At 72.4% G+C, this 55643-nt stretch carries 53 protein-coding genes, 4 tRNA genes and 1 pseudogene (1 of these 58 running past the window's edge); 11 read left to right on the top strand and 47 right to left on the bottom strand.

All coding sequences use genetic code 11. The annotated features are described in order from the left end of the window. Positions 1–643 carry the 3' portion of an aspartate aminotransferase type Ic gene (locus ABLM29_RS05815; protein WP_349713014.1) on the top strand. 647 nt of this gene lie to the left of the window's left edge, so only the last 643 of its 1290 coding nucleotides appear in the window; its start codon lies off the left edge, out of view; the stop codon is at positions 641–643. Positions 644–842: 199 nt separating this feature from the next. Here ABLM29_RS05815 and rplA read toward each other — a convergent pair whose 3' ends face one another. From rplA to ABLM29_RS05790, 5 genes are all read right to left on the bottom strand, one after another. Then, complete coding sequence (gene rplA, locus ABLM29_RS05810; protein ID WP_349713010.1) at positions 843–1562, bottom strand: 50S ribosomal protein L1; 720 nt, start codon at positions 1560–1562, stop codon at positions 843–845. A 64-nt stretch (positions 1563–1626) separates the two neighbouring features. After that, entirely contained in the window at positions 1627–2058 is a 432-nt protein-coding gene (gene rplK / locus ABLM29_RS05805) for a 50S ribosomal protein L11 (protein ID WP_349713009.1), read from the bottom strand. Positions 2059–2257: 199 nt separating this feature from the next. Continuing rightward, complete coding sequence (gene nusG, locus ABLM29_RS05800) at positions 2258–3043, bottom strand: transcription termination/antitermination protein NusG (RefSeq protein WP_349713008.1); 786 nt, start codon at positions 3041–3043, stop codon at positions 2258–2260. Between the two features lie 56 nt (positions 3044–3099). Beyond that, positions 3100–3360, bottom strand: coding sequence for a preprotein translocase subunit SecE (gene secE, locus ABLM29_RS05795; protein ID WP_349713007.1), 261 nt, complete (start codon positions 3358–3360; stop codon positions 3100–3102). Positions 3361–3420: 60 nt separating this feature from the next. Beyond that, positions 3421–3493: transfer RNA gene (locus ABLM29_RS05790), tRNA-Trp, on the bottom strand. A 173-nt stretch (positions 3494–3666) separates the two neighbouring features. Between ABLM29_RS05790 and ABLM29_RS05785 the strand changes: the two genes are divergently transcribed. Further along, positions 3667–4701, top strand: a complete 1035-nt coding sequence (locus ABLM29_RS05785; RefSeq protein WP_349713006.1) for an adenosine deaminase — start codon at positions 3667–3669, stop codon at positions 4699–4701. Beyond that, positions 4698–5102, top strand: a complete 405-nt coding sequence (locus ABLM29_RS05780) for a DUF4190 domain-containing protein (RefSeq protein ID WP_349713005.1) — start codon at positions 4698–4700, stop codon at positions 5100–5102. Before ABLM29_RS05785 ends, ABLM29_RS05780 begins: the two co-directional genes overlap by 4 nt. A 13-nt stretch (positions 5103–5115) precedes the next feature. On the opposite strand, the gene ABLM29_RS05775 is transcribed toward ABLM29_RS05780, so the two are convergent. The 12 genes from ABLM29_RS05775 to ABLM29_RS05720 all read right to left on the bottom strand — a co-directional run bounded on the left by ABLM29_RS05775 (position 5116) and on the right by ABLM29_RS05720 (position 14270). Beyond that, on the bottom strand, positions 5116–6177 hold the full coding sequence (locus ABLM29_RS05775) for a UDP-N-acetylmuramate dehydrogenase (protein WP_349713004.1): 1062 nt from the start codon (positions 6175–6177) through the stop codon (positions 5116–5118). Beyond that, positions 6170–6574 carry a MaoC/PaaZ C-terminal domain-containing protein gene (locus tag ABLM29_RS05770; protein ID WP_349713003.1) on the bottom strand — a complete coding sequence of 135 codons (405 nt, stop codon included), beginning with the start codon at positions 6572–6574 and terminating at the stop codon, positions 6170–6172. Before ABLM29_RS05770 ends, ABLM29_RS05775 begins: the two co-directional genes overlap by 8 nt. Then, a complete protein-coding gene (locus tag ABLM29_RS05765) occupies positions 6571–6972 on the bottom strand; it encodes an FAS1-like dehydratase domain-containing protein (RefSeq protein ID WP_349713002.1) in 402 nt (133 codons plus the stop codon). Before ABLM29_RS05765 ends, ABLM29_RS05770 begins: the two co-directional genes overlap by 4 nt. Positions 6973–7187: 215 nt before the next feature. After that, a complete protein-coding gene (gene rpmG / locus ABLM29_RS05760; RefSeq protein ID WP_121804265.1) occupies positions 7188–7358 on the bottom strand; it encodes a 50S ribosomal protein L33 in 171 nt (56 codons plus the stop codon). Between the two features lie 36 nt (positions 7359–7394). Further along, positions 7395–7471 (bottom strand) — tRNA-Met (locus ABLM29_RS05755). Between the two features lie 64 nt (positions 7472–7535). Next, positions 7536–7608 (bottom strand) — tRNA-Thr (locus tag ABLM29_RS05750). Positions 7609–7713: 105 nt separating this feature from the next. After that, positions 7714–9123, bottom strand: coding sequence for an amidase (locus ABLM29_RS05745; RefSeq protein ID WP_349713001.1), 1410 nt, complete (start codon positions 9121–9123; stop codon positions 7714–7716). 90 nt (positions 9124–9213) lie between these two features. Further along, a complete protein-coding gene (locus tag ABLM29_RS05740) occupies positions 9214–9939 on the bottom strand; it encodes an LrgB family protein (RefSeq protein WP_349713000.1) in 726 nt (241 codons plus the stop codon). Beyond that, a complete protein-coding gene (locus ABLM29_RS05735) occupies positions 9936–10325 on the bottom strand; it encodes a CidA/LrgA family protein (protein ID WP_349712999.1) in 390 nt (129 codons plus the stop codon). The genes ABLM29_RS05740 and ABLM29_RS05735 overlap by 4 nt, the downstream gene beginning before the upstream one ends. Next, on the bottom strand, positions 10322–10897 hold the full coding sequence (locus ABLM29_RS05730) for a DNA-3-methyladenine glycosylase I (RefSeq protein ID WP_349712998.1): 576 nt from the start codon (positions 10895–10897) through the stop codon (positions 10322–10324). Before ABLM29_RS05730 ends, ABLM29_RS05735 begins: the two co-directional genes overlap by 4 nt. 59 nt (positions 10898–10956) lie before the next feature. Continuing rightward, positions 10957–11967: a pirin family protein gene (locus ABLM29_RS05725; protein ID WP_349712997.1), complete on the bottom strand. Its 1011-nt coding sequence runs from the start codon at positions 11965–11967 to the stop codon at positions 10957–10959. Next, positions 11964–14270, bottom strand: coding sequence for an FdhF/YdeP family oxidoreductase (locus ABLM29_RS05720; protein WP_349712996.1), 2307 nt, complete (start codon positions 14268–14270; stop codon positions 11964–11966). Before ABLM29_RS05720 ends, ABLM29_RS05725 begins: the two co-directional genes overlap by 4 nt. Before the next feature lie 125 nt (positions 14271–14395). Here ABLM29_RS05720 and ABLM29_RS05715 point away from each other — a divergent pair, with 125 nt between their 5' ends. Next, complete coding sequence (locus ABLM29_RS05715) at positions 14396–15511, top strand: glycosyltransferase (RefSeq protein ID WP_349712995.1); 1116 nt, start codon at positions 14396–14398, stop codon at positions 15509–15511. A gap of 3 nt (positions 15512–15514) precedes the next feature. On the opposite strand, the gene mptB is transcribed toward ABLM29_RS05715, so the two are convergent. Further along, positions 15515–17041 (bottom strand): polyprenol phosphomannose-dependent alpha 1,6 mannosyltransferase MptB, encoded by a 1527-nt coding sequence (gene mptB, locus ABLM29_RS05710; protein WP_349712994.1) that lies wholly within the window; start codon positions 17039–17041, stop codon positions 15515–15517. A gap of 179 nt (positions 17042–17220) precedes the next feature. Between mptB and ABLM29_RS05705 the strand changes: the two genes are divergently transcribed. Together ABLM29_RS05705 and ABLM29_RS05700 are read left to right on the top strand one after the other, a co-directional pair. Next, entirely contained in the window at positions 17221–17970 is a 750-nt protein-coding gene (locus ABLM29_RS05705; protein ID WP_349712993.1) for a DUF2189 domain-containing protein, read from the top strand. Between the two features lie 163 nt (positions 17971–18133). Next, a complete protein-coding gene (locus ABLM29_RS05700; RefSeq protein WP_349712991.1) occupies positions 18134–18601 on the top strand; it encodes a nitroreductase family deazaflavin-dependent oxidoreductase in 468 nt (155 codons plus the stop codon). Between the two features lie 166 nt (positions 18602–18767). Here ABLM29_RS05700 and ABLM29_RS05695 read toward each other — a convergent pair whose 3' ends face one another. Continuing rightward, positions 18768–19898, bottom strand: coding sequence for a response regulator transcription factor (locus ABLM29_RS05695; RefSeq protein WP_349712990.1), 1131 nt, complete (start codon positions 19896–19898; stop codon positions 18768–18770). 137 nt (positions 19899–20035) lie between these two features. Here ABLM29_RS05695 and ABLM29_RS05690 point away from each other — a divergent pair, with 137 nt between their 5' ends. Beyond that, the gene (locus ABLM29_RS05690; RefSeq protein WP_349712989.1) at positions 20036–21406 is read left to right on the top strand and encodes an FAD-binding oxidoreductase; all 1371 of its coding nucleotides are present in this window, start codon (positions 20036–20038) and stop codon (positions 21404–21406) included. Between the two features lie 9 nt (positions 21407–21415). On the opposite strand, the gene ABLM29_RS05685 is transcribed toward ABLM29_RS05690, so the two are convergent. The 3 genes from ABLM29_RS05685 to ABLM29_RS05675 form a co-directional block, all read right to left on the bottom strand. Beyond that, positions 21416–22993, bottom strand: coding sequence for a GMC family oxidoreductase (locus ABLM29_RS05685; protein ID WP_349712988.1), 1578 nt, complete (start codon positions 22991–22993; stop codon positions 21416–21418). A gap of 101 nt (positions 22994–23094) precedes the next feature. After that, a complete protein-coding gene (locus ABLM29_RS05680) occupies positions 23095–23928 on the bottom strand; it encodes an NAD(P)H-binding protein (RefSeq protein WP_349712987.1) in 834 nt (277 codons plus the stop codon). 286 nt (positions 23929–24214) lie between these two features. Continuing rightward, positions 24215–24296 (bottom strand) — tRNA-Tyr (locus ABLM29_RS05675). 122 nt (positions 24297–24418) lie between these two features. Between ABLM29_RS05675 and ABLM29_RS05670 the strand changes: the two genes are divergently transcribed. Beyond that, a complete protein-coding gene (locus ABLM29_RS05670) occupies positions 24419–24910 on the top strand; it encodes a YajQ family cyclic di-GMP-binding protein (protein WP_349712986.1) in 492 nt (163 codons plus the stop codon). Between the two features lie 308 nt (positions 24911–25218). Further along, entirely contained in the window at positions 25219–25683 is a 465-nt protein-coding gene (locus tag ABLM29_RS05665; RefSeq protein ID WP_349712984.1) for an SRPBCC domain-containing protein, read from the top strand. Between the two features lie 197 nt (positions 25684–25880). Here ABLM29_RS05665 and ABLM29_RS05660 read toward each other — a convergent pair whose 3' ends face one another. Genes ABLM29_RS05660 through ABLM29_RS05645 form a run of 4 tightly spaced genes read right to left on the bottom strand, consistent with a single transcriptional unit; the run spans position 25881 to position 29577 of the window. After that, positions 25881–26876, bottom strand: a complete 996-nt coding sequence (locus ABLM29_RS05660; RefSeq protein WP_349712983.1) for a sulfate/molybdate ABC transporter ATP-binding protein — start codon at positions 26874–26876, stop codon at positions 25881–25883. A gap of 1 nt (position 26877) precedes the next feature. Then, the gene (locus ABLM29_RS05655) at positions 26878–27687 is read right to left on the bottom strand and encodes a sulfate ABC transporter permease (RefSeq protein ID WP_349712982.1); all 810 of its coding nucleotides are present in this window, start codon (positions 27685–27687) and stop codon (positions 26878–26880) included. Then, positions 27680–28537 carry a sulfate ABC transporter permease subunit CysT gene (gene cysT, locus ABLM29_RS05650; protein WP_349712981.1) on the bottom strand — a complete coding sequence of 286 codons (858 nt, stop codon included), beginning with the start codon at positions 28535–28537 and terminating at the stop codon, positions 27680–27682. Before cysT ends, ABLM29_RS05655 begins: the two co-directional genes overlap by 8 nt. After that, a complete protein-coding gene (locus tag ABLM29_RS05645; protein WP_349712980.1) occupies positions 28534–29577 on the bottom strand; it encodes a sulfate ABC transporter substrate-binding protein in 1044 nt (347 codons plus the stop codon). Before ABLM29_RS05645 ends, cysT begins: the two co-directional genes overlap by 4 nt. Positions 29578–29916: 339 nt before the next feature. Here ABLM29_RS05645 and ABLM29_RS05640 point away from each other — a divergent pair, with 339 nt between their 5' ends. Together ABLM29_RS05640 and ABLM29_RS05635 are read left to right on the top strand one after the other, a co-directional pair. Further along, entirely contained in the window at positions 29917–31884 is a 1968-nt protein-coding gene (locus ABLM29_RS05640) for a 2-oxoacid:acceptor oxidoreductase subunit alpha (RefSeq protein WP_502889175.1), read from the top strand. Beyond that, a complete protein-coding gene (locus ABLM29_RS05635; protein ID WP_349712979.1) occupies positions 31881–32987 on the top strand; it encodes a 2-oxoacid:ferredoxin oxidoreductase subunit beta in 1107 nt (368 codons plus the stop codon). Before ABLM29_RS05640 ends, ABLM29_RS05635 begins: the two co-directional genes overlap by 4 nt. Before the next feature lie 286 nt (positions 32988–33273). On the opposite strand, the gene ABLM29_RS05630 is transcribed toward ABLM29_RS05635, so the two are convergent. The 21 genes and pseudogenes from ABLM29_RS05630 to recO form a co-directional block, all read right to left on the bottom strand. Further along, on the bottom strand, positions 33274–34317 hold the full coding sequence (locus ABLM29_RS05630) for a polyprenyl synthetase family protein (RefSeq protein WP_349712978.1): 1044 nt from the start codon (positions 34315–34317) through the stop codon (positions 33274–33276). Then, entirely contained in the window at positions 34314–35915 is a 1602-nt protein-coding gene (gene nuoN / locus ABLM29_RS05625) for an NADH-quinone oxidoreductase subunit NuoN (RefSeq protein WP_349712977.1), read from the bottom strand. Before nuoN ends, ABLM29_RS05630 begins: the two co-directional genes overlap by 4 nt. Further along, positions 35915–37456, bottom strand: coding sequence for an NADH-quinone oxidoreductase subunit M (locus tag ABLM29_RS05620; protein ID WP_349712976.1), 1542 nt, complete (start codon positions 37454–37456; stop codon positions 35915–35917). Before ABLM29_RS05620 ends, nuoN begins: the two co-directional genes overlap by 1 nt. Positions 37457–37505: 49 nt before the next feature. Beyond that, the gene (nuoL, locus tag ABLM29_RS05615; RefSeq protein ID WP_349712975.1) at positions 37506–39449 is read right to left on the bottom strand and encodes an NADH-quinone oxidoreductase subunit L; all 1944 of its coding nucleotides are present in this window, start codon (positions 39447–39449) and stop codon (positions 37506–37508) included. A 10-nt stretch (positions 39450–39459) separates the two neighbouring features. After that, positions 39460–39753 carry an NADH-quinone oxidoreductase subunit NuoK gene (gene nuoK, locus ABLM29_RS05610; protein WP_349712973.1) on the bottom strand — a complete coding sequence of 98 codons (294 nt, stop codon included), beginning with the start codon at positions 39751–39753 and terminating at the stop codon, positions 39460–39462. After that, complete coding sequence (locus ABLM29_RS05605; RefSeq protein ID WP_349712972.1) at positions 39750–40562, bottom strand: NADH-quinone oxidoreductase subunit J; 813 nt, start codon at positions 40560–40562, stop codon at positions 39750–39752. The genes nuoK and ABLM29_RS05605 overlap by 4 nt, the downstream gene beginning before the upstream one ends. Further along, entirely contained in the window at positions 40562–41167 is a 606-nt protein-coding gene (gene nuoI, locus ABLM29_RS05600; protein WP_349712971.1) for an NADH-quinone oxidoreductase subunit NuoI, read from the bottom strand. The genes ABLM29_RS05605 and nuoI overlap by 1 nt, the downstream gene beginning before the upstream one ends. Next, on the bottom strand, positions 41160–42440 hold the full coding sequence (gene nuoH, locus ABLM29_RS05595; protein ID WP_349712969.1) for an NADH-quinone oxidoreductase subunit NuoH: 1281 nt from the start codon (positions 42438–42440) through the stop codon (positions 41160–41162). Before nuoH ends, nuoI begins: the two co-directional genes overlap by 8 nt. Continuing rightward, positions 42437–44836, bottom strand: a complete 2400-nt coding sequence (locus ABLM29_RS05590; protein WP_349712968.1) for an NADH-quinone oxidoreductase subunit G — start codon at positions 44834–44836, stop codon at positions 42437–42439. Before ABLM29_RS05590 ends, nuoH begins: the two co-directional genes overlap by 4 nt. Continuing rightward, entirely contained in the window at positions 44833–46143 is a 1311-nt protein-coding gene (nuoF, locus tag ABLM29_RS05585) for an NADH-quinone oxidoreductase subunit NuoF (protein ID WP_349712967.1), read from the bottom strand. The genes ABLM29_RS05590 and nuoF overlap by 4 nt, the downstream gene beginning before the upstream one ends. Next, positions 46136–46984 carry an NADH-quinone oxidoreductase subunit NuoE gene (gene nuoE / locus ABLM29_RS05580; RefSeq protein WP_349712966.1) on the bottom strand — a complete coding sequence of 283 codons (849 nt, stop codon included), beginning with the start codon at positions 46982–46984 and terminating at the stop codon, positions 46136–46138. The genes nuoF and nuoE overlap by 8 nt, the downstream gene beginning before the upstream one ends. Then, positions 46981–48342 (bottom strand): NADH-quinone oxidoreductase subunit D, encoded by a 1362-nt coding sequence (locus ABLM29_RS05575; RefSeq protein WP_349712964.1) that lies wholly within the window; start codon positions 48340–48342, stop codon positions 46981–46983. Before ABLM29_RS05575 ends, nuoE begins: the two co-directional genes overlap by 4 nt. Continuing rightward, entirely contained in the window at positions 48342–49037 is a 696-nt protein-coding gene (locus tag ABLM29_RS05570) for an NADH-quinone oxidoreductase subunit C (RefSeq protein WP_349712963.1), read from the bottom strand. The genes ABLM29_RS05575 and ABLM29_RS05570 overlap by 1 nt, the downstream gene beginning before the upstream one ends. Beyond that, positions 49034–49588, bottom strand: a complete 555-nt coding sequence (locus ABLM29_RS05565; RefSeq protein ID WP_349712962.1) for a NuoB/complex I 20 kDa subunit family protein — start codon at positions 49586–49588, stop codon at positions 49034–49036. Before ABLM29_RS05565 ends, ABLM29_RS05570 begins: the two co-directional genes overlap by 4 nt. Positions 49589–49602: 14 nt before the next feature. After that, a complete protein-coding gene (locus tag ABLM29_RS05560) occupies positions 49603–49959 on the bottom strand; it encodes an NADH-quinone oxidoreductase subunit A (RefSeq protein ID WP_349712961.1) in 357 nt (118 codons plus the stop codon). Positions 49960–50231: 272 nt separating this feature from the next. Beyond that, a complete protein-coding gene (locus ABLM29_RS05555) occupies positions 50232–50921 on the bottom strand; it encodes a demethylmenaquinone methyltransferase (protein ID WP_349712960.1) in 690 nt (229 codons plus the stop codon). Between the two features lie 100 nt (positions 50922–51021). Then, complete coding sequence (locus tag ABLM29_RS05550; RefSeq protein ID WP_349712959.1) at positions 51022–51648, bottom strand: hypothetical protein; 627 nt, start codon at positions 51646–51648, stop codon at positions 51022–51024. A gap of 43 nt (positions 51649–51691) precedes the next feature. Next, positions 51692–52333 (bottom strand): MBL fold metallo-hydrolase, encoded by a 642-nt coding sequence (locus tag ABLM29_RS05545; protein ID WP_349712958.1) that lies wholly within the window; start codon positions 52331–52333, stop codon positions 51692–51694. Between the two features lie 65 nt (positions 52334–52398). Beyond that, the gene (locus ABLM29_RS05540; RefSeq protein ID WP_349712957.1) at positions 52399–54285 is read right to left on the bottom strand and encodes a Na+/H+ antiporter; all 1887 of its coding nucleotides are present in this window, start codon (positions 54283–54285) and stop codon (positions 52399–52401) included. 193 nt (positions 54286–54478) lie between these two features. Next, entirely contained in the window at positions 54479–55312 is an 834-nt protein-coding gene (locus ABLM29_RS05535; protein WP_349713088.1) for a thiamine pyrophosphate-dependent enzyme, read from the bottom strand. A 210-nt stretch (positions 55313–55522) separates the two neighbouring features. Further along, positions 55523–55643 (bottom strand): annotated as a pseudogene (gene recO, locus ABLM29_RS05530) (DNA repair protein RecO); the annotation flags it as partial.

Genomic DNA, 55643 nt, shown 5'->3' with positions numbered 1-55643 from the left:
GGACTTCCGGATCCTGTGGGACAACGCCTACGCCGTGCACCACCTCACCGAGGTGGAGACCAAGAGCGCCGACGCACTCGGGCTGGCCGCGGTCTCGGGCCACCCCAACCGGGTCATCATGTTCGCCTCGACCTCGAAGATCACCTTCGCCGGCGCCGGCGTCGCCTGCCTCGCGACCTCGGCGGAGAACCGCGCCTGGTACCTAAAGCGGCTCGGCTTCGCCGCCATCGGCCCCGACAAGGTCAACCAGCTGCGCCACGTCGAGTTCTTCGGCGACGCCGACGGGGTCCGCGCCCACATGCGCAAGCACCGCGACCTCATCGCCCCGAAGTTCGCCGCGGTCCAGGAGGCGCTCGGCGCGCGGCTGGGCGGCCTCGGGATCGCCACCTGGAGCGACCCGGTGGGTGGCTACTTCGTGGACCTCAACGTCATGGACGGCACCGCCGCGCGCACCGTCGCCCTGGCCAAGGAGGCCGGCATCGCCCTGACGCCCGCCGGCTCGGCGTTCCCGCACGGGAACGACCCCGACGACCGCAACATCCGCCTGGCTCCGACGTACCCGTCGCTGGCGGAGGTGGAGACCGCGATGGCCGGCGTGGCCGTGTGCGTGGAGCTGGCGGCGCTGGAGAAGCTGACCGCCTGACCCCCGATCGCCGAGTTGGGGGTTACCGACTGCCGAGTTGGGCGTTACCGACCTCCGAGTTGGGGCCGAGCGACACGGCCGTGTCGCTAACTCTCAACTCGGAGGTCGGTAACCCCCAACTCGGCAGTCGTGGTTCAAACAGACGGGCCCCGGCCACCACAGAGGGTGACCGGGGCCTTCGTCGTGCGGGATGCCTGGATCAGGCAGTCGCCTCGTCCTCGACCGCGACGTTCTTGATGCGGTTGGGGTCGACCTGGACGCCGGGGCCCATGGTCGTGGAGACGGTGACCTTCTTCAGGTAGCGGCCCTTGGAGCTGGACGGCTTGAGCCGCAGCACCTCCTCGAGGGCGGCCGCGTAGTTCTCGGCAAGCTGGGCCTCGGAGAAGGACGCCTTGCCGATGATGAAGTGGAGGTTCGCGTGCCGGTCGACCCGGAACTCGATCTTTCCACCCTTGATGTCGGTGACGGCCTTGGCCGGGTCCGGGGTGACGGTGCCGGTCTTCGGGTTCGGCATGAGGCCACGGGGACCGAGCACGCGGCCGAGGCGGCCGACCTTGCCCATCAGGTCCGGGGTCGCGACCACGGCGTCGAAGTCGAGGTAGCCGCCGGCGACCTTCTCGATCAGCTCGTCGCCACCGACCTCGTCCGCACCGGCGGCGCGGGCGGCCTCGGCCTTGTCCGCCACGGCGAACACGAGGACGCGGGCGGTCTTGCCGGTGCCGTGCGGCAGGTTGACGGTGCCGCGCACCATCTGGTCCGCCTTGCGGGGGTCGACGCCGAGACGCATGACGACGTCAACGGTCTCGTCGAACTTCTTCTTGCTGGTGGTCTTCGCGATCTTGATCGCGGCCAGCGGGGCGTAGAGCTCGTCCTTGTCGAACTGCTCGGCCGCCGCGCGGTAGGTCTTGCTGCGCTGCATGAGTCTTCCTTCGGTTTGTTCAGGAGATGTGGTTAGCGAGCCAGCGCGGCTCTCCCACAGTGGGTCAGGCCTCGACGGTGACGCCCATGGAGCGGGCGGTGCCCTCCACGATCTTCATGGCGGCGTCGATGTCGTTCGCGTTGAGGTCGGGCATCTTGGTGTTGGCGATCTCGCGCACCTGGTCCTTGGTCAGCTTGCCGACCTTCTCCTTGTGCGGGACGCCCGAGCCCTTCTTCAGACCGGCGGCCTTCTTGATCAGCTCAGCGGCCGGCGGGGTCTTGGTGATGAAGGTGAAGCTGCGGTCTTCGTAGATGGTGATCTCGACCGGGATCACGTTGCCGCGCATGGACTCGGTCTGGGCGTTGTACGCCTTGCAGAAGTCCATGATGTTCACGCCGTGCGGACCGAGGGCGGTACCGACCGGCGGAGCCGGGCTCGCGGCACCGGCCTGGAGCTGCACCTTGACGAGTGCGGCGATCTTCTTCTTCGGAGGCATGCTCAGTTCTCTTTCTTCTCGTGGTCATGACGAGGACGTACGGCGTCCTCTGCCACCGGGGTCGTCCCGCGCGGGCGGGCCAACCCCGACATTCTTCCCCGTCACCCCCCGGTACGGCGAATCCGCACGTGCCGGGAACGGGACCGGGCCGGCTCCCACGAGGGGAGCCGGCCCGTCCGATGACGTACCTGCGTGGGTCTCAGACGCGCTGGACCTGGTTGAAACTGAGCTCCACCGGGGTCTCGCGGCCGAAGATCTCCACCAGCGCCTTGACCCGCTGGGCCTCGGCGTTGATCTCGGTGATGGTCGCGTGCAGCGTCGCGAACGGGCCGTCGACCACCATCACGGAGTCGCCCACCGCGAAGTCGGCGACCTCGATCGGCTTCTTCGCGGCCGGGGCGGCGGTGCCACCCGTGGACGCGGCGGCGGCCTCGGTCTCGGCGACCGCGGCGCTGACCACGGCCGGCGCGAGCATCTTCTCGACCTCGTCCATGCTCAGCGGCACCGGCTGGTGGCTGTGGCCGACGAAGCCGGTGACCGACGGCGTGTGCCGCACGGCGGCCCAGGACTCGTCGGTGAGGTCCATCCGGACCAGCACGTAGCCGGGGAGAACGGTGCGCTTGACCATCTTGCGCTGGCCGTTCTTGATCTCGGCGACCTCCTCGGTGGGGACCACGATCTCGTGGATGTAGTCCTCCATGTTGAGGGAGTGGATCCGGTTCTCCAGGTTCTGCTTGACCCGGTTCTCCATGCCGGAGTAGGTGTGCACCACGAACCACTCGCCGGGCTTGAGCCACAGCTCGCGGCGGAACGCCTCCAGCGGGTCCTCGTCGGTCTCCTCGGCGACCTCGTCGGTCTCCTCGGCAGCGTCGACGGCGGTGTCCTCGGCGTCGACCTCGAGGTCAGCCTCGGTGACGTCCTCGGCGCCCGACTCCACGGTGACGGCGTCCTCGCCGTCGATTTCCGGGTCGTACTGGTCCGACACGTGTTGCTCCATCACTTGCGGGAAAAGGTCATGACGCTGCTGCTCAGCCTGGCCGATCAGATGTCGTCGGCGCCGGTGAAGATCTCGAACGCCAGCTTGCCCAGACCGAGGTCGAGCAGCGAGACGAGCGCGATCATCACGACGACGAAGACCATGACGACGAAGAAGTAGGTGACCAGCTGGTCGCGGCTCGGGTAGACGACCTTGCGCAGCTCCGCGACGACCTGGCGGTAGAAGGTCACCGGCCCGGTCCGCTTCGGGGCGTTGTCGCCACCCCGGTCATTCCTCTGACCGTGGACCGCAGGCGTGTCCGCCACGCTTCTCACCCTCTCGTTGCGTCGCGACTCGTCGTCGCTTTGCGTCCATTGTCAGTTCTGCAGGGCACGAGGGACTTGAACCCCCAACCTTCGGTTTTGGAGACCGATGCTCTGCCAGTTGAGCTAGTGCCCTCCGATCGACTCGCCCGATGCTCCACGCCCATTCACGGGGCGCGACTCATCATGTGGGAGAGCCACCAGGGGTGGAGTCTACGCACACCGGGCAACGGCCACCAATCCGAGGGTCCCGCCGTGGCGAGCCGCACCGCCCCGGCACACCCGGCCGCCTCCTAGGATGAGGCGACCATGACTGAACCGCGGGACCTGCGTCGACTGCCCAAGGCACACCTGCACCTGCACTTCACCGGCTCCATGCGCCACGCGACCCTCCTGGAGCTCGCCGAGCGCGACGGGATCGTGCTGCCCGACCTCCTGGTCTCCCAGTGGCCGCCCCGGCTCTCCGCCGCCGACGAGAAGGGCTGGTTCCGCTTCCAGCGCCTCTACGACGTGGCCCGCTCGGTGCTGCGGACCGAGGAGGACGTGCGCCGCCTGGTCCGCGAGGCTGCCGAGGACGACGTCGCCGACGGCAGCCGCTGGCTGGAGATCCAGGTCGACCCCAGCGGGTACGGCGCCCGGTTCGGCGGGATCACGGCGTTCACCGACCTCGTCCTCGACGCGACCCGGGAGGCCACCGCACTGACCGGGCTGCCGATCGCGGTGGTGATCGCCGCCAACCGGACCCGGCACCCCCTCGACGCGCGCACGCTGGCCCGGCTGGCGGCGCAGTACGTCGACCGCGGCGTGGTCGGGTTCGGGCTCTCCAACGACGAGCGGCGCGGCCGCACCGAGGAGTTCGCCGGGGCGTTCTCGATCGCCGAGCGCGCCGGCCTGCTGCTGACCCCGCACGGCGGCGAGCTGCGCGGACCGGCCCACATCCGCACCTGCCTGGACTACCTGGGCGCGCAGCGGCTCGGCCACGGCGTACGGGCCGCGGAGGATCCGGCGCTGCTGGACCGGCTGGCCGAGGCGGGGGTCGCGCTCGAGGTCTGCCCCGTCTCCAACGTCGCCCTCGGCGTCTACACCGACCTCACCTCGGTGCCGCTGCCCACGCTGCTCGACGCCGGGCTGACGGTCGCGCTGGGCGCCGACGACCCGCTGCTCTTCGGCTCCCGGCTGGCCGGCCAGTACGCGACGATGCGGGCCGCCCACGACCTCTCCGACGCGAGCATGGCCGAGCTCGCCCGGATGTCGCTGCGCGCCTCGCGGGCGCCCGCGGACGTGCGGGCCGCGGCCGAGGCGGAGATCGACCTGTGGCTGGCACGGCCTAGGGTCCCCGCATGACCCAGCCCGGCCCGCCACCGCCGTACCCCGGCTACCCGCCTCCGCAGTGGGGCTACCGGCCGACCCCGCCGACCCATCCCAAGGCCACCACCGCGATGGTGCTGGGCATCGTCAGCATCGTGTCGGTGGTGATCGGCCTGAGCATCCTGATCACGTTCCCCGGCGGCCTGTGCGGCGCCTTCGCGATCTGGTACGCCGTCCGCGCTCGCCGCGAGATCCGCCGCGAGCCCGGGCGCTGGTCCGGGGACGGAGAGGCCATGGCCGGCCTGGTCACCGGGATCGTGGGCCTCGCGCTCTTCCTGCTGGTGGTGCTGGCGGTCGCCGCGTTCGTCGCCCTGCTCCTGTTCGGCTACGGCGAGGGCCCCGGGACGGACGAGCTCATGAACGCGATGGCGCGCTGACCCGACCCCCGCCTCAGAGCGCGCAGCCGACGGTGACCGGCTCGTTCTCCAGCACGATCCCGAACCGGTCCGCGACGCCGTCACGGATCTCCCGGGCCAGCGCGAGCAGGTCCGCGGTGCTCGCGCCGCCCCGGTTGGTGAGCGCGAGCGTGTGCTTGGTCGAGAGGGTCACCGGCCCGTCGCCCGGGTAGCCCTTGGCGAAGCCGGCGCGGTCGATCAGCCAGGCGGCGCTGGTCTTCACCGAGCCGTCCGGCTGCGGGTACGCCGGAGCCCCGTCCGGCACCAGCCCCGGGTCGATCACGGGGTTGGTGAAGAAGGAGCCGGCGCTCCAGGTGTCGTGGTCGTCCGCGTCCAGCACCATGCCCTTGCCGCGGCGCAGGCCCAGCACGGCCTCGCGGACGTCGGCCAGCGGCGCGCGCTCGCCCACCTCGACGCCGAGGGTGCGGGCCAGCTCGGCGTAGGCGACGGGGGCGGAGAGGTCGCCCCGGGCGAGGCCGAACGTCACGTCCAGGACGACGTGGCGACCGCCGACGGCGTCGTACCGGTCGCGCTTGAAGCGGGAGGTGCGGTAGCCGAAGGCGCACTCGTCGCCGGCGAAGGTCCGGACCCCGCGCAGCCGGCGGTCCCAGACCCGCACGCGGCGCACCCTCTGGGCGACGTCCTGGCCGTAGGCGCCGACGTTCTGGATCGGCGTGGCGCCGACGGTGCCGGGGATGCCGGAGAGCGCCTCGACGCCGACCCACCCCTCCGCCCCCGCGCGGGCGACCAGGTCGTCCCACCAGACGCCGGCGGCGACGGTGACCTCGACGCCGTCGCGATCGGCGTCGTCGGCGACGGTCACGGCGTCGTGGTCGGGCGCGCCGAGGGCGACCACGGTCCCCGCGAACCCCTCGTCGGCGACGACCAGGTTGCTGCCGCCGCCGAGGACGAGCAGCGGGGTGCCGGCCGCGTCCAGCGCGTCGACCGCGGCGACGATCTCGTCGGCGGAGGCCGCCCGGACCAGGCCGGCGGCGGGCCCGCCGAGGCGGAGGGTGGTGCGGTCGGCCAGCCTGGTGGAGACGGAGCGCTCAGGCACGGACGACGGCCTTGGGCGCCCCGAGCACCTTGGCGTCGCCGCTGGTGACCTCGAGCGCGAGGGTGGCGAGGCCGTCGGCGACGGACTTCACCGTGCCGGCGACGCGGACGCGGGCGGCGGCGTCGGCGGGCACCACGACGGGCGCGGTGAACTTGCAGCCGAGCTCGACCACCTCGGCGTCGCCGGTCCAGGTCGCGACCGCGCGGCCGACGAGGGCCATCGTGTACATGCCGTGCGCGATCACGCCGGGCAGGCCGACCGCGAGCGCGATCGCCTCGTCCTGGTGGATCGGGTTGTGGTCGCCGCTGGCGGCCGCGTAGGCCACCAGGTCGGCGCGGGTGACGTCGTACTCGACGGGCTCGAGGGCGGCGCCCTCGGTCAGGATCGGGGCGCTCATGCCGCACCTCCACGGTGGACGAGGGTGGCCGTCGTGGTGCAGACCGGCTCCCCGGCCTCGTCGGTGATCTCGCTGGTGGTGCCGATGATGTCGTTGCCGCCGATCTGGCGGAGCTTGGCGACCTCCATCGTGGCGGTCAGCACGTCGCCGACGCGGACCGGCCGGTGGTAGGTGAACTTCTGGTCGCCGTGGACGATCCGGCTCAGCTCGACCTGCTCGGCGTCGAGGAACTGCAGCATCGCCTGGAAGGTCACCACGATCGGGAACGTGGGTGGGATCGGGCCGCTCCCCTCGGGCAGCCCGACGGCGGAGGCGAAGGCCTGCACGGCTTCGGCGGTCACGGTGTACGGCTGCGTCGGCGGGAAGGACTTCCCGACCAGGGTGGAGTCGATCGGCACGCTCCCCACCCTAGGCGGTCGGCGGGCCGGGGACCGGATCGGTTCGGGCGGCCGGGGCCGTCGTCACATGGATTCTGGCCCCTCCCGCCGGCGTGTCGAGGGCCAGAATCCATGTGACGACGCGAACCCGGGCGGGCGGAAAAGCGCGACAACCCCGGCCTCCCACGTGGGGAGGACCGGGGCCGTCGGAAAGCGTCAGCCGGTGACGGGGTGCGTCAGCGGGTCTCGCGGTGCGCGGTGTGCTTGCGGCACCGCGGGCAGAACTTCGCCAGCTCCAACCGGTCGGGGTCGTTGCGGCGGTTCTTCTTGGTGATGTAGTTGCGCTCCTTGCAGTCCACGCATGCGAGCGTGATCTTCGGGCGAACGTCGCTGCTCTTGCTGGCCACAGGAAGTCCTTTGTCGGTGGAGATGGTGCGGAGATTTGGTAGCGGGAACGGGGATCGAACCCGTGACCTCACGATTATGAGTCGTGCGCTCTAACCGTCTGAGCTATCCCGCCACATGAGTGGGGCGCCTCCGCGACCCCGCTGCCGCGTGGTGGCCTCGGAGGCGCCCGTTCTCAGAGCCCCTTTACGGAATCGAACCGTAGACCTTCTCCTTACCATGGAGACGCTCTGCCGACTGAGCTAAAGGGGCAACGAGGAAGAACCATACCGGTCTGCCCCCGCAGGGTGAAATCGAGGAGGCACTTTCCCCGCGGGGCGGGTCTGACCTGCGTTTTCCCGCCCCGAGGGACGTCGATCAGTCCTGGATCCGCGCCCACGGACGGGCCTGCTCGAGCTCGTAGGCGAGCCCCAGCAGCGTCGCCTCGGCGCCCGGCGCGGCACTGAAGCACATGCCCTGCGGCAGCCCCTCCGCACTGGTGGCCAGCGGCAGCGAGACCGACGGGTCCCCGGTGGCGTTCTGCAGCGGGGTGAACGCCACCCACGACAGCACCCGCTCGATCACCGTCTCGTAGCCCTGGGTCGGGTCGAGGTACCCGATCCGCGGGGTCGGCGCGGCCACCGTCGGTGTCAGCACGACGTCCTGACCTGCGAAGAAGGCGCGGGTACGGCGTCCCGAGGCGCGCAGCCGCGCGACGGCCGCCGGGAGCCGGTGCAGCCGCCGGGCGGCGTGCCGGGCCAGGCCGAGGGTCAGGTCGTCGCACCGCGAGGCGTCCCAGGAGCGGTCCAGCGTCCACCGCCCGGAGCGGACGATGACGAGCGCCAGGAAGCCCCAGTAGAGGAGGAAGTCGTCGGGGAAGGTCGACGCGACGGGCGCCTGCCCCTCGGGGACCTCGGTCACGTGGTGCCCGAGGTCCTCGAGCAGCGCCGCGGTGGCCAGCACCTGCTCGCGCACCTCCGGCGTCGCGCTGCGTCCGGCGACGGAGGTGAGGAACGCCACGCGCAGCCGCTTCGGCGAGGGGCGGGTGATGTCCCCGATCGGGGGCAGGTCGAGGCGGCGGTAGTGGTTCTCGGACTCGCGGAGGAAGGCGGCGGTGTCGCGCACGCTGCGCGTCACCACCCCGTCGGCGACGATCCTCACCGGCATCTGCCGGTGCAGCGCATCCTGGGGCAGCCGCCCGCGGGTCGGCTTGAGACCGACGAGGCCGCAGGCGTGCGCGGGGATCCGGATCGAGCCGCCCCCGTCGTTGGCGTGGGCGATCGGCACCGCGCCGGCGGCCACGAACGCGGCAGCGCCGGACGACGAGGCCCCGGCGCTGTAGCCGGTGTCCCACGGGTTGCGGACCGGCCCCAGCCGCGGGTGCTCGGCGGCCGCGCTGAAGCCGAACTCCGAGAGCTGGGACTTGCCCAGCACGAGCATCCCGGTGGCGCGGTAGGTGCGGGCGAAGTCGCCGTCGGCCTCCGCCGGCCGGGCGGTGAACGCGTCCGTGCCGTGCTGCGTGGGCATGCCGGCCACGTCGCAGTTGTCCTTGACCAGGGTGGGGATGCCGGCGAAGTAGCCCTCGCGCCGGGTGACGGCCTCCCGGCGGGCCTGCTCGAAGCCCGCGTAGGCCAGGCCGCCGAGCTCGGTGTCGGTCTTCTCCAGCCGGGCGATCGCCGCCTCCACCAGCTCCCCCGGGGATACCTTGCGGGCCTTGAGCCGGGCCACCAGCCCGACGGTGTCGTCGTCCCTCAGGGCGTCGTCGCCGAACGCGTGCACGCGGGTCATGGGGTCGGAGGCTACTGGGCGACGAGCGCGAGTCGGCAGAAAGTTCCTGCCGACTCGCGGCCGAGCACGGTGAGTTTGTGCCGACTCGCGCTACCAGAGGAGGAGGGCGAGCAGCGGCAGCACCAGGCTCGCCGCGAGCGCGGTCAGCCCCATCGCCAGGCCTGCGAACGCGCCCTCGGTCTCGTCCTCGCGCAGCATCCGGGAGGCGCCGATGCCGTGCGAGACGGCACCGACGGCCAGGCCCCGGGCACGCCGGTCGCGGATCCGCAGGACGTTGAGGACGGCCGGCCCGGTGAGCGCGGCGACGATCCCGATCACGATCGCGAAGACCGCCGCCAGCGGCGGGATGCCGCCCAGGCCGTCGGCCAGCGCGATCGCGACCGGGGTCGTCGTCGCCTTCGGCGCCAGGGTGCGCTGCAGCACCTCGTCGGCGCCGAGCAGGCGGGCGAGCAGCACGGCGCTGGTCACCGAGACCACCACCCCGACCACGACGGCCACCAGCATCGGCAGGACGAACCCGCGCAGCTGGGCCGCCTGGCGGTGCAGCGGGATCGCCAGCGCGACGGTGGCCGGGCCGAGCCAGAACGTGACCAGCTCGACGCCGGAGCGGTAGTCGGCGTAGTCGACCCCGAGCAGGGTGATCGTGGCGCCGACCAGCACGATCGCCACCAGCACCGGCTGCACCGCCGGGTGCCCGCCGACCCGCGCCTGGAGCCACCGCCCGGCCTGGTAGCCGGCGAGGGTGATCCCGATCAGCCCCAGCGGGGACCGGGCGACGTCGAGCACGACGTCGCCGGCGTGCGCGAGCCCGCTCACGCGCCGCCGCCGTGGCCGGCGACGGGGAGGTCGTCGCGGGGGCGTCCGGTGAGCCGCTCCAGCCCGACCGCGGTCCAGCCGACCGCGGCCAGCCCGATCAGCCAGGAGCCGAGCATCGCCACCGCGATCGGCAGCGCGTCCTCGGCGAACGTGTCGAGGTAGGCCACGATCCCCACACCCGCGGGGATGAAGAGCAGCTGGAGGTGGCGCAGCAGGCCGCCGCCGGCGCGGACCAGCGCGGCGTCGTCACCGGTACGCCGCACCTGGAGCACCACGAAGCACAGCAGCATCCCGACCACGGGGCCGGGCACGGGCAGGTCGAACAGGCCGACGACGACCTCGCCGAGGATCTGGAAGCCGATCAGCCAGGTCAGGCCGCGGATCACGCGGCGCCCCGCCGGTGGCAGCCGGCCAGGTGGGGGTCCGGCAGCCCGAGCGCCTGCAGCAGCGCGTACAGCGTCGTCGGGCCGACGAAGGCGAAGCCGCGCTTCTTCAGGGCCTTCGACAGCGCGGTCGACTCCGGGGTGCTCGACGGCCAGTCGGCCGCCGTCACCGGCGGCTCCCCCTCGGCCGGGGCGAAGCCGAGGACGAACTCCTCCAGCCCGCCGTCGGCGCGCAGGTCGAGCGTGGCGCGGGCGTTCGTGATGGTGGCCTCGATCTTGCGCCGGTTGCGCACGATCCCGGCGTCGCCGAGCAGCCGCTCGACGTCCGGCTCGTCGAAGTCGGCGATCGCCTCGGCGTCGAACCCGGCGAACGCGGCCCGGAACCCGGGGCGCTTGGCCAGGATCACCGCCCAGGACAGGCCGGACTGGAAGGCCTCCAGCGTCATCCGCTCCAGGTACGCCGACTCGCCGTGCACCGGCAGGCCCCACTCGCTGTCGTGGTAGTCGCGCATCGGCCCGGGCGCCGCGCCCCAGGGGCAGCGGGCCAGCCCGTCCTCACCGGTGATCGGTCCCATGGCGGACATCTTGGACCATGCCGCCGACGCGACCACGATGCGCGGAGGCGGGCTGTGGATCAGCGGCGCTCGCGCAACCGGACGTTGGGGAGGACCGGCGCCGGGATGGGCGGCAGCGGCTCTCCGGCCACCACCCCGAACCTCCCGTCGGCGACGTCCCGGCCGTCCCCCACGGGGCTCCCGTCCGCCCCGAGGACCTGCTCCTGCCACGCCGCCCGGAACGCGACGACCTCCTCGTGGCTGCGACCCACGAAGTTCCACCACATCACGATCGCCTCGCCGAACGGCGTACCGCCGAGCAGCAGCACGCGGGCGCCGTCGGGACCGGCGTCGAGCCGGAGCCGCGCCGCGCCGGGCGGCACGTAGGCGAGGTCGGCCGCCTTCGCGTCGACGAGCCCGTCGCCGGCGACCACCTCGAGGCCCCCGGAGTCGACCAGGACCCCGTGCTCGAACGACGGGTCCACGTCGACCTCCAGCACCGTGCCCGCGTCGAGCACGACCTCGGCGCCCAGCAGCGGGGTGAAGGTGGCGACCGGCGAGGCGCTGCCCAGCAGGGATCCGAGGAAGACCCGGGCCGACCAGCCGGGCCCGGCGACGCGCGGCGGGGCGTAGTGCTCGAAGCCCGGCGCGGTGTCCCGGGCCGCGTCGGGCAGCGCCACCCAGAGCTGGGCGCCGTGCAGCACCGTGGTGTCGGGGGTGGAGACCTCGGAGTGGCTGATCCCCCGCCCGGCGGTCATCAGGTTGACCTCGCCCGGCCGCACGGCCGCGTGGTGGCCGGCGCTGTCGCGGTGCGTGATCTCGCCCTCGAAGAGCCAGGAGACGGTCTGCAGGCCGGTGTGCGGGTGCGGCGCGACGCTCATCCCGCCGGTCTCCGCGACCCGGTCCGGGCCGTAGTGGTCCACGAAGCACCAGGCACCGATCAGGGTGCGCCCCCGCTGCGGCAGGGTACGCCGGACCCGCATCGCCCGCGGCCCGCCCAGCGGCACCTCGCGCGGCGCCAGCACCTCCGGCCCGGCGGTGGGACCGGTGGCGCAGGTGACCTCGTCCGGCCGCGCCTCGGGGTTGCTCACCGCTCACCCGCCCGCGCCGCGGCGTGCGGCTCCAGCAGGATCACCACCGCCTTCGAGGTCGGGGTGTTGCTGCCGACGGCGACCGACCCCAGCGGCACCAGTGGGTTGGTCTCCGGGTAGTAGGCGGCCGCGCACTCCCGGGGCTGGTCGTAGGGGACGATCCGGAACCCGTCGGCGCGCCGCTCGGTCCCGTCCCACACCGCGACCAGGTCGACCAGGTCGCCGTCGGCGAAGCCGAGCGCGGCGACGTCGTCGGGGTGCACGAAGACCACCCGGCGGCCGTTGCTGATGCCGCGGTAGCGGTCGTCGAGGCCGTAGATGGTGGTGTTGTACTGGTCGTGCGAGCGCAGCGTCTGCAGCAGCAGGTGCCCCTCGGGCAGGTCGAGCACCTCGAGCGGGCTGGTGGTGAAGATCGCGGCGCCGACCGCGGTCGGGAAGACGCGGGCGTCGCGCGGCGGGTGGGGCAGCACGAAGCCGCCGGGCTGCCGGATCCGGCGGTCGTAGTCGTCGAACCCGGGGATCACCCGCGAGATCCGGTCCCGGATCCAGCCGTAGTCGGAGCGGAAGTCGGCCCACGGCACGTCGGCCGCGGGGTGCCCCTCGCCGAACAGCGCCTCGGCCAGCGAGCAGACCACGTCGACCTCCGAGCGCAGGTGCGGCGAGGCGGGCTCCAGCGGCCCGCGCGAGGCGTGCACCATCGACATCGAGTCCTCGACCGTGACCCGCTGCGCGCGGCCGCCGGTCCGGTCCTTCTCCGAGCGGCCGAGCACCGGCAGGATCAGCGCGGTCCGGCCGTGCACCACGTGCGAGCGGTTGAGCTTGGTGGAGATCTGGACGGTCAGGTCGGCCCTGCGCAGCGCCGCCTCGGTGACCTCGGTGTCGGGGGCCGCGGCAGCGAAGTTGCCGCCCATGCCGACGAAGACGCGGGCGTCGCCGGCGTCGAGGGCGTGGATCGCCTCGACGGCGTCGAGACCCGGCTCGCGCGGCACCGGGATCTCGAACTCCATCTCCAGGGCGTCGAGGAACCAGTCCGGCGGCTTCTCCCAGATGCCCATCGTGCGGTCGCCCTGCACGTTGGAGTGGCCGCGGACCGGGCACAGGCCGGCGCCGGGGCGCCCGATGTCGCCGCGCAGCAGGGCCAGGTTGACGACCTCCTTGATGGTGGCCACCGCGTGCCGGTGCTGGGTGAGTCCCATCGCCCAGCACCACACGGTGGCGCCGGAGTCGCGGATCATCGCCGCGCCGTCCTCGATCTGCTCGCGGTCGAGCCCGGTGGCCTCCTCGACCCGGTCCCAGTCCAGGTCGGCCAGCCCCTCGGCGTACGACTGGAAGCCGACGGTGTGCCCGGCGACGAACCCCTCGTCGACCGCGCCCCACTTCAGCAGCAGCGCGCCCCACGCCTGGAAGAGCGCCAGGTCGCCGCCGAGCCGGACCGGCAGGTGCAGGTCGGCCAGCTGGGTGCCGTGGCCGACCACGCCGCGCGGCTTCTGCGGGTTCTTGAACCGGCCGAGCCCCGCCTCGCGGAGCGGGTTGACCGAGATGATCCTGGCGCCGTTCTCCTTCGCGGCCTCGAGCGAGGCGAGCATCCGCGGGTGGTTGGTGCCGGGGTTCTGGCCGGCGACCACGATCAGCTCGGCGGTCTGCACGTCGGTCAGGCTGACCGACCCCTTGCCGATGCCGATGGTCTCGGCCAGCGCCACCGAGGTGGACTCGTGGCACATGTTCGAGCAGTCGGGGAGGTTGTTGGTGCCGTAGGCGCGGACCAGCAGCTGGTAGAGGAACGCGGCCTCGTTGGAGGTGCGCCCCGAGGTGTAGAAGACGGCGTCGTCGGGGCTGTCCAGGTCGCGCAGCCGGTCGGCGACCAGGGCGAGGGCCTCGTCCCAGCCGATCGGCGCGTAGTGGGTGGCGCCGGGCCGCAGCACCATCGGCTCGGTCAGCCGGCCCTGCTGCCCCAGCCAGTAGTCGCCGTGCGCGGCGAGCTCGGCGACCGGGTGCTCGGCGAAGAAGGCCGCGTCGACCCGGCGCAGCGTCGCCTCCTCGGCGACCGCCTTCGCGCCGTTCTCGCAGAACTCGGCCGAGTGCCGGTGCGCCGGGTCGGGGTCGGGCCAGGCGCAGCCCTGGCAGTCGAAGCCGTCGACCTGGTTGACCCGGCGCAGGGTGGTCGCGGTGCGGCGCACGCCCATCTGGTCCACCGCGTGGCGCATCGCGATCGCCACCGCCCTCGGACCCGCGGAGTGGTCCGGTGGCGGTCCGACCTCGAGGCCGGACTCGTCCGGCTCCCCCCTCGGCGCGCTGGTGGCCATGTGTCCAGTGTTCCCCGTGCGTCAACCGCGCCCGGGACCCGCGACCCGTGGCGACCCGCGAGGACTCACCTGACCTCCACCCGCAGGTCGCGATCCGTTCACCGCGATTCGGGATGGTCTGCCGCGTGCGCATCGCCCAGCTCGCCAATTTCGTCGGGGCGGCGTCGGGCGGCATGAAGACGGCCCTCGCCGAGCTCGGCAAGGGGTACGTCGACGCCGGGGTCGAGCGGCTCCTCGTGGTGCCCGGACCGGCCGACGCCGTCGAGGAGACCCCGCTCGGGCCGGTGGTCACGGTCCGCGCGCCGCGGGTCGGCGGCGGCTACCGCCTGATCGTGGAGCCGTGGCGGCTGGTCGACACCCTGGAGCGGTTCGCGCCGACCTCGATCGAGTGGAACGACAAGCTGACCCTGCTGCCGGTGGCCTGGTGGGCACGGCGCGCCGGGGTGCGCACGGTCTGCCTCTCGCACGAGCGGCTGACCGACATGTTCGCGATGCGCAGCGGGAAGCCGACCACCTCGAAGGTCTCCATCGGGGTGGTGAACCGGCTGGTCGTGCGCTCCTTCGACGTCCTCGTGGTCACCTCCCGCTACGCCCAGGCCGAGTTCCAGGCGCTGGCCGACGCGGCCGGCTGCCCGATCGAGCGGGTGCCGCTCGGCGTGGACCTGGCGACCTTCCGCCCGGGACCGCAGCGGGAGCCCGACGGCGCGCTGCGGCTGGTCCACGTGGGGCGCCTGTCCCGCGAGAAGTCGCCCCACCTGGCGGTGGCCACCGCGGTCGAGCTGCACCGCCGCGGCGTACCGGTCCGGATGGACGTGTACGGCGAGGGGCCGCACCGCCACGAGCTGGAGGAGATCGCGGGCACGGCGCCGGTCACCTTGCACGGCTTCGTCGGCGGCCGCGAGGAGCTGCGGCAGCGGATCGCCGCGGCCGACGTCTCGCTCTCGGTCTGCCCCGGGGAGACCTTCGGGCTGGCGGTGCTGGAGGCGCTGGCCTGCGGCACCCCGGTGGTGACCGCGGACCGCGGCGGCGCGCGCGAGCTGGTCGACGCCCGCTCCGGCGCCTGGGGCGCCCCGGACCCGGCCTCGCTGGCGGACGCGGTGCTGCGCGTGGCCGAGCGGCCCGTGCCGTCGCGCCGCGCCGGAGCCCGGGCGCGCGCGGAGGAGTTCCCGTGGTCGCGGACGGTCGAGCGGATGCTCGCGGTGCACGCCGGGGAGCCGGTCGAGGTACCGATCCCGGCCTGACCGCTACCGCCGGGGCGACTGCCCCGGCATGACCAGCCACCGCGACGACGAGATCCGGTCGATGCTCTCCCGCGCCGGCCGGGTGAGCAGGATCAGCGGGACCAGCACGGCCAGCGTCATGCACCCGGTGACGATCGCCAGGTAGGCGCCGTGCAGGGACGAGTCCAGCGGCGCCACCAGCCCGAGCACCACGGAGAGGACGAGCAGCGCCGCGGTGGCGGTCCGGCCGAGCCTGAGGGTGGCCAGGAACGGCGGCAGCAGCAGGAAGTACCACAGGTGCACCACCGGGCAGAGCAGCACGAACGCCCCGGCGGTCAACGCGGTGGCGCCGATGGCGGCGCCGCGGTCGCCGGTGCGCCAGCGCAGCGCCACGCCGACCGCCACGGCGAGCGAGGCGACCACGCCCAGCGTCCGGAACAGGTCCCGGAACGTGTCCGGGTCGGTGCCGAGTCCCAGCCCTGCGACGATCGTGTCGAGCAGCCGCCCCAGCATGGTGGTGATCGACAGCGGCGTCTCCACCTCGCCGGGGACGGTGAGCGCCTGGATCCAGCCGTGGCCCAGGCCGGTCACCGCGCCGAGCCCGAAGAGGGTGCCGAGCGCGACGGCGGCGACCGCGGCGAGGCGGCGCAGCCGCGGGCGCAGGGCGGCCGCCGCGGGCAGCGTGACCAGGGCGACCGCGATGCAGACCAGCCCGCCGGGCAGCTTCACGGCCGCCGCGAGGCCGCCGACCACCGCTCCCCAGGCCCAGCCTCGCTCGACCGCGACGACCAGCGCGGCAGCCATCAGGCCGACCACCAGCAGGTCGTTGTGGAGCCCGCCCACCCCGTTGGCGAGCATCAGCGGCGAGGCGAGCACGATCGCCGAGGCCAGCGCCGGGTTCGCGCCGGTCCACGAGGCGAGCCGCGGCACCGCCCAGGCGAGGAGGCCGAGACCGACCAGCGCCAGGCAGCGGTGGGCGATCACCAGCATCCACGGGTTGCCGGTCTGCCCGGCGACCAGGCTGCCGAAGAAGAGCGGCAGCGGCCCGTACGGCGTCGAGGTGTCCATCCACATCGGGTCGACGGCCTGGACGATCGGCTCGGACTGCCACGGCAGCAGCGACCAGACCGGCGGTAGCAGGGCGGCGGGGCCGTGGTCGTACGGCGACAGCCCGACCCGCGCGAGCATCCCCTGGGCGGCGTACGACCAGCCGTCGCGGGAGAAGAGCGGCGGGGCGAGCAGCAGCGGCGCGGACCACACGACCGTCGCGAAGCGGACCAGGCCGAGCGCGTCCGCCCGGCTCTGCGGGTCACGCTCGCCGGCGGTGGCCACCTGGCGGCAGATCGTCAGCCAGGCGCTGGCGACCAGCGCCAGCCCGACCAGCACCACGGTCAGGCCCACCATGCGCCCGGCCTCGGCGCCGCGCACCGCGGCCAGGGTGGCCGAGCGGAGCACCGGCGCGGACGGCGGGATGGTGGCGACGAGGAACCCGCCGACGAGGACGAGGAGGCTGCCGAGCAGCCCGCGGGCGACCGGCGGCAGGGAGCTCACGGCCGGAACGTAGGCAGTCGATCCGACGGGGAGTTGAACGGCACTCCAACCGTCGGCGACGGTTCGATTCACCGGCGTGATGACCAGTTTGAGGTGTGCCGGGGCACCCGGACGGGCACTACATTGCTGCGCGCCACCGTCTCGACCCGGCGCCCCGAGGATCCTGCGAAGGAGTCACGATGTCCGAGAACCCGCCCCCTCCGCCCCCGCCGGGAGGGACCCCGCCCCCGCCGCCGCCCCCGCCGGAGGGTGGCTGGGGCGCGCCGCCGCCGAGCCCGGCCGGCGCCTGGGACGTCGCCGCCTGCCTGAGCTACTCGTGGAAGAAGTTCAACGAGAACATGGCGCAGATCGTGCTGGCCGCGGTCGGTCTGATCGTCGCGATCGCGATCGTCTACGGCCTCGGCTTCCTGGTGGTCGGGGCGCTGACCAGCTGGGACACCCCGTTCCTCGTCTCGCTCTTCCTCTACTCGGTGCTCTACGGGGCGGTCTTCGTCGTCGCTCAGCTGCTCGCCGCCGCGATCATCCGCGGCGCGCTGGCGATCACGGAGGGCCGCGAGTTCTGGGCCGCGGACGCGTTCAAGTTCGAGCAGATCGGCCCGGTCCTGGTCACCGCGCTGCTGGTCGGCGCCGCCACCACCGTCGGCTTCATCCTCTGCTACCTGCCGGGCCTCATCGTCGCGTTCCTCACCAGCTACTCGCTGTACTTCGTGCTGGACAAGAACCTGGCGCCGGTGGACGCCATCCGGGCCAGCTTCGAGCTGGTCCGGGACAACCTGGGCAACGCGCTGGTCTGGTACCTGATCGGCGGCGTGATCGCCGCGGTCGGCGCGTTCCTGTGCCTGGTCGGCGCCATCTTCACGTTCCCGCTGGTGCTGATCGGCACCGCCTACACCTACAAGGTCTTCACCGGCCAGGAGGTCGCCGCCTAGTGGCCTGCGCGCGAAATCCGTGCCTTGAGTCGTGCGCCGGGTGCGTGCATCGCAAGGCGGCGGAGCGCCGAGCTACCGGGCGTATCTCAAGCTCTGCCAACGCAGCGAGGTGCGTGCTCGGGGTGCGACTCAGGGTGCGGATTTCAAGTGCAGGTCGCTCGGCATGGGGCTCCTGACACCGGTCGCGATCAGGCTCGGCTCCTACCCCTGGATGCCGAGGCTGCTCCCGCAGATCACCTGGACCGACAAGAACCTGCAGCGCCTCACCGGCGGCAGGTACGGCGTCCTGGACGCGGCCGGGCTGCCGAACCTGATGCTCACGGTGCCCGGCCGGAAGACCGGGATCCCCCGCTCCACGCCGCTGCTCTGCGTCCCGCACGGCGGCGGCTGGCTCGTCGCCGGGTCGAACTTCGGCGGCGCCAAGCCACCGGTCTGGGTCGGCAACCTCCGGGCCGCCGAGACCGCGCAGGTCCGCTACCGCGGCCGCGAGCGGACGGTCACCTGGCGCGAGGTGACCGGCGAGGAGAAGGACCGGCTCTGGGCGCACATGCGCACCATCTGGCCGAACTACGACAAGTACACGGAGTGGACCGACCGGGAGATCCCGGTCTTCCTGCTGTCGCCGGCCTGAGGCCCGGAGGTTTCGAGGCTCGTCGCTAGCGCTCCTCGCACCTCAACCACCGGGCGCCCGGTGGTTGAGGTGCGAGGCGCCCCGGCGCCGAGCCTCGAAACCACCATCGCCGGTGGGGTGGTTTCGAGGCTCGCTTCGCTCGCACCTCAACCACCGGCAGGGGCGCCTAGGCGAACCAGCCGGACGGCGAGAGCTGGTTGCCCATCCGCGGCACGTACTGGTCGAAGTAGACCCGCGCGATCAGCTCGCGGCGCGACCGCACGTCGGCCTTGTCGAAGACCGCCTTCAGGTGGTCCTGGACGGTGTACGACGACAGGTGCAGCGTCTGTGCGATCTCCTTGGTGTCGACGCCCTGGAGCACCAGCTGGGCGACGTCGCGCTCGCGCGGGGTGAGCCCGAACGCGGCGACCACCAGCGCCACGATCTCCGGCGGCCGGGCCTCCTCGATGGTGATCACCACGTCGCCGTCGTGGTCGCTCGACGCGCTCAGCGGGCCGGCCTGCAGCACCAGCCACATCCCGGTGCTGGTCCGGACGCGGCTGCGCGCCGGGTTCCCGGCGTCGCCGCGGCCGAACCGCCGGGCGGCGCCGATCAACGCCGCGATCGGGGCGAGCGGGTCGCCGTGGTGCGGACCGCTGACCAGGTCGACCAGCCGCTGCTCGGCGGCGGGCGTCATCTGGGTGATCTGGTTGTCCGACCCGACGATCACGACCGCGGGCCCTGCCGGGGCCGGCGACCCGACCATGCCCTCGGCGATCCGGGCCAGCAGCCCGGTGCGGACTCCCCGGGCGAACGGCGCCGCGAGGGAGGCCAGGAACGCCACCTCGCCGGCGTCGAACGGCCGGTCGTCCTCGCCGCGGAACAGCGCCATCGCGCCCCAGGCCTCGCGGCCGTCGCGGAACGCCATGCGGGCCTCGTCCCCGAAGCCGAAGTGGGGCTTCATGAACGCCGCCATCCGGTGCGAGCGCTCCACCTCGCCGCCGGTCACCAGGTGCACCCCGGCGGCGGGGACGGCGGCGACCGCGAGCTCGGTGAAGGCGGTCTCCTCGACGCTGCCGTACTCGACGATCCCGAACTCGTGGTCCCGGCTGTTGCACTCGCGCAGCGAGCCGTACTTGCGGGCGCTGGTCATCATGTGGGTCGCCGGGTCGTGGGTCGCCACGCAGGCACTCACCCACGGGACGGCGCGGCGGACCGAGTCGACCGCCTCGCCGAGGAACTCGTCGAGGTCGAGGCCGGCCCGGGCCACGACGTCGACGTCCTGGCGTACGCGCTCGGCGGTCAGTCCTCGGGCCATGACAGCAGTGTGCGCCGAACCCCGCCGCGGGGGAATCCCAGATTCCTGGGTGGTCCATACCTCCCAGCTCCGACGCCGGAATCACCCCACCCGATCGGGATGGTCCGCCACGGCCCCGCGGCAGCAGGGTTGCCGCCATGACAACCACCCCTGACATCACCCTTCGCTCGGGCCTCACCACGGCCTGCGAGCTCCACCTCCCCGGCGACCCCGGGTACGACGTCGCACGGCTGGCCTGGAACCTCGCCGTCGACCAGCGCCCCGCCGCCGTCGCCCTGCCCCGCACCGTGGACCAGGTCCGCGACGTCGTCCGCGCCGCCGCCACCGCCGGGCTGCGGGTCGCCCCGCAGAGCACCGGACACGGCGCGGCCGCCCTCGGCGAGCAGGATCTCGACGACGTCGTCCTGGTCCGGCTCTCCGCGCTGACCGGCGTCGAGGTCGACCCGGCGCGGCCCGCCGCGCGGGTGCTCGGCGGCACCCTGTGGCAGGAGGTCGTCGAGGCGGCCGCCCCGCACGGGCTGACCGCGCTGCACGGCTCGGCGCCCGACGTCGCGGTCGCCGGCTACGTCCTCGGCGGCGGCCTCTCCTTCTACGGCCGCACCCACGGCCTCGCCGCGAACTCCGTCCGCGCGGCCGACGTGGTGCTCGCCGACGGCACGCTGGTCCGGGCGTCGGCGACCGAGCACCCCGACCTGTTCTGGGCGCTGCGCGGCGGCGGGGGCAACCTCGGCGTCGTGGTCGCCCTGGAGATCGACCTGCTCCCCTACGCCGAGGTGTACGCCGGCATGCTGCTCTGGGACCGCGAGCGGGCCCCCGAGGTGGTGCCCGCCTGGGTCGAGTGGAGCCGCACCGCGCCGGAGTCGGCCACGACCTCGCTGCGGGTGATGAGCTTCCCGCCGCTGCCCGAGCTGCCGCCGTTCCTGTCGGGGCGCGACCTGGTGATCGTCGACGGCGCCGTCCTGGAGGCCGACGAGCGCGCCGCGGAGGTGCTGGCGCCGCTGCGGGCGCTCGCCCCCGAGATGGACACCTTCGCCCGGGTCCCGGCGTCCGCGCTGACCGAGGTGCACATGGACCCGCCGGCGCCCTCGCCGGCGGTCGGCGACCACTCCGTCCTCGGCCCCCTGGACGCGGACGGCGTCGCGGCGCTGCTCGCCCAGGTGGGACCCGGCACCCGCAGCGGCCTGATGTTCGCCGAGCTGCGCCACCTCGGCGGGGCGTTCGCCCGGCCGGTGCCCGGCGGCGGCGTACTGTCCTCCATCGCCGGCGACTACGCGCTGCTCTGCGTGGCGATGGCGCCGACCCCGGAGGCGGTCGTGGCCGGGAGGGCCGCCGCGTTCAGCGTGGTCCGGGCGATGGCGCCGTGGGCCCAGCGCTCACTGGTGCCGACCTTCGCCGAGACCCGGGTGGACGCCAGCCGGTTCTACGACGACGAGGACTGGCTGCGGGTGTGCCGGGTCCGGGACGAGCTGGACCCGCGGCGCGTCCTGGTGGCCAACCACCGGCTCTGACGGGTCGGGTCAGCCGCGGAGCAGGTCGGCCGCCTTCTCCCCCACCATCAGCGTCGGCGCGTGGGTGTTCCCGTGGGTGACCCGCGGGAACACCGACGCGTCGGCGACCCGGAGGCCGGTGACGCCGTGGACCCGCAGCTCGGGGTCGACGACCCCGGTCACCTCGGTGCCGATCCGGGCGGTGCAGGACGGGTGGTAGGTGTGCTCGACCTTGCGGCGGACGTCCCGCACCAGGTCGTCGTGGCCGACGTCGCCGCCCGGGTGGATCTCCTTGCCGATGATCCCGCGCAGCGGCCCGGCGGCCATCACCTCCCGCGCGCGCTCGAGGCCGGCGACCATCGCCGCCATGTCCTCGGGCTCGGCGAAGTAGTCGAACCGCACGGCCGGCTTGATCTTCGGGTCGGCGGTGCGCAGCCGCACCTCCCCGGTGCTCCGCGAGCCGACCAGGGAGCACCCCAACGCGACCGCCGGCGTCGGGTGGGTGGCGGCGCCGTGCTGCCAGAAGTACGCCGGCGCCCCGATCAGCTGCATCGCCGGGGCGTCGTCGCGGTCGCGGGTGTGGAAGAAGGCGCCGGCCTCCCCGACGTTCGAGGTGAGCAGCCCGCGGCCGCGGAGCAGGAACCGGAGCAGCTGCGCCGGCTTCTCGGCCTCGGCCAGCGTGCCGGTCGCGCTGGTCTCCCAGTTCGCCACGTACATCGGGTGGTCCATCAGGTGGGCGCCCACGTTCGGGTTGTCGACAACCACGTCGACGCCGTGCTCGCGCAGGTGGTCGGCGGGCCCGACGCCGGAGAGCATCAGCACGTGCGGCGTACCGAAGGCGCCGGCGGCGAGGACGACCTCCCGCTCGGCCCGGACCGTCACCCGGCGTCCCTCCCGCTCGACGTCGACCCCGGCGACGGCGCCGCCGGCCAGGGCCAGGCGCAGGACGGTGCTGTCGGTCCACACCGTGAAGTTCTTCCGCCGGCGGGCCGGCGCGATCCAGCCGTCGGCGGTGGTCCAGCGGCGGCCGCGGTGCTGGGTGACCTGGTAGAGCCCGGCGCCGACCTGCTCGGCCCCGTTGAAGTCGTCGTTGCGCGGCAGGCCGGCCTCGACCATCGCCTCGACCATCCGCTGGCTGACCTCGTTGGGCGAGCGCGGGTCCTCGACGTACTGCGGCCCGTCGCCGCCGTGGAGGGCGTCGGCGCCGCGCGAGTTGTGCTCGGAGCGGCGGAAGTACGGCAGCACCTCGTCGTAGGACCACCCCTTGGCGCCGGCCTCGGCCCAGCCGTCGAAGTCCGCGCGGTTGCCGCGGATGTAGATCATCGCGTTCTGGCTGCTGCAGCCGCCGAGCATCCTGCCCCGCGGGTGGTAGATCCGCCGGCCGTCGAGGTGCGGCTCGGGCTCGGTCGTGTAGTCCCAGTCGAGGTCGGTGTGGAACTGCTGGGCGAACGCCGCCGGGACGCGGACCGCCATCTTCCTGTGGGAGCCGCCGGCCTCGATCAGGAGCACGCGGGTGCCCGGATCCTCGGAGAGCCGGCCGGCGACGACGGCACCACCGGAGCCGGCGCCGATCACGACGTAGTCGTAGGTGGTCTCGTCACTCGCCATGTCCGCCCCCGCCGTCCGACACCAGGTGGTGACGAGCATCACACGTCGGGGCCGGGCTCGCATCCCCCGGACGCCGGCAGGGTGCCCGCGGACGGACCGCCTCAGCCGCCGAGCGTCTCCTCCAGGCTGCGGGCCGGGTGGCCGGTCAGGAGCGCGACCCCGTCGCTGACCGCGGCGAGCGAGCCGTCGCGGATCGCGGTGTAGGTGCTGACCCAGGCGTCGAGCTGCCAGTCGGCGGCGCCGTACTGCTCCCGCCGCCAGGCGTACGCCGCCTCCTCGGTCTCGTCCTCGAAGCGCAGGTCGCGCCCGAGCACCGCGCCGGCGCGCGCGGCCACCTCGGCCATGGTCAGCGACTCGGGTCCGGTGAGCGTGTAGGCCACCCCGGCGTGGGGCCCCGGGTCGCGGAGGACCGCGACCGCCGCGTCGGCGACGTCGGCGCGCGCCACCGGCGCGAAGCGGCCGTCGCCGGCCGGACCGCGGATGACGCCGTCGGCGTCGGCGAAGTACGGCAGCACGTCAAGGTAGAAGTTGTCGCGCAGGAACGTGAACGCCATCCGGCTCCCGCGGATCGCTGCCTCGGCGTCGGCGTGGTCGCGTCCGAGGGTGAAGGTCGCGTCGGGGGCGGCGCCGTCGAACGAGGTGTAGACGACGTGCCGCACCCCCGCCTCGACGGCGGCACCGATGAAGGTGCGGTGCTGGTCGCGGCGGTCGACCGCCTCGGCGGCGGAGACCATGAACAGCACCTCGGCACCCGCCAGTGCGGCGACGGCGGCCGCGTGGTCGGCGTACTCGCAGGCGCGCACGTCGGTGTCGAAGTCGGGCGCGCGGGCCGGGTCTCGGACGACGAGGCGCAGGTCGTTGCGCATGTCCGCGGCGAGGGCGCGGGCCACCCGGCCGCCGACGGCGCCCGTGGCCCCGGTGACGGCGATCGTCATGCGCGGTCCGCGGTGGCGGCTGGCGGTGCGGTCATCCGTCCAGTCTGGCGCGGGGCGGCAAGCCGTGGCTCGTGGCGGCTGCGGGCGCTGGCGTGGGTCGTGTGCCTGAGACCCCTCCATGCCGGTGCGTGGGACTCACGACTCGGGCCGGGCGTCGGTCGTGTGCCTGAGGCCCGCTCATGGCGGGCCCTGGGGCACACGACCCACCCCGAGCGCCCGCGCCGGGACCGAAAAACGAACCAGCCCCGACCCGCGTCTCCGCTGGTCAGGGCTGGTTCTCTTGCCGTGGCAGGTAGTGGATTCGAACCACTGTAGGCAATGCCGGCTGATTTACAGTCAGCTCCCTTTGGCCGCTCGGGCAACCTGCCGGGCTGTCGTCGAGAGCATCCCGGTTAACCCCGGGTTTGCCGCTCGGTGACGACGCGAAACAATAGCGCAGTACCACCCCGAGACCGAAAACCGCACACACCAACCAGCGCAGGTGACACCCATGGCCGACTCCTCCTTCGACATCGTCAGCAAGCTCGACCGGCAGGAGGTCGACAACGCCCTGGGCCAGTGCGCCCGCGAGATCGCGACCCGGTTCGACTTCAAGGGCACCGGCGCCACGATCGAGTGGAAGGGCGAGAACGCGATCGAGATCACCGCCTCCGCCGACGACCGCGCGAGCGCCGTGCTGAGCGTCTTCCAGGACAAGCTGATCAAGCGCAACCAGTCGCTGAAGATCCTCGACGCTGGCGAGCCCCGCCCCTCGGGCCAGCAGTCCAAGATCGGCATCGCCCTCAAGGAGGGCATCACCTCCGAGGACGCGAAGAAGATCTCCAAGCTGATCCGCGACGAGGGCCCGAAGGGCGTCAAGGCGCAGATCCAGGGCGACGAGCTGCGCGTCTCCTCCAAGAAGCGCGACGACCTGCAGGCCGTGATCGCGCTGGTGAAGGCGCAGGACTACGACTTCGCGGTGCAGTTCACCAACTACCGCTGATCCGCGGTCCCACGCCGATCTGGTCGGTCGTTCACGGTGGTTCCAGCCCGTTACGACGGGCTGGAACCGACGCAGACGGCCGGGTAGTGCGGTGGACCGCGTGTTACATGCCCTCAGGCCCGCGCCGCCTCGGGGTCGTGTGCCCCAGGCCCCGGCATATGGGGTTCTCAGGCACACGACCCACGCCAGCCGACCGCCACCCACGCCAGCCGACCGCCAGCCGACGGCCAGCCGCCAGCCGACCGCCAGCCGCCGACCTACCCCCGATCGGGCAGGCGGCGCCCCCCTCACCGGGCTAGCCTCCCGGGATGAACCCATCGGCGCGGGTCGAGATCACCGCGCCGCTCGAGCTGGTCTGGCAGGTCATGCTGGACACGGAGCGGTACGGCGAGTGGAACCCGTTCGTGGTGCGCGTCGAGACCGAGCAGCCGGCCGCGATCGGGAACCCGATCGTGCTGCACGTGGCGTGGGCCAGCGGCCGGCGGTCCCGCTCGCCCGAGCGGATCACCGCGCTCGACCCGCCGTCGACGCTCGGCGAGCGGACCACCGCCCGGATGTCCTACGACTACGAGGGCTGGCCGGCGCGGTTCGGCCTGGTCCGCGGCACCCGGCACCAGCGGCTGGAGCAGGTCGCCGGCGGGGCGACCGTCTACGAGACCGTCGAGGAGTTCTCCGGTCCGCTGGTCCTGCTCGCCGGGCCCGGGAGGGTGGCGGACGGCTTCCGCCGGCACGCGGAGGCGCTGAGGGCGCGCGCCGAGGAGCTCGCCCGGTGACCCCAGCCGACGTACGCGTCGGGTGAGAGGTGTTCGCGGCGGGGTCCGGGGACAATCGGACCCCGCCGCGGCGACCGACCCGGGGTACAGGCGGGTCGGCCGCACCTGGGGTTCGCGGCGGGGTCCGGGGACAATCGGACCCCGCCGCGGCGACCGACCCGAAGCAGCATCGGGCCGGCCGCGTCTCGGGCGGTCGATCAGACGGCGACCATCGACGGCACCGTGGTGGCGCCGACCGACGGGGACAGCCAGACCCGGCTGCCGAGCTCGAGGTCGAGGGCGTGGGCGTGGCTGCGGGTCAGTACGACGGAGACGGGCCCGCCGCGGTGGTGCAGGCCGATGCTCTCGTCGATCTCGACGGTCAGCCGCATCTCGAAGCCGACCCGGAGCATCCGCACGACCCGCCCCGGGAGCGCGCCGGCCCGGCCGGGCTGCAGCGTGACGTCGACGTCGTGCGGCCGCAGGCTCAGCGGCCCCAGCTCCGTCACGTCGCCGAGGAAGCCCATCACGAAGTCGTTGGCCGGCTGGTCGTAGAGCTCGTCGGGGCTGCCGACCTGCTCGATCCGGCCGCCGTTGACGACGACGATCTCGTCGGCGACCTCCATCGCCTCCTCCTGGTCGTGGGTGACGAAGACCGTGGTCACGTGCACCTCGTCGTGCAGCCGGCGCAGCCAGTCGCGCAGCTCCTTGCGGACCTTGGCGTCCAGCGCGCCGAACGGCTCGTCGAGCAGCAGCACGCTGGGCTCCACGGCGAGCGCCCGGGCCAGCGCCATCCGCTGCCGCTGGCCGCCGGAGAGCTGGGAGGGCATCCGGTGCGCGAACGGCGCGAGGTGCACCAGCTCGAGCAGCTCCTCGACCCGGCGGTTCACCTCCGCCCGCGGCCGCTTGCGGATCTCCATCCCGAACGCGACGTTCTTGGCGACCGTCATGTGCTTGAAGACGGCGTAGTGCTGGAAGACGAAGCCGACGTTGCGCTTCTGCGGCGGCAGGCTCGTGGCGTCGACCCCCTCGATGGCCACCGTGCCCGAGTCGGCCGTGTCCAGCCCGGCGATGATCCGGAGCAGCGTCGACTTGCCGCCGCCCGAGGGGCCGAGCAGCGCGGTGAGCTGTCCGGTCGGCAGCGAGACGCTGACGTCGTCCAGGGCGTAGAAGTCGCCGTAGCGCTTGGTGATGTTGCGAACCTCGATGGACATGTCAGTGCTTCTCCTTGGGTCGGAGGATGGAGACGACGACGATGCAGAGCACGCTCGCGAAGGCGAGCACGAAGGAGACGGCGTACGCCGAGGACTGCTGGAACCCCTGGTACTGGGTCTCGACCAGCAGGGTGGCCGTCTGGGTGCGGTCCACGACGTTGCCGGAGACGATCTTGACCGCCCCGAACTCGCCGAGGGAGCGGGCGAGGCTGAGCACGACGCCGTAGACGACGGCCCACTTGATGCTGGGCAGGGTGATCCGCCAGAAGGTCTGCCGGGTGTTCGCGCCGAGGCTGCGCGCGGCCTGCTCCTGCTCGTCGCCGATCTCGGTGAGCACCGGGACGACCTCGCGGATCACCAGCGGCAGCGCGACGAAGCAGGTGGCCATGATCATCCCGGGGCCGCTGAAGATGACCTGGAACCCCCAGGACTCCAGCGTCGGGCCGAACCAGCCGGTGCGGCCGTTGTAGATCAGCAGCAGGGCCAGGCCCACGACGACCGGCGAGACCGCCATCGGCAGGTCGATCAGCGCCGAGAGGACCCGCTTGCCGGGGAACTCGTGGCGCACCAGGAGGATCGAGATCGTGACGCCGAAGACCAGGTTGATCAGCACCGCCTGGACGGCCACCTGGGCGGTCAGCGACAGCGCGTGCACCACGTGCGGGTCGGCGAGCAGGTCGAGGACCGGGCCGACGCCGTCCGCGAAGGCCTCCCGCACGACCGTGGAGACCGGCCAGGCGACCAGCAGGAGCACGTAGCCGACCGCGACCAGGCGCAGCAGCCAGCGGACCGGGGTGGTGAGCTCAACCACGGCGGCTCACCCGCCGCTGCACCAGGTCGAGCCCGACGATCACGACCAGGGCGACGCCCAGCATCAGGCTGGCCACGGCGGCGGCCGAGGCCGTGCTGCCGTTCTCGACGTGGGTGAGGACCCGCACCGAGACCACCTCGGTCTGGAACGGCCGGTTGCCGCTGAGCAGCACCAGCGACCCGTACTCGGCGATGGCGCGGGCGAAGGAGAGCACGGCGCCGGCGGCGATCGCCGGCACGAGGGCCGGCAGCACGACGCGGCGCAGGATGGTGCGCCGGTTGGCGCCGAGCGAGGCGGCGGCCTCCTCCGCGTCGGGCTCCAGCTCGCCGAGGACGGGCTGCACGGTGCGGACGACGAACGGCAGCGTCACGAACGCCAGCGCCAGCGCGACCGCGCGCTCGGAGTACGCCCAGTCGAGGCCGAGCGGGCTGGAGGGGCCGTAGAGGCCGAGCAGCACCAGGCCGGCGACGATCGTCGGCAGCGCGAACGGGATGTCGATGACGACGTCCAGCACGGCGCGGCCCCAGAACCGGTCCCGGACCAGCACCCACGCGATCACGGTGCCCATCACCACGTTGACGCCGGTGACCAGCAGCGCCTGACCGACCGTGAGCCGCACCGCGGCCAGGGTCTGCGGGCTGGTGACGGTGTCCCAGTAGCCGGCCCACCCGCGCTCGCCGGCCGTCACCACGATCGCGGCGAGCGGGATCAGCACGAGCAGGCTGAACCACGTGACGGCGATGCCGAGTCCGATCGACGAGCCGGTGGTGAGGGTGGTGCGGGGACGGCGCGACCGGGGCCGGCCCCGCGGCGGGGCGCCCGGCGGCGCCTCGAGGGTGGCGGCGCTCATTCCGCGGCCTCCGCACCGGACGCCTCGATCAGCGCCGGGATGACGCCGAGCGGCTCCCCGTCCTCGCCGTCGGCGAAGAACTTCTCGGCCGCCGCGCCCCAGCCGCCGAAGTCGGCGTCGATGGTGAAGAGGTGGCGCGGGGCCGGGAACGGGTCGGCCGGGTCGTTGGCGCCCTCGACCGCGGGCAGCTCCACGCCGTCCACCCCGGCGACGGGCCGGAACCCGAAGCCGGCGTACAGCTCCTGGGCGGGGGCGGACTCCATGAAGTCGAGGAACTCCCGGGCGCCGTCGCCCGAGCCCACGGTCACCGCGGCGGGGTTCTCGATGAGCAGGGTGTCGTCGGGGACCACGTAGTCGATCGCCTCGCCGTTCTGCTTGGCCAGGATCGCCTCGTTCTCGTAGGAGAGCAGCACGTCCTGGTCGCCTTCGACGAACGCCGAGGTCGCCTCGCGGCCCGAGGCCGGCAGCACCGGGGTGTGGGCGAGCAGGTCGGCGACGAACTGCTTCGCCTCGGCGTCGCTGCCGCCGTTGCCGGCCACGTGAGCCCACGCGGCGAGCATGTTCCAGCGCGCCGCGCCGGACGAGCCGGGGTTGGGGGTGACCACCTCGACGCCGGGGTCGACGAGGTCGTCCCAGCCGGTGATCCCCAGCGGGTTCCCCTCGCGCACGACCAGCACGACCACCGAGGAGGTGGCGATGCCGCTGGTCGGCGTCTCCTTCCAATCCTCGGCGACCAGCCCCTCGTCGACGAGGCGGGTCACGTCGGTCTCGAGCGAGAAGTGCACGACGTCGGCGTCGGCGCCCGCGACGACGGCGCGGCTCTGGTCCCCGGAGGCGCCGTACGACGGCGTGAAGGTCACGTCGGCGCCGGCGTCGGTCGCCGCGAAGGCGTCGTACACGTCGGCGTTGGCGGTCTCCATCACCGAGAAGGCGACCACCGACAGGCCGCTGTCCGAGGTCGCAGCACCGGTCGAGGTGCAGCCCGCCAGGGCGACCGTCCCGGTCACCGTCAGCGCCGCCGCCTTGATCGTCCGCTTCATGTCACAGCTCCTGTGTTCGGAGGCTCCATTGAGCCCCTTCTGGGTTAATACAAGTAGATTAATAGTCTTAAGCGACACACCTTGGCAAGCCCTGTTCCTGCCTCGATGGCCCGAATGGGAGGAGATGTGCGCCACGCCCAAGGCGCCCACGGAGCGGCGCCGGCGCGGAATATATGATTTTGCCGTTTATCCTTGGAGTGCCGCGGAAACGACCTGGACACTTGTCCAGTTTGCGGAACGGAACGCACTCCCAGAAGTGGAACAGGTTCTAGAGTGGGACGACCGGTGCGACCGCGGCACCACGAACGCACTGCCCCATGGACGAGGAAGTAGATCGACGTGAGCCAGACCAAGCAGGTCAAGCAGCTGGATCGAGTGATCATCCGCTTCGCCGGTGACTCCGGCGACGGCATGCAGCTGACCGGCGACAGGTTCACCCAGGAGTCGGCCGTCTTCGGCAACGACCTGGTGACCCTGCCGAACTTCCCGGCCGAGATCCGCGCCCCCCAGGGCACGCTGCCGGGCGTCTCGTCGTTCCAGATCCACTTCGCCGACCACGACATCCTGACCGCGGGCGACCGGCCCGACGTGCTGGTGGCGATGAACCCGGCGGCGCTCAAGGCGAACCTGGGCGACCTGCCGAAGGGCGCGACGATCATCGTCGACACCCACGACTTCACCAAGCGCAACCTGGACAAGGCCGGGTACGACGCCAACCCGCTGGACCTGCTGGGCGACGCCAACGACCCGCTCGCGGAGTTCAACGTCTTCCCCGTCGACCTGACCGGGATGACCGTCGAGGCCGTCAAGGAGTTCGGCCTGACCCGCAAGGACGCCAGCCGCTCCAAGAACATGTTCGCCCTCGGCCTGCTGTCCTGGATGTACGGGCGGCCGACCGAGCCCACCGTGGCGTTCGTGGAGAGGAAGTTCTCCAAGAAGGCCGACATCCGCGACGCGAACATCACCGCGTTCAAGGCCGGCTGGAACTTCGGCGAGACCACCGAGACCTTCGTCGTCCAGTACGAGATCAAGCCCGCCGCGATGGCGCCGGGCACCTACCGCAACATCACCGGCAACCTGGCGCTCTCCTACGGCCTGGTCGCGGGCGGCGTGCGGTCCGGGCTCCCGATCTTCCTCGGCACCTACCCGATCACCCCGGCCTCCGACATCCTCCACGAGCTGTCGAAGCACAAGGCGTTCGGCGTCACCACGTTCCAGGCCGAGGACGAGATCGCCGGCATCGGCGCCGCGATCGGCGCGTCGTTCGCCGGCGCGCTCGGCATCACCTCGACCTCGGGCCCCGGCGTCGCGCTGAAGTCCGAGGCGATGGGCCTCGCGGTGATGACCGAGCTGCCGCTGGTCGTCGTCGACGTGCAGCGCGGCGGACCGTCCACCGGCCTGCCCACCAAGACCGAGCAGGCCGACCTGCTGCAGGCCATGTACGGCCGCAACGGCGAGGCGCCGATCCCGATCGTCGCGCCCCAGTCCCCCGGCGACTGCTTCGCCGCCGCCGTCGAGGCCACCCGGATCGCGGTCACCTACCGCACGCCGGTGATGCTGCTCTCCGACGGCTACCTGGCCAACGGCTCCGAGCCCTGGCAGATCCCGGCCGTGGACGAGCTGCCCGCAATCGACCCCGACTTCGCGACGGCACCGAACCACGTGTCGAAGAAGAGCGCGGACGGCGAGGCCGACGAGTTCTGGCCCTACCTGCGCGACCCCGAGACCCTGGCCCGCCCCTGGGCGGTCCCGGGTACCGCGGGCCTCGAGCACCGGATCGGCGGCCTGGAGAAGGGCGACGGCCACGGCAACATCTCCTACGACCCGGCCAACCACGACTTCATGGTCCGCACGCGCCAGGCGAAGATCGAGCGGATCGCCGACTCGCTGCCGCCGCTGGAGGTCGACGACCCGTCGGGCGCGGCGAAGGTGCTGGTGATCGGCTGGGGCTCGACGTACGGTCCGATCGGCGCGGCCTGCCGCCGGGTCCGCCGCGCCGGCTACAACGTCGCGCAGGCGCACCTGCGCCACCTGAACCCGTTCCCGAAGGACCTCGGCGAGATCCTCAAGCGGTACGACAAGGTGCTGGTCCCGGAGATGAACCTCGGCCAGCTCTCCCGCCTGCTGCGCGCGGAGTACCTCGTCGACGCGATCGGCTACAACCACGTCTACGGCCTGCCGCTGAAGGCCGCCGAGCTCGCCGAGGCCATCGGCCAGCTCGTCGCGGACGCCGAGGAGATCCCGGTCGACCTCGGCGAGCACGGCCTCAACCCGCCCGCCGACCACGAGGAGGCACCGCTCCGATGAGCACCACCGACCTTCCCCTGCCCGTCCTCCGCGGCGGCACCGACGCGGTCCCCACCCTCGCCGAGGGCCAGACCCAGACCGCCAAGGAGTTCTCCAGCGACCAGGAGGTCCGCTGGTGCCCCGGCTGCGGCGACTACGCCGTCCTCAAGGCCGTCCAGTCCTTCCTCCCCGACCTCGGCCTCCGCCGCGAGAACATCGTCTTCGTCTCCGGCATCGGCTGCAGCTCCCGCTTCCCGTACTACCTCGACACCTACGGGATGCACTCCATCCACGGCCGAGCCCCCTCCATCGCCACCGGCATCGCCACCAGCCGCGAGGACCTCTCCGTCTGGGTCGTCACCGGCGACGGCGACGCCCTCTCCATCGGCGGCAACCACCTCATCCACGCCCTGCGCCGCAACGTCAACATGACGATCCTGCTGTTCAACAACCGGATCTACGGCCTCACCAAGGGCCAGTACTCCCCCACCAGCGAGACCGGCAAGGTCACCAAGTCCACCCCCGTGGGCTCCATCGACCACCCCTTCAACCCGGTCTCCCTGGCCCTCGGCGCCGAGGCCACCTTCGTCGCCCGCACCATCGACTCCGACCGCAAGCACCTCACCGCGGTCCTCGCCGCCGCAGCCGCCCACCGCGGCACCTCCCTGGTCGAGATCTACCAGAACTGCCCGATCTTCAACGACGGCGCCTTCGACGCCATCAAGGACCGCGACAGCGCCCAGCACGCGATCATCCCGTTGGTGCACGGCCAGCCGATCACGTTCGGCGTCCGCGACGAGGAGACCGGCCTCGGCGACAAGGCCCTGGTCCGGGGCACGGGCGGCGGCGTCGAGGTGGTCGAGACCTCGTCCGTGGCCGTCGAGGAGATCGTGGTCCACGACCAGGCCAACCCCGACCCGTCGACCGCGTTCGCGATCAGCCGCCTCACCGACTCCGGCTACCTCAACCGCTCCCCGATCGGCATCTTCCGCCAGGTCGAGCGCGCGACGTACGACGACCAGGCCCGCGCCCAGGTCGCCGCCGCGTCCGACGCGGCCGTCGGCAGCGCCGAGGACCGGCTCGCCGCGCTGATCAACGCCGGGGACACCTGGACCATCGGCTGACGCCTGCGTGGTCGATCGACACGACAAGAGCCCCGGCCTGGCGGTCGGGGCTCTCGTGCGTCTGGGGGCGGGCGCTGGGAGGGGTCGTGTGCCTCAGGCATCGGGATAGCGGGGTCTCGGGCACACGGGACGCGCCGGGCGCGGGTCGTGTGCCTCAGGCATCGGCATAGCGGGGTCTCAGGCACACGACGCAACCCACCCGAGCCCACAGCCCGCTCGTGTGCCCCACACACCGCCATACGCCGGCCTCAGCCAGCCCCAACCGGCCCCACGCCGCCGCCACGGCTCAGGCCGAGCGCACCGCCACGACGTCGGCGAACGCCTCCAGCGCCGAGCGCACCGACCCCTCGGGCAGCGCGGCGAGCAGCTTCTTGGCCTCCTGGGCCCGCGCGACGACGTAGGCGCGCGCCTCGTCCATCGCGGGGTGCTTGCGGAGCAGCTCCAGCGCCTCGGCGTGGGCATCGGCGTCGGCGGCCAGGTCGGTGCGCTTCGGGTCGAGCAGCTCCACGAGGCGGGCGTCGCCCGGGTCGGTCGAGGCGCGCGCCATCAGCACCGGCAGGGTGGGCACGCCCTCGCGCAGGTCGGTGCCCGGCGTCTTGCCCGACTCCTCGGTCTCGGAGGCGATGTCGAGGATGTCGTCGGAGAGCTGGAAGGCGGTGCCGACCAGCTCGCCGTACTCCGTGAGCGCCTCGACGACCTCCGGCGACGCCCCGGAGAACAGGGCGCCGTAGTGGGCCGAGGTGGCGATCAGCGAACCGGTCTTGCCGGCGACGACCTCGAGGTAGTGCGCCAGCGGGTCCTCGTCCGGACCGGGCTCGACGGTCTCCAGGATCTGGCCCTCGACCAGGCGGGTGAAGGTCTCGGCCTGGATCCGCACGGCGTCCGGACCGAGCTGGGCGGTGAGCTCGGAGGACTTCGCGAAGAGGAAGTCGCCGGTGAGGATCGCGACCAGGTTGTCCCAACGGGAGTTGGCCGAGTCGGCGCCGCGACGCAGGTCGGCCTCGTCCATCACGTCGTCGTGGTAGAGCGAGCCGACGTGGGTGATCTCGACGACGCACGCGGCGGTGAGCACCTCCGGCGCCGCGGGGCGCGGCCCGGCCTCGGCGGCCAGCAGCACCAGCAGCGGCCGGAACCGCTTGCCGCCGGCGGCCAGCAGGTGGCGCGCGGCCTCGGTGACGAACGGGGCCCGGCTGGTCGCGTGGTCGAACAGCGCGGACTCCACGGCGACCAGGCGCTCGCGGAGGCGCTCGGCCAGGCCGGTGTCGTCGATGGGGAGCGCCAGCTCGGCCGTGGCCTCGGGCGCCGGTCGGTCCTGAACAGGAGGGGTCACCTGATGAAGTCTCCCGTACCCACCACGAGGTCGAGCACCGGCCCCGGCACGATGCCGAGCAGGAGGGTCGCCGCCAGGCACACCGTGACGGTCACCGTGGTGAACGCCGAGGGGATCGCGACCGCGCCCTCCTCGTCCGGGTGGGCGTCGCTGAAGAACATCAGCCGGACGTACCGGACGTAGAAGAAGACCGCGATGATGCTGGACCCGATCGCCACCAGCACGACCGGCCACGCGCCGGCCGACATGGCCGACGTGAAGACCGCCCACTTGCCGATGAAGCCCGCGGTCAGCGGGATGCCAGCCATCGAGAGCAGGAAGAAGGCGAACGCCCCGGCCACCAGCGGCGAGCGCTTGCCCAGGCCCGCCCAGTGCGAGAAGCCGGTGGCCTCGCCGCCCGGGTCGCGGACCAGGGTGACGATCGCGAACGCGCCCACCATCGAGAAGCCGTACGCCGTCAGGTAGAACAGCACCCCGTCCAGCGACGTGTACTGGCCCTCCGCCAGCAGGCCGGCGCTCTGCGCGCCGAGGACGCCGGTCAGGATGAAGCCGCTGTGGGCCACCGAGGAGTACGCCAGCATCCGCTTCACGTCGGTCTGCGGGATCGCCAGCACGGCGCCGACGATCATGCTGAGGATGGCGACCACCCACAGCATCGGCTGCCACGTCCACCGCTCGCCGTCGAAGGCGACGTAGAGCAGGCGCGCCATCGCGCCGAACGCGGCGATCTTGGTGCCGGCGGCCATGAACGCGGTGACCGCGGTCGGGGCGCCCTGGTAGACGTCGGGGGTCCAGGACTGGAACGGCACGGCGCCGACCTTGAAGAAGAGTCCGACCGCGAGCAGCGCGATGCCGGCCAGCAGCAGGCCCTGGTTGTCGGCGCCGCCGCGGATGGCCTCGTTGATCCCGGCGAAGTCCATCGACCCGGAGTAGCCGTAGACCAACGCGGCGCCGTAGAGGAAGAACCCGGAGGAGAAGGCGCCGAGGAGGAAGTACTTGAGCGCGGCCTCCTGGCTGAGCAGGCGACGGCGGCGGGCCAGCCCGCAGAGCAGGTAGAGCGGCAGCGACAGCACCTCGAGCGCGACGAACATGGTGAGCAGGTCGCCCGACGCGGGGAACAGCAGCATGCCGCCGGTGGCGAACAGCATCAGCGGGTAGACCTCGGTGTGCTCGAGGCCCATCGTGGAGGCCTCGCGCTCGGCCTCGGTGCCCGGCAGCGCGGAGGCCTGCCCGGCGAAGCCGGAGACGCCGCCCTCGAGCCGGCGCTCGGAGAAGAGCGCCGCGCCGCCGATCGCGAAGACCAGCAGCAGGCCCCACAGGTAGACGGTCGGGCCGTCGATGATGACGCTGCCCTCGGCGCCGACCAGGCCGCGCGCGGTCTGCCCGGCGGCCCCGGTGTGCTCCTCCAGGTCCATCCCGATGATCACGGTGGCGACCAGCGCGGCGACGAGGCCGGCGATGGTCAGGACCAGCTGCGGGACCCGGCGCGCGCCGCGCGGCAGGAACGCCTCGAGCAGCACGCCCAGGCAGGCGGTGCCGAAGACGATGAGCAGCGGCAGCAGCTCGACGTACTCCAGGTCAGGCTTCGTGAACTCCATCAGTGCGCCTCCTCCGCGTGGTCACCGGCGGGTTCGACCTCGACGACGGTCGGTGGGTCGTCGCTCACCCCGATCTGGGCGAACAGGTCCTCCACCATCGGGTTGCTGACCTCCAGCAACGGGCCGGGGAAGAAGCCGAAGAGCACCAGCGCCAACACCAGCGGCGCCACCGCCCCGACCTCCCGCACGCCCAGGTCGGGCGTCCCGGCGAACTTCTCCGGCGTCGGCCCGGTGAACGAGCGCTGGTAGAGCCAGAGGACGTAGATCGCCGCCAGCACGACCGCGGTGACGGCGATCGCGCCGACGAACCAGTGGTACTGGAACGCCGACAGCAGGACCAGGAACTCCGAGACGAACGGGCTCAGGCCCGGCAGGCCGAGCGTCGCCAGGCCGGCCACCAGGAAGATCCCGGCGAGCACCGGCGTGACCTTCTCCAGGCCGCCCATCTCGCTGATCAGCGTGGTGCCGCTGCGCTTGATCGCGTAGCCGGCGGCGAGGAAGAGCAGCGCGGTGCCGAGGCCGTGGTTGACCATGTAGAGGATCGCGCCCGAGCCGCCCTGGGTGGAGAAGGCGAAGATGCCGAGCGTGATCAGGCCGAAGTGGCTCAACGAGGTGAGGCCGATCAGGCGCAGCACGTCGTCCTGCCCGATCGCCAGCAGCGCGCCGTAGACGATCGAGATCAGCGCGAGCGTGACCACGAGCGGGGTCGCCCACTCGGAGGCCTCGGGGAAGATCCCCAGGCAGAACCGGAGCATGCCGAAGGTGCCGATCTTGTCGAGCACGCAGACCAGCAGCACCGAGGTGCCCGGCGTCGCCTTCTCCGTGGTGTCGGCCAGCCAGGTGTGCACCGGGAAGAGCGGCGCCTTCACGGCGAACGCGGCGAAGAAGCCGACGAAGAGCCAGCGCCCGACGTCGGTGGAGATGTCGAGGCCCTCCAGGTCGCCGAGCAGGTACGACGGCGTGCCGGCCTGCGCGGAGACGACGTAGAGCCCCACCACCGACGCCAGCAGCACCAGGCCGCCGGCGAGCTGGAAGATGAGGAACTTCAGCGCCGCCCCGCCGCGGCCGGCCCGGCCGAAGCCGCCGACCAGGAAGTAGGCCGGGATCAGGGTGGCCTCGAAGACGACGTAGAAGAGGAAGACGTCCATCGCGCAGAAGACGGCCAGCGCGAGGCCCTCCAGGGCCAGGACCCACGCCAGGTAGGCCTTCGGCCCGGCGCCGTCGGGGTCGTCGCTGGTGTGCCACTCGGCGACGATCACGATCGGCACCAGCAGGACGGTCAGCAGCACCATGAGCAGGCCGAGGCCGTCGACCCCGAGCGCGTAGTGCACGCCGAAGGCGCTGATCCAGTCGTGGGTCTCGGTGAGCTGCCGCCCGCCGTCGGTCTCGTAGGCGATGGCGACGGCGACCGCCACGGCGAGCGTCGCCAGCGCGACCCCGAGGCCGAGGGTCTTGGCGACGGTGCGCGGCGCGAACGCGACCGCGACAGCGCCGACCAGCGGCAGCCAGATCAGGAGGGAGAGGACCGGGAAGTCGTTCATCGGGGTCCCCGATCAAAGCGGAACGAAGTGAGCATTTGAATGGGGTAGATCACAGGTTCACCGCCACCAGGGTCAGGACCAGGAGCAGCGCCCCGGCGAGGACGGACAGGGCGTAGGACCGCACGTAGCCGGTCTGCAACCGGCGTAGGCCGATCCCGACGCCGGTCACCGTGGTGCCGCCGCCGCCGAAGGCGCCGTCGACCAGCGACTTGTCGGCCGCGACCGCGGAGCGCACCGCGACCATGCCGGGGGCGACCACCAGGGTGTCGTTGATCGCGTCGCCGTACAGGTCGGCCCGTCCGGCCCTGGTCACGAAGGACACGTCCTCCGGCGCCTCGCGCGGCACCTCGTCGCGGCCGACGAACCACCAGGCGGCGAAGACGCCGATCGCGACGACGACCACCGCGAGCGCGCTGATCCCGATCGCCGGGATCGGCGGCTCGACGTGTGGCGTGTGGCCGATGACGGGGGTCAGCACGTCGACGATCCAGTCGTTGAGCAGCAGGACGCCGGAGACCACCGAGAGGGCGGCGAGCACGATCAGCGGGATGGTCATCACCGCGGGGCTCTCGTGCGGGTGGACGCCGTCGGCCCACCGCTTCTCGGTGAAGAAGGTCATCAGCATCAGCCGGGTCATGTAGAAGCCGGTGATGCCGGCGCCGAGCAGCGCGCAGAGGCCGACGACCCAGTTCTCGGTGAGCGCGACCTCGATGATCTTGTCCTTGGACCAGAACCCGGAGAAGCCGGGGAACCCGATGATGGCCAGGTAGCCCATCGCGAAGGTGAGGAAGGTGACCGGGAGCGCCTTGCTCAGCGCCCCGTAGTGGCGCATGTCGACGTCGTCGTCCATCGCGTGCATCACCGAGCCGGCGCCGAGGAACATGTTCGCCTTGAAGGCGCCGTGCGCGAGCAGGTGGAAGATCGCGAAGGCGTAGCCGGCCGGGCCGAGTCCGGCCGCGAGCATCATGTAGCCGATCTGGCTCATCGTGGAGCCGGCCAGCACCTTCTTGATGTCGTCCTTCGCGCATCCGATCACCGCACCGAACAGCAGCGTGACCGTGCCGACCACGACCACCGCGGTCCGCGCGGTCGGGGCCAGGTCGAAGATGAAGTTGGAGCGGACCACCAGGTAGACGCCGGCGGTCACCATCGTCGCCGCGTGGATCAGCGCCGAGACCGGCGTCGGGCCCTCCATCGCGTCCAGCAGCCAGGCCTGCAGCGGCACCTGGGCGGACTTGCCGCAGGCGCCGACGAGCAGCAGCACGCCGATCCAGTTCAACGTGGTCTCGGTGGCCCCGGGCGCGAGCTCGCTGACCCCGGTGAAGCTGACCGTGCCGAAGGTGACGAACATCAGGAAGATGGCGAGGCTCAGCCCCATGTCACCGACCCGGTTGATCACGAACGCCTTCTTGGCCGCGGCCGCCGCCGTGGGCTTGTGCTGCCAGAAGCCGATCAGCAGGTACGACGCCAGGCCGACGCCCTCCCAGCCGAGGAAGAGCCCCACATAGTTCTCGGCCAGCACCAGCATCAGCATCGCGGCCATGAACAGGTTGAGGTACGCGAAGAAGCGGCGCCGGCGCGGGTCGTGCGCCATGTAGCCGTTGGAGTACAGGAAGATCAGCGACCCGACGCCGGTGATCAGCAGCAGGAAGAGCGCCGAGAGCGGGTCGTAGAGCAGGTCCATCTCGACGTCGAGGCCGCCGACGGAGAACCAGGTCCACAGGTGCTGGGCGATCTGGCGGTCGTCGTCGGCGCGCCCGAGCAGCTGGACGAAGACGACCACGCTCAGGATGAAGGAGCCGAACGCCGTCGCGGTGCCGAGCAGGTGGCCCCAGGCGTCGGTGAGCTTGCCGCCGAGCAGCAGGATCGCGGCGCCGGCGGCCGGCAGCGCGATGATCAGCCACAGCAGCGTGAACGCGCCGTCGGCCTCCACCGGGGCCACCACCGGGGCGTGGCTCTCGGCGGCAGCGGCCAGTGAGACGAGTGCAGACATCGGCGTCCCCTCAGAACTTCAGCAGGCTGGCGTCATCGACCGAGGCCGAGCGACGGGTCCGGAAGATGGTCATGATGATGGCGAGGCCGACCACCACCTCGGCGGCGGCGACCACCATCACGAAGAAGGCGGCGATCTGGCCGTCGAGGTTGCCGTGCTGGTGGGCGAAGGCGACGAACGCGAGGTTGCAGGCGTTGAGCATCAGCTCCACGCACATGAAGACCACGATCGCGTTGCGGCGGGTCAGCACCCCGATCGCGCCGATGGTGAAGAGGATCGCCGAGAGGACGACGTACTCGCTCATGCCTGGTCCTCCTCGCTCGAGGCCGTGACCCCGGACCTGCCGGACTCCTCCGGCATCGTCGTCGGGTCGACGCCGAGCTGCTCGGCCATCTCCTCCACGTCGTCGGCCATCGAGCCCTGCATCGTGCCGCGGGCGGCGAGCACCCGGGAGACCGAGAGCGGCGACGGGCTGCCGTCCGGCAGCAGCGCCGGGGTGTCGACCGCGTTGTGCCGGGCGTAGACGCCCGGCGAGGGCAGCGGGCCGAGGTGGGCGCCCTTGTCGGCGTAGTCCCGGACCCGCTGGGCGGCGAGGTCGGCCTGGGTGACCTTGGGCGTGAGCCGTTCCCGGTGGGCGAGCACCATCGCGCCGACGGCGGCGGTGATCAGCAGCGCGCTGGTGATCTCGAAGGCGAACACGTAGCGGGAGAACAGGATGTTGGCCAGGCCCTGCACGTTGCCCTCGGCGTTGGCCTCGTCGAGGCCGACCGCGGTGCCGAAGGAGAGCTGGGTAAGGCCGATCAGCATGACCACCGCGAAGACGCCGCCGACGGCCCAGGCGAGCACCCGCTGGCCGCGGATGGTCTCCACCACGGAGTCCGAGGCGTCGACGCCGACCAGCATCAGCACGAACAGGAAGAGCATCAGGATCGCGCCGGTGTAGACGATGATCTGCACCGCGAAGAGGAACGGCGCCTCGAGCACCGCGTAGAGCGAGGCGAGGCTGATCATCACCACCGCCAGCAGCAGCGCGGCGTGCACCGCCTTGCGCACGAACAGGATGCCGAGGGCGGCCAGCACCATGATCGGTGCCAGGACCCAGAACGCGACCATCACTCATCCCCTCCCGAGACGCGGGGGATCTCGCCGGTGGCGGTGAACTCGCCGCGGTAGTACTCACCCTCGTCGTCGCCGAGCCGCATCGGGTGCGGCGGCTGCTCCATGCCGGGCAGCAGCGGCGCCAGCAGGTCCGACTTCTCGTAGATCAGGCTGGCCCGGCTGGTGTCGGCCAGCTCGTACTCGTTGGTCATCGTCAGCGCGCGCGTCGGGCACGCCTCGATGCACAGGCCGCAGAGGATGCAGCGCAGGTAGTTGATCTGGTAGACGCGGCCGTACCGCTCGCCCGGCGAGAACCGCTGGGAGTTGCCGTCGGCGTCGGGCTGGTCGCTGTTGGACGCGCCCTCGACGTAGATCGCGTCCGCGGGGCAGGCCCACGCGCACAGCTCGCAGCCCACGCACTTCTCCAGCCCGTCGGGCCAGCGGTTGAGCTGGTGCCGGCCGTGGAACCGCGGCGCGGTGGGCAGCTTCTCCTTCGGGTACTGCTCCGTGACGACCTTGCGGAACATGGTCCGGAAGGTGACGCCGAACCCGGCGACCGGGTCCCAGAACTGCTCCTTGAGGGTGGGGCCCTTCTGCTCGGGCTTCTTCGGGTCAGCCATGACGCACCTCGGAGACGGTCACATCGGGGTCGGACGGGAAGACCAGCTCGGCGGCGGCGCCGCGGACCGGGCCACCGGCGGGGATCGGCGGCGTCGGGAACGCCCCGGGCCGCGGCGGCTCGGGCGCCCGCGCCGCCGCCTCGCCGCGGCGCTCCGGCACGAAGTAGAGCGCCAGGAAGACGACGATCAGCACGCCGGCCACGATCATCGCCGTCTGCCGGTCGAACGCCAGGTCGTTGCGGGCCGCGCGGAGCGTGGCCACCGCGATGATCCAGACCAGCGAGATCGGGATGAGCCGCTTCCAGCCGAAGTGCATGAACTGGTCGTAGCGCAGCCGCGGCAGCGTCCCGCGCAGCCAGATGAAGATGAAGATGAAGAAGAGGACCTTGCCGAAGAACCACAGCACCGGCCAGTAGCCCTCGTTGGCACCCGCCCAGACCTCGTCGATCCAGAACGGGGCGTGCCAGCCGCCCAGGAAGAGCGTGGTCGCCAGCGCCGAGACGGTCGCCATGTTGATGTACTCGGCCAGGAAGAAGAGCGCGAACTTCAGGCTGGAGTACTCGGTGTGGAAGCCGCCGACCAGCTCGCCCTCGGCCTCGGGGAGGTCGAACGGCGCCCGGTTGGTCTCACCGACCATCGCGATCATGTAGATGATGAACGACGGCGCCAGGATCAGGCCGAACCAGAAGTCGTCCTGCGCGGCGACGATCTCGCTCGTCGACATCGAGCCGGCGTACATGAACACGGCGACCAGCGCGAGGCCCATCGCGACCTCGTAGGAGATCATCTGGGCGCTGGAGCGCAGCCCGCCCAGCAGGGAGTACGTCGAGCCGCTGGACCAGCCGCCGAGGACGATCCCGTAGATGCCGATCGAGGCGATCGCCATCACGAAGAGCACGGCCACCGGCATGTCGGTCAGCTGCAGCGGCGTGGTCTCGCCGAACATGCTCACCTCGGGGCCGAACGGGATGACGCTGAAGGTCACGAAGGCCGGGATCACCGCGATGATCGGGGCCAGCAGGAAGACCACCTTGTCGGCGGCCTTGGGGATCAGGTCCTCCTTGAACGCCAGCTTCACGCCGTCGGCGAGCGACTGCAGCAGGCCGAAGGGGCCGTTGATGTTCGGGCCGATCCGGTGCTGCATCCGGGCCACGACCCGGCGCTCGAACCAGATGTTGAACAGCGTGAGCAGCACCAGCACGACGAAGACCAGGACCGCCTTGATCGCGACGATCCACCACGGGTCGTTCCCGAATGCGTCCAGCGGGCTCATCGGCCGCCTCCCTCGATCGTGATCCGACTGCCGGGCGAGGCGAGGTCGGCGAGCACGCCGGCCCCGAACGAGTCGGCCGGGACCCACACCACGCCGTCGACCAGGTCGGCGGCGGGCTCGGCCGGCAGCGTCACCGACCCGCGGTCACCGGTGAGGGTGACGGTGGGGCCGTGCGCGTCGTACAGCGCCGGTGGCAGGAGCGCCACGACCGGTCGGGCGGTGGCGCGCAGGTACTTGTCGCCGTCGAGCATCGAGCCGTTGTCGACCGACTGCTTCCAGGTGGACAGCAGCACGCCCTCCCCCGTGTCCGGGGTCGGCGAGTCGACGCCGAGGAACGACGTGGCGCCGTGCCCGTCCCAGGGCCCGACCGCGGCCATCTCGGCCCGTGCCTCCTCGACGGTGCGGAAGCCGAGCGGCGCGCCCATCTCCTCGGCGATCCCGGACAGCGCCCGCAGCTCGGGCAGCGAGGCCGGGTTGTGCAGCGCGGCCTCGAACGGCCGGGCGCGTCCCTCCCAGTTGACGAACGTGCCGGCCTTGTCGGTGACCGGCGCGACGGGGAAGACGACGTCGGCCTGGTCGGTGACCTCGGAGTCGCGCAGGTCGAAGGCGACCACGAAGCCGGCGGCCGCGATGGCGTCGCGGGTCGCCGCGGGCTCGGCCGTGTCGTCCGGGTCCACCCCGGCGATGACGAGGCCGCCGAGCTCGCCGGTGACCAGCGCCGCGACGATCGCGTCGCCGCTCCGCCCGGGCTCCGCCGGCAGGTGGTCGACACCCCAGGCGGCCGCCAGGTCCGCCCGGGCCTCGTCGACCATGACCGGGCGTCCGCCGGGCAGCAGGATCGGCAGGCAGCCGGCCTCGACCGCGCCGCGGTCGCCGGCGCGCCGCGGCACCCAGGCCAGCCGGGCGCCGGTCTCCCCGGCGACCTCGCCGGCCGCGTTCAGCGCACCCGGTACGACGGCCAGCCGCTCGCCCACGAGCAGCACCGTGTCCGCGTCCAGCTCCCCGGCCAGCCCGCGCAGCGCGGCCTCCTCGTCGCCCGGCGCGGTCGGCACCAGGCGCGCGGAGAGCTTGGCCAGGCCGCGGGTGGTGAACGGGGCGACCGCCACCACCTCGGTGCCTCCGGCCAGCACGGACTTCCGCAACCGCAGGAAGATCGCGCCGGCCTCGTCCTCGGGCTCGAGCCCGACCAGGACCACCTTGCTCGCCGTCTCGAGGTCGGCGTAGGTGACCGAGCCGCCGGCGGGCGCGGTGAGCACGACGTGCTGGGCCAGGAAGCCCGCCTCCTCAGCGGAGTGCGGCCGGGCCCGGAAGTCGATGTCGTTGGTGCCGAGCGCGACGCGGGCGAACTTGCTGTAGGCGTAGGCGTCCTCGGCGGTGAGCCGGCCGCCGGTGAGCACCCCGACCCCGCCCTCCTCGCGGGCGGCCGCGAGGCCGCGGGCGGCGACGGCGAACGCCTCAGGCCACGACGCCGGGCGGAGCGTCCCGTCCTCGTCGCGGACCTGCGGGTAGGTGAGCCGGTCGGCCTCGTTCGCGTAGGCGAAGCCGAACCGGTCCTTGTCGGTGATCCACTCCTCGTTGACCTCGGGGTCGTCGCCGGCGAGGCGGCGCATCACCTTGCCGCGCCGGTGGTCGACCCGGATCGCGGAGCCGCAGGCGTCGTGCTCGGCGATGCCGGGGCTGGAGACGAGGTCGAAGGGCCGGGAGCGGAACCGGTACTGCTCCGAGGTGAGCGCGCCGACCGGGCAGATCTGGATGACGTTGCCGGAGAAGTAGGAGAGGAACGGGGCGTCCTCGGCGATGCCGATCTGCTGCTGGGCGCCGCGCTCGACGAGCGCGATGAACGGGTCGCCGGCGATCTCCGCGGCGAACCGGGTGCAGCGCTGGCAGACGATGCAGCGCTCGCGGTCCAGCAGCACCGTGGGCGAGAGGTTGATCGGCTTGGGGAAGGTCCGCTTGGTGCCGTGGTTGCGGGCGTCGGAGAACCGCGACTCGCCCTGGCCGTTGGACATCGCCTGGTTCTGCAGCGGGCACTCCCCGCCCTTGTCGCAGACGGGGCAGTCCAGCGGGTGGTTGATGAGCAGCAGCTCCATCACGCCCTTCTGCGCCTTGTCGGCGACGGGGCTGGTGACCTGCGTGCTGACCACCATCCCCTCCGCGACGGGCAGGGTGCAGGAGGCCTGCGGCTTGGGGAACCCGCGGCCGTTGCCGGCATCGGGCACGTCGACCAGGCACTGGCGGCAGGCGCCGACGGGCGCGAGCAGCGGGTGGTCGCAGAACCGCGGGACCTGGATCCCGGCCCGCTCGGCGGCGCGGATCACCAGCGTGCCGGCCGGCACGTCGACCTGGACCCCGTCGATGGTGACGGTGACCAGGTCGGACTTCTCCGGCGTGCTCATGCGCGCACCTCCTGGCTCGCGAACACGGTCGACCTGGCCGGGTCGAACGGACAGCCGCCCTCGGCCAGGTGGGCGAGGTACTCCTCGCGGAAGAACTGGATCGAGCTGGAGATCGGGCTGGTGGCGCCGTCGCCGAGCGCGCAGAACGAGCGCCCCAGGATGTTCTCGCACTGGTCGAGCAGCTGGTCGAGGTCCTCCTCGCTGCCCTGGCCGTTCTCCAGCCGGGTCAGCGCCTGCACCAGCCACCAGGTGCCCTCGCGGCACGGGGTGCACTTGCCGCACGACTCGTGCTTGTAGAACTCCGTCCAGCGGAGCACGGCGCGGACCACGCAGACGGTCTCGTCGAAGATCTGCAGCGCGCGCGTGCCGAGCATCGAGCCGGCGCCGGCGACGCCCTCGAAGTCCAGCGGCACGTCGAGGTGCTCGGCGGTCAGCAGCGGCGTCGAGGACCCGCCGGGGGTCCAGAACTTCAGCTCGTGCCCGGCCCGTACGCCGCCGGCGAGGTCGAGCAGCTCGCGCAGGGTGATCCCGAGCGGGGCCTCGTACTGGCCGGGCTTGGTGACGTGCCCGGAGAGGGAGAAGATCCCGTGCCCCTTGGACTTCTCGGTGCCCATCGACGCGAACCAGTCGGCGCCGTGGCGGACGATGCCGGGCACCGAGGCGATGGACTCGACGTTGTTGATCACCGTCGGGCTGGCGTACAGGCCGGCCACGGCGGGGAACGGCGGCCGCAGCCGCGGCTGGCCGCGGCGCCCCTCCAGGCCCTCCAGCAGCGCGGTCTCCTCGCCGCAGATGTAGGCGCCGGCGCCGGCGTGCACCACGATGTCCAGGTCGTAGCCCGAGCCGTGGATGTCGGTGCCGAGGTGGCCCGCGGCGTACGCCTCCTCGACGGCGGCCTGGACCCTGCGGATCGGCTGGAGCACCTCGCCGCGGATGTAGATGAAGGCCTTCTTCGCCCGGATCGCGTAGGAGGAGACGATGACGCCCTCCACCAGCACGTGCGGGTTGCCCATCATCAGCGGGATGTCCTTGCAGGTGCCCGGCTCGGACTCGTCCGCGTTGACCACCAGGTACTTCGGCTTGGGGTTGTCCTGCGGGATGAAGGACCACTTCATCCCGGTCGGGAAGCCCGCGCCGCCGCGGCCGCGCAGGCCGGAGTCCTTGACCGCGGCGATGACGGCGTCGGGGTCCATCCCGAAGGCGACGTCCAAGGAGTCGTAGCCGCCGCGGGCGGCGTAGGCCTCGAGCTTCCAGCCGTTCTCGACGTCCCACATCTCGGTGAGGACGGGCGTCAACGGATCAGTCACCGGGGGACTCCTTCGGCTCCGTGGCATCGGGGGTGTCGGCCGACTCCTCCACCGTCTCCGACTCGGCGCGCGCGGTGTCCGCGTCGGCGACCGCGCCCTCCTTGTCGTCGGCGACGTCCTGGCCGATCGCGGCGGGCGCCTCCGGCTCGGGCGCGGTCCAGTCGTTCTGCCGGGCGATGTGCAGCCCGACGAGGCTGGCGTGGCCGGCGGCCGGACCCTCGTCGACCCGCCCGTCGGGGAAGCCGGCGAGCACCCGCTCGGCCTCGCGCCAGGTGCAGATCCGCGGACCCCGGGTGGAGCGGACCGGGTGGCCGGCGCGCAGCGCCTCCACCATCTGGACCGCCGACTCCGGCGTCTGGTTGTCCATGAACTCCCAGTTGACCATCACCACCGGGGCGTAGTCGCAGGCCGCGTTGCACTCGACGTGCTCGAGGCTGACGCTGCGCTGGTCCCCCTGGCGCTGCGGCGCGACCTCGTCGTTGCCGACGCCGAGGTGGTCCTTGAGCCGGTTGAGGATCGCGTCGCCGCCCATCACGGCACAGAGCGTGTTGGTGCAGACCCCGACGTGGTAGTCGCCGACCTCGTGGCGCTTGTACATCGTGTAGAAGGTCGCCACGCCGTTGACCTCGGCGGGGCTGATCTCCAGGATCTCCGCGCAGGCCTCGATCCCCTCGGGGGTGATCTTGCCCTGCGCGGCCTGGACCAGGTGGAGCATCGGCAGCAGCCCGGAGCGCTTCTCGGGGTAGCGGCCCGCGATCTCGCGGAGCTCGGCCAGCGTGGTCGCGCTGAGCTGCCGCGTGGTCGCGGCGGTACCGGAGTCCGTGGTGGGCTCGGTGGTCATCGGTCGACGCCTCCCATCACCGGGTCGATGCTGGCGATGGCGACGATGACGTCGGCGATCATCCCGCCCTCGCTCATCACGCCCATGGCCTGCAGGTTGTGGAACGACGGGTCCCGGAAGTGGGCCCGGAACGGACGGGTGCCGCCGTCGGAGACGACGTGGGCGCCGAGCTCGCCGCGCGGCGACTCGATCGGCACGTAGGCCTGGCCGGCCGGCACCCGGAAGCCCTCGGTGACCAGCTTGAAGTGGTGGATCAGGCCCTCCATCGACTCACCCATGATGTGCCGGATGTGGTCGAGGCTGTTGCCCATCCCGTCGCTGCCGATCGCGAGCTGGCTGGGCCAGGCGATCTTCTTGTCGGCGACCATCACCGGCTCGTTCTCGAGCTTGCCGAGCCGGTCGGCGGCCTGCTCGACGATCCGCAGGGACTCCCACATCTCGTTCAGCCGCAGCCGGAACCGGCCGTAGGCGTCGGCGGTGTCCCAGGTCTGCACGTCGAAGTCGTAGGTCTCGTAGCCGCAGTAGGGCTGGGTCTTGCGCAGGTCCCAGGGGTAGCCGGTGCTGCGCAGCACGGGCCCGGTGAGGCCGAGCGCGAGGCACCCCTCGAGGTCGAGGTGGCCGACGCCCTCCAGCCGGGCCTTGAAGATCGGGTTGGCGTTGCACAGCGCGGCGTACTCGGGCAGCCGCTTCTTCATCAGGGCGATGAAGCCGCGGATCTCGTCCAGGGCGCCGGGCGGCAGGTCCTGGGCGACGCCGCCGGGGCGGATGAAGGCGTGGTTCATCCGCAGGCCGGTGATCAGCTCGAACAGGTCCAGCACCAGCTCGCGCTCGCGGAACCCCATCGTCATCACCGTCAGCGCGCCGATCTCCATGCCGCCGGTGGCGACCGCGACCAGGTGCGAGGAGATCCGGTTGAGCTCCATCAGCAGGACCCGCATCACCGAGGCCTTCTCGGGGATCTCGTCCTCGATGTCGAGGAGCCGCTCCACGCCGAGGACGTAGGTCATCTCGTTGTAGAACGGGCTGAGATAGTCCATCCGGGTGCAGAACGTGACGCCCTGCGTCCAGGAGCGGAACTCCATGTTCTTCTCGATGCCGGTGTGCAGGTAGCCGATGCCGCAGCGGGCCTCGGTCACCGTCTCGCCCTCGAGCTCGAGGATCAGGCGCAGCACGCCGTGGGTGGACGGGTGCTGCGGACCCATGTTCACGACGACGCGCTCGCTGGCCTCGCCCTCGCCGAGGCCGGCCGCGACCTCGTCCCAGTCCTGGCCGGAGACGGTGAAGACGCGACCCTCGGTGGTCTCGCTGGCGCCGGCGTAGAAGTCCTCGCCGGTGCTGCTCTCGGTGTTGGTGGTCATCAGGTGTACGACCTCCTCTGGTCGGGCGGCGGCACCGTGCCGCCCTTGTACTCGACGGGGATGCCGCCGAGCGGGTAGTCCTTGCGCTGCGGGTGGCCCGGCCAGTCGTCGGGCATCAGGATCCGGGTCAGCGAGGGGTGGCCGGCGAAGAGCAGGCCGAACATGTCGTAGGTCTCGCGCTCGTGCCAGTCGGCCGCCGGGTAGACGCCGACCACCGACGGCACGGTCGGGTCGGCGTCCGGCGCGGAGACCTCGACCCGGATCGCCCGGTTGTAGGTCATCGAGGTCAGGTGGTAGACCGCGTGCAGCTCGCGCCCCTCGTCGTCGGGGTAGTGCACCCCGCTGACGCCGCTGAACAGCTCGAAGCGCAGCGCCGGGTCGTCGCGGAGCAGCCGCGCCGCCTGCAGCAGGTTGTCGCGGTGCACGTGGAAGGTGATCTCGCCGCGGTGGATGACCACCCGCTCGATCAGCGGGTCCAGCGCGTCGGCGACCGTGTCGAACCAGCCTCCGTACGGGCGCTCGGCGCTGCCGGGGAGGATCACCGGGCGGACCAGGCCGCCGTACCCGCTCGTGTCACCGGTGCCCCGTACGCCGAACATGCCGTGCCGCTCGCCGACCGCGCGCTCCTCGTGGCCGGCGGCGAGCTCCTCCGTCGTCTCCAGCTCGGTCTTCTGCTCCGGGGTCTCGTCGGTCACCGCAGCAGCCCCTTCATGTCGCTGGTGGGCAGGGCGACCAGGCCCTCGGCCTCCAGCTCGCGGATCTGCGCCTCGCGGTTGGCGCCGAACGGCGTGTGCTGGACCTTGTCGTGGAGCTTGAGGATCGCGTCGATCAGCATCTCCGGGCGGGGCGGGCAGCCGGGCAGGTACATGTCGACCGGCACCACGTGGTCGACGCCCTGCACGATCGCGTAGTTGTTGAACATGCCGCCGCTGCTGGCGCAGACGCCCATCGCGAGCACCCACTTGGGCTCGGCCATCTGGTCGTAGATCTGGCGGAGCACCGGCGCCATCTTCTGGCTGACCCGGCCGGCGACGATCATCAGGTCGGCCTGGCGCGGGCTGGCCCGGAAGACCTCCATGCCGAACCGGCCCAGGTCGTACTTGGGGCCGCCGCTGGTCATCATCTCGATCGCGCAGCAGGCCAGGCCGAACGTCGCGGGCCAGAAGCTGGCCTTGCGCATGTAGCCCGCCAGCCCCTCGACGGTGGACAGCAGGACTCCGCTGGGGAGCTTCTCCTCGATACCCATCTCAGTTCTCCCGTTCAGTCCCAGTCGAGGCCGCCGCGACGCCATACATAGGCGTACGCGACGAACACAGTGCCGATGAAGACGACCATCTCGGCGAGCCCGAACCAGGACATGGCGTCGAAGTAGACGGCCCACGGGTAGAGGAAGATGATCTCGATGTCGAAGACGATGAAGAGCATCGCGGTGATGTAGTACTTCACCGGGAACCGGCCCGACAGCGCCTGCGGGGTCGGCTCGATGCCGCACTCGTAGGAGTCGTACTTGGCCCGGTTGTAGCGGCCCGGGCCGACCAGCGTGCTCATCGCGACCGACCCGACCGCGAACAGCGCAGCCAGGGCAGCCAGGACGAGGACCGGGGCGTAGAGCTCCATCACCATTCCCTTCCGTACGGTCGGGGCGTCCGTGGCCGGGCGCCCCGATCGGGCTGTGGCACGCCTCCGCGGGTCAGCGCATTCGTGACCTTGTGAACCGAATCACTAGTGGCGTAGCCCACATCCTGCCACTCCTGGGGCGCGTGTGCACCAGGACTGCGACGGGGATCTCATTCGTGTCCTGACCTGCTGATTAGGTCATCCCGGCGTAGCGAAAATGCGCGACGCCCCGGTCCTCGTGGGACCGGGGCGCCGCGGGCGTCGGGTCGGGGTCAGGCCGTCGCGCGGTGCAGGGCGACGATGCCGCCCGACAGGTTGCGCCACTGCGGCGCCGTCCAGCCGGCCTCCCGGATCAGCTCGGCCAGGCCCTGCTGGTCCGGCCAGGCACGGATCGACTCGGCGAGGTAGACGTAGGCGTCCGGCGCCGAGGAGACCGCGGTCGCGATCGGCGGCAGCGCCTTCATCAGGTACTCCAGGTAGACCGTGCGCCACGGCGACCACGTCGGGTGGCTGAACTCGCAGACCACCAGCCGGCCGCCCGGCCGGGTCACCCGGCGCATCTCGGCCAGGCCGGCCACCGGGTCCACGATGTTGCGCAGCCCGAAGGAGATGGTGACCGCGTCGAAGGTGCCGTCCCGGAACGGCAGGCGCGTCCCGTCGCCGGCCGTGAACGGCAGGTGCGGCAGCCGCTGCTTGCCGACCTGGAGCATGCCGACCGAGAAGTCGCACGGCACCACCTCGGCGCCGGCGTCGACGAACGGCTGGCTCGAGGTGCCGGTGCCGGCCGCGAGGTCCAGCACCCGGTCGCCGTACGACGGGTCGACGGCCTCCAGGACCTCCCGGCGCCAGCGCCGGTCCTGACCGAAGGACAGGATGTCGTTGGTCAGGTCATAGCGCCGGGCGACGGTGTCGAACATGCGACGGACGTCGGACGGCTGCTTGTCGAGCGCTGCGCGGGCCACTCGCGCAGGGTAGTCGCCGGCCGCCCGAGGCGGCTGAGCGGCCCCGGTGGTTGAGGTGCGAGCGAAGCGAGCCTCGAAACCTCCGGGCCCGACGCGGGCGTCAGGCCGACGCGTCCACGACCTCGTCGAGCGCCGCCGAGGCCTCCTCGGGCGACATCCCGACGCTGTAGACGTCGTAGGTGAGGCCGTCCGCGGAGGTGCGGCACTCGACCTGGTGGCTGAGCGAGGCCTCGCCGGTCGCGGAGTAGCCGTTCTGGGTGATCACCGAGCAGCGGTTCCCGTCGACCTCCTCCAGCGTGTACGTGTCGGCCTCGTAGGGGCCGCCCGGCATCAGCAGGCCCTGCTCACCGGGGACGACGGTGACCGTCAGCTGCGAGATCGAGCCGCCCGCGCTGACACCCGAGAGGGCGTCCACCTCGAGGTACATCCGGACCTCGGCGTCGCCGTACTGCGCCGCGAGGTTCTCCGCGGCCGCGACGTCGCTGTCGGCCGCGGCGGCGAGCAGCTCGGCGTACCGCTCGCGCACGTCCTCGTCAAGGTCGGTCTCGGCGACGTCGACCGTGGCGACGGCCTGGAGGCCCGCGACCTCGTCCGGCAGCGCCGGCATCTCCGTCGCCGTCCCGGGCGAGTCGATCACCTTCGGGAGGCCGACCCCGAAGCCCACGAGACCGGCAAGGACGACGACGCCGGCGGTGACGCCGACTGTGGAGGAGCGAGCGAGAGGCATTCGGCCATGATGCCGGGTCCCCGGTGGGCCGCCGGCGACGGGGTCACTCCAGCTCGGCGCCGTCGGCCAGCCGCACGTAGTCCAGCTCGTCCTGGCCCAGGAACCGGCCGAAGTGGCCGTCGGCGACCGCGAGCCCGGCCGCGGAGTAGATCCGGTCGTGGATCGCCACGTTGCGCGGGGCCCGCACCGAGCGCGCGAAGTCGATGCCCTCGCTGACCTTCATCCACGGCGCGCAGACCGGGGTGAGCAGCACGTCGATCGGGGCGCCGGGACCGGTCAGCGCGTCGCCGGGGTGGAAGACCCGGGTGCCGTCGACGTCGAGCAGGTAGCCGCTGTTGTGGAAGCGCGGCAGGTCCGGGTGGATCACCGCGTGCAGCTCGCCGATCGTGTGGACGCCGATGCCGGCGATCGCGAAGTGCTGGCCGGGCGAGACCACGTGCACCCGCTCGTGGACGTCCGGCGCCTCCTCGCGGATCGCCGCGGCCACCGCCCCGATGGTGTGGATCGGCGCGTCGGTGGCCCGCAGGTGCTCCAGCGAGTAGTGGTCGGGATGGACGTGCGTGATCAGCACCGCGTCGGCGCCGTCGACCGCCCCCGGGTCGGTGAACATCCCCGGATCGAGCACCACCGTGGTGTCGCCGTCGGAGATCCGGACGCAGGAGTGGCCGAGCTTCGTCAACCGCATGCAGCCAACCTAGCGCCGTCGGCCGGGAGGATCACCCGGTCGTTCGGCCGGAGTTCCCGGGCCCTTCAGCCGGTCAGGTGGTGCACGAAGCACCACCGCCAGTCCTCCCCCGGCTCCACCGACCGCATCACCGGGTGGCCGGCGTCGCGGAAGTGGGCCGTCGCGTGCCGGTGCGGAGAGGAGTCGCAGCAGCCGACCTCCCCGCACTCCAGGCACATCCGCAGCGCCACCCAGCGCGAGCCGATCGCGACGCAGGCGGCGCAGACCGGCGCATCGCTCCCGTCGGGGAGCGGGCGCAGGACGGCCTGCTCCAGGTGCGCGCACTGCTCGCCGACCTGCCGGTCCGCCGCGTCCGTCCTGATCCCGGCCCGGTCGTCCTCAGCCAGGTCGAGCATCGACTCCTCCACGTCCAGCAGCGCCAGCACCTCGCTCACCACCTCCGAGGGCACGCTGCCGGTGGAGCGGATCTCCAGCACCCGGCGCCGCTCGGCGTCGATCATCTCCGAGCGCAGCCGGTTGTACGACGCGCTCGGGCTCTCCTCCCCCGCGGTGGTGCCCAGCCGCTCCCACGCGGCGAAGTTGCGCTGCTCGACGCGGTTCACGAGCGTGGCGCGCACCCCGTACGGGTCGTCCTCGGACTCGCCCAGGTCCCCGGTGAGCTCCTTCAGCCGGATCTTGCCGGCCTTCGCGGCCTGCTGGAGCAGCGTCGCCCGGGCCAGGGCGTCGTCCATCGGGTCCGGTCCGGGGACGTTCAGCCTCCGGGCGATCCACGGCAGCGTCGAGCCCTGGCCGAAGAGCGTCCCGGCGACGACGGTGAAGGCGATCACCAGCACCAGCTCGCGGTAGGGGGTGTCCTCGGGCACGACGAAGGCGGCGGCCAGCGTGACCACACCGCGCATCCCGGCCCAGCCGATCAGGAAGGTGTGGCGCCACGTCGCCGGCGTACCGCTCGGGTCACCGAGGTTGCGCTTGAGCAGCATGCGGGAGGAGAAGACCCAGACCAGCCGCAGCACGACCACCGCGGCCAGCGTGGCCAGGCTCGCTCCGGCTACCATCGCGCCGCTCAGCTCGCTCTCCCGGACCTCCTCCACCATCCAGTCGGCCTGCAGGCCGATCAGCAGGAAGACGGTGTTCTCCAGGACGTAGGCGATGGTGCGCCAGTTGGTGCGCTCGGCCAGCCGGGAGCGCGCGGTCTGCAGCACCGGCGCCTGGTGGCCCAGCAGCAGCCCGGCGATCACGACGGCGACGACGCCCGAGGCGTGGATCTCCTCGGCGACCAGGTACGCCGCGAACGGCACCACCAGCGAGATCGCCGTGTCCAGCAGCGGGTCGCTCACCCGCCTCCGGACCGCGGCGACCAGCAGGTAGGTCAGCGCCCCGACCGCCACGCCCCCGCCGGCCGCGACGACGAAGTCGACCCCGACCTCGAGCGCGGTCACCGTCGTGCCGAGCGCCGCGACGGCGGTGCGCAGCGCGACCAGGGCGGTCGCGTCGTTGAGCAGCGACTCCCCCTCCAGGATCGTCACCACCCGGCGGGGCAGGCCGATCCGGCGGCCGATCGCGGTCGCCGCCACCGCGTCCGGCGGCGCCACCACGGCACCGATCGCGAACGCCAGCGGCCAGCCCATGTCCGGCACCACCGCGTGCACCACCACGGCCACGCCGGCGGTGGTGAAGACGATGAGGCCCACCGAGAGCAGCAGGATCGGCCGGCGGTTGGCGTTGAAGTCGACCAGCGAGGTGGTCAGCGCGGCGGAGTAGAGCAGCGGCGGCAGCAGCCCGAGCAGCACGATCTCGGGCTCCAGCCGCACCTCCGGGAAGCCCGGCACGTACGACGCCACGACCCCGGCCACGATCAGCGTCAGCGGCGCCGGGACCCCGTAGCGCCCCGAGACCGCCGTGACGGCGAGGACGGTGACCGCGATGGCCACCAGCAGCAGGGCGATCTCCATGCGCCCATCCTGCCGGGCACCCGATCGCCGAGTTGGGGGAAACCGACCCTCGAGTTGGGGGAAACCGACCCTCGAGTTGGGGGATCGCGACCCTCGAGTTGGGGGATCGCGACCCTCGAGTTGGGGGATCGCGACACCGCGTGTCGGTTTCCCCCAACTCGGCGGTCGTCAACCCCCAACTCGGCTGACGGGGTCAGTCGGGGGCGAGGGCGCGGAGCCGGGCGTCGAGGTCGCGCCGGTCGGCGCGGGAGACCACCGCCTCGACCACCTCGATGCCGCCGTTCGGCATCGCCAGCGCCTGCTCCAGCTCCGGGCGCGAGGTGACCCGCAGGTGCGGCACCCGGACCGCGGCGCAGACCGAGGCCAGGTCGACGCCGTGCGGGGTGCCGAAGAGCCGCTCGAACGCCGGGGCGTGCGTCGGCGCACCCTGCTCCAGCATCGAGAAGATCGCGCCGCCGTCGTCGTTGGGCACCACGATGGTCAGGTCCGGGCGCGGCTCGTCGGGGCCGAGCACCAACCCGTTCTGGTCGTGCAGGAACGTGAGGTCGCCGACCAGCGCCAGCGCCCGGGACGAGTGCGGGCGGCCCAGGGCCGCGCCGATCGCCGTCGACAGGGCGCCGTCGATCCCGGCCAGCCCGCGGTTGGCGATCACCCGCCGGCGCTCCCCGACCGTCGCCGGGCGCGCCATCAGGTCCAGGTCCCGGATCGGGCTGGAGGCGCCGACCACCAGCAGCCCGCCCGCGGGCAGGGCCGCGAACGTCGCCCGCGCGACGTCGTACGGCGTCAGCGCTGTCGCCCCCGCGAGCTCGGCGTCGACGCGGCGGCCGAGGTCGGCGTCCGCCTCGCGCCAGGCCGCCAGCCAGGCCGGGTCGTCGGGCTCGCCCTCCCACGCGGGCGCCGTGACGGTCCGCGCGCCGTCGGGCGCGGGCGGCCAGAACCCTGCGGCGCGGACCACCAGCACCTCGACGCCGGGGCGCGACAGCAGGGTGGTGACCGGGCGGGACAGCGTGGGCCGCCCGAAGACCACCACCCGCTCGATCCGGCGGCCGACCTCGGCGTTGACCAGGAGCCGGCCGCAGCGCAGGGCGTGGCTGCCGGTGCGGGCGCCGCTGGTCGGCTCGGCCAGCAGCGGCCAGCCGGCGGTCTCGGCGAGCCGCCGCGCGGGCGGTCCGGCGTCGTCGCCGAGGTCGGCCGTGTCGGGTCGGGGCCGTAGGGGTAGAACCGGGTGCCGCCGAGCGCGGGGCCGAGCGAGCTGGAGGTCGACGTGGGTGAAGGGCTCCAGGCGCGAGCCCCAGCGCGAGGTCGTCTTCCGTACGCCGCGGGCGACCGCCCGGACCCGGCCGTGCTGCCGGGTCAGC

Source organism: Nocardioides sp. YIM 152588 (assembly GCF_040191335.1).
Taxonomy (GTDB): Bacteria; Actinomycetota; Actinomycetes; order Propionibacteriales; family Nocardioidaceae; genus Nocardioides.
Note: the sequence above shows the minus strand (reverse complement) of the source record. Positions and strands in the feature narration are given on the sequence as shown.

What these genes read in the sequence shown, in the direction of transcription:
- rplA (WP_349713010.1), bottom strand. Translation starts at nt 1,562, where the DNA reads ATGCAGCGCAGCAAGACCTACCGCGCGGCGGCCGAGCAGTTCGACAAG.
- rplK (WP_349713009.1), bottom strand. Translation starts at nt 2,058, where the DNA reads ATGCCTCCGAAGAAGAAGATCGCCGCACTCGTCAAGGTGCAGCTCCAG.
- ABLM29_RS05785 (WP_349713006.1), top strand. Translation starts at nt 3,667, where the DNA reads ATGACTGAACCGCGGGACCTGCGTCGACTGCCCAAGGCACACCTGCAC.
- ABLM29_RS05780 (WP_349713005.1), top strand. Translation starts at nt 4,698, where the DNA reads ATGACCCAGCCCGGCCCGCCACCGCCGTACCCCGGCTACCCGCCTCCG.
- ABLM29_RS05770 (WP_349713003.1), bottom strand. Translation starts at nt 6,574, where the DNA reads ATGAGCGCCCCGATCCTGACCGAGGGCGCCGCCCTCGAGCCCGTCGAG.
- ABLM29_RS05745 (WP_349713001.1), bottom strand. Translation starts at nt 9,123, where the DNA reads ATGACCCGCGTGCACGCGTTCGGCGACGACGCCCTGAGGGACGACGAC.
- ABLM29_RS05730 (WP_349712998.1), bottom strand. Translation starts at nt 10,897, where the DNA reads ATGGGACCGATCACCGGTGAGGACGGGCTGGCCCGCTGCCCCTGGGGC.
- ABLM29_RS05720 (WP_349712996.1), bottom strand. Translation starts at nt 14,270, where the DNA reads ATGGCCACCAGCGCGCCGAGGGGGGAGCCGGACGAGTCCGGCCTCGAG.
- ABLM29_RS05705 (WP_349712993.1), top strand. Translation starts at nt 17,221, where the DNA reads ATGTCCGAGAACCCGCCCCCTCCGCCCCCGCCGGGAGGGACCCCGCCC.
- ABLM29_RS05700 (WP_349712991.1), top strand. Translation starts at nt 18,134, where the DNA reads ATGGGGCTCCTGACACCGGTCGCGATCAGGCTCGGCTCCTACCCCTGG.
- ABLM29_RS05695 (WP_349712990.1), bottom strand. Translation starts at nt 19,898, where the DNA reads ATGGCCCGAGGACTGACCGCCGAGCGCGTACGCCAGGACGTCGACGTC.
- ABLM29_RS05690 (WP_349712989.1), top strand. Translation starts at nt 20,036, where the DNA reads ATGACAACCACCCCTGACATCACCCTTCGCTCGGGCCTCACCACGGCC.
- ABLM29_RS05685 (WP_349712988.1), bottom strand. Translation starts at nt 22,993, where the DNA reads ATGGCGAGTGACGAGACCACCTACGACTACGTCGTGATCGGCGCCGGC.
- ABLM29_RS05680 (WP_349712987.1), bottom strand. Translation starts at nt 23,928, where the DNA reads ATGACGATCGCCGTCACCGGGGCCACGGGCGCCGTCGGCGGCCGGGTG.
- ABLM29_RS05670 (WP_349712986.1), top strand. Translation starts at nt 24,419, where the DNA reads ATGGCCGACTCCTCCTTCGACATCGTCAGCAAGCTCGACCGGCAGGAG.
- ABLM29_RS05665 (WP_349712984.1), top strand. Translation starts at nt 25,219, where the DNA reads ATGAACCCATCGGCGCGGGTCGAGATCACCGCGCCGCTCGAGCTGGTC.
- ABLM29_RS05660 (WP_349712983.1), bottom strand. Translation starts at nt 26,876, where the DNA reads ATGTCCATCGAGGTTCGCAACATCACCAAGCGCTACGGCGACTTCTAC.
- cysT (WP_349712981.1), bottom strand. Translation starts at nt 28,537, where the DNA reads ATGAGCGCCGCCACCCTCGAGGCGCCGCCGGGCGCCCCGCCGCGGGGC.
- ABLM29_RS05645 (WP_349712980.1), bottom strand. Translation starts at nt 29,577, where the DNA reads ATGAAGCGGACGATCAAGGCGGCGGCGCTGACGGTGACCGGGACGGTC.
- ABLM29_RS05635 (WP_349712979.1), top strand. Translation starts at nt 31,881, where the DNA reads ATGAGCACCACCGACCTTCCCCTGCCCGTCCTCCGCGGCGGCACCGAC.
- nuoN (WP_349712977.1), bottom strand. Translation starts at nt 35,915, where the DNA reads ATGGAGTTCACGAAGCCTGACCTGGAGTACGTCGAGCTGCTGCCGCTG.
- ABLM29_RS05620 (WP_349712976.1), bottom strand. Translation starts at nt 37,456, where the DNA reads ATGAACGACTTCCCGGTCCTCTCCCTCCTGATCTGGCTGCCGCTGGTC.
- nuoL (WP_349712975.1), bottom strand. Translation starts at nt 39,449, where the DNA reads ATGTCTGCACTCGTCTCACTGGCCGCTGCCGCCGAGAGCCACGCCCCG.
- nuoK (WP_349712973.1), bottom strand. Translation starts at nt 39,753, where the DNA reads ATGAGCGAGTACGTCGTCCTCTCGGCGATCCTCTTCACCATCGGCGCG.
- ABLM29_RS05605 (WP_349712972.1), bottom strand. Translation starts at nt 40,562, where the DNA reads ATGGTCGCGTTCTGGGTCCTGGCACCGATCATGGTGCTGGCCGCCCTC.
- nuoI (WP_349712971.1), bottom strand. Translation starts at nt 41,167, where the DNA reads ATGGCTGACCCGAAGAAGCCCGAGCAGAAGGGCCCCACCCTCAAGGAG.
- nuoH (WP_349712969.1), bottom strand. Translation starts at nt 42,440, where the DNA reads ATGAGCCCGCTGGACGCATTCGGGAACGACCCGTGGTGGATCGTCGCG.
- ABLM29_RS05590 (WP_349712968.1), bottom strand. Translation starts at nt 44,836, where the DNA reads ATGAGCACGCCGGAGAAGTCCGACCTGGTCACCGTCACCATCGACGGG.
- nuoE (WP_349712966.1), bottom strand. Translation starts at nt 46,984, where the DNA reads ATGACCACCGAGCCCACCACGGACTCCGGTACCGCCGCGACCACGCGG.
- ABLM29_RS05575 (WP_349712964.1), bottom strand. Translation starts at nt 48,342, where the DNA reads ATGACCACCAACACCGAGAGCAGCACCGGCGAGGACTTCTACGCCGGC.
- ABLM29_RS05565 (WP_349712962.1), bottom strand. Translation starts at nt 49,588, where the DNA reads ATGGGTATCGAGGAGAAGCTCCCCAGCGGAGTCCTGCTGTCCACCGTC.
- ABLM29_RS05560 (WP_349712961.1), bottom strand. Translation starts at nt 49,959, where the DNA reads ATGGAGCTCTACGCCCCGGTCCTCGTCCTGGCTGCCCTGGCTGCGCTG.
- ABLM29_RS05550 (WP_349712959.1), bottom strand. Translation starts at nt 51,648, where the DNA reads ATGCCTCTCGCTCGCTCCTCCACAGTCGGCGTCACCGCCGGCGTCGTC.
- ABLM29_RS05545 (WP_349712958.1), bottom strand. Translation starts at nt 52,333, where the DNA reads ATGCGGTTGACGAAGCTCGGCCACTCCTGCGTCCGGATCTCCGACGGC.
- ABLM29_RS05540 (WP_349712957.1), bottom strand. Translation starts at nt 54,285, where the DNA reads ATGGAGATCGCCCTGCTGCTGGTGGCCATCGCGGTCACCGTCCTCGCC.